Source organism: Actinocorallia populi, assembly GCF_002995495.1.
GTDB lineage: Bacteria > Actinomycetota > Actinomycetes > Streptosporangiales > Streptosporangiaceae > Actinocorallia > Actinocorallia populi.
Genome location: NZ_PVZV01000010.1, coordinates 166,999 through 223,625, shown reverse-complemented (window position 1 = coordinate 223,625; position 56,627 = coordinate 166,999). Strand labels below are relative to the sequence as shown.

Genomic DNA, 56,627 nt, shown 5'->3' with positions numbered 1-56,627 from the left:
CCTTCAGCAGGGCGCCCGTGTTGTCCTTGGACTCCTGGACGTTGGGCTGGTCGAAGGGGTTGACGCCCAGCACCCGCCCGGCGACCGCGGTGGCGTACTCCCACAGCAGGAACTGGGCGCCCAGCGGGCCCCGCACCGTGATCGCCGAGGCGTCGTAGGAGCCCAGCACCGCGCCCCGCGCGTCGGGGGAGGGGGCGAAGCCGGGCGCGTCGACGCCCTCCAGCACGACCGGGAGGACTCCCTTGCCCTCCTTGCCGGTGGACTCGGCGATGAGCTGCTCGGCCCAGTCGCCGAACCCCCTGAGCCCCGAGCCCGCGTCGGCCAGCAGCAGCTTGTCGTGCCCGCGGGCCCCGGCCGCGCCGATCGCCGCGCCCAGCGCCAGGCCCGGGTTGTCGTACGGCTGGCGCAGCGCGGGGGACAGCTCGGCGGCCTCGTCCAGCAGCCGCCCCGTGTCGGCCCCGGCCAGGGCCGAGGGCACCAGGCCGAAGGCGCTCAGCGCGCTGTAGCGCCCGCCGACGTCGGGGTCGGCCAGCACGACGTGGTACCCGGCCTGGCGTGCGGTGTTCTCCAGCGGAGAACCCGGATCGGTCACCACCACGAAGCGGCGCTTGAGCGCGTCGCCGGTGATCCCCGCGTCCCGGAAGGCCTGCTCGAAGAGCCGCCGGTGGGCGTCGGTCTCGATGGTGCCGCCGCTCTTGGACGCCACCACCACGACCGTGCGCTCCAGCCGGTCGGCGACGACCCGGCCGACCTGGTGCGGGTCGGTGGTGTCCAGGACGGTCAGCTCCACCCCGGCGGTACCGGTGATCACCTCGGGGGCCAGCGAGGAGCCGCCCATGCCGGCCAGCACGACGTGGTCGAGGCCCTCCGCGCGGTACTCGGCGGCCAGCTCGTTCAGCGGGCCCACCAGCGGCCGCGAGGTGTCGGCCAGGTCCAGCCAGCCCAGGCGCCCGCCGGCCTCGGCGACCGCGTCGGGTCCCCAGAGGCTGGCGTTCTTGGCGGCGAGCGCCCCGGGGACGCCATCGGAGATCAACCTCTGCAGGACGGTCTCGGTCTCCTCGACGGCATCGCCGCGCAAGGTGACCGAGACGCCCGCGGCGGTGACCACTGATGTCACGCCTTGTCCTCCAGTTCGCCCTTCAGGGTGTCGAGGAACTGCTTCCAGGAGGCTTCGAACTTCTCCACGCCCTCGTCCTCCAGGACCCGCACGACGTCGTCGTAGTCGACGCCGGCGTCCCTCAGCGCGGCGAAGAGGGCGTGCGCGTCCGGGTAGGCGCCCGTGACGGTGTCACCGCGGACCTCGGCGTGGTCGGCCGCGGCGTCCAGGGTGGCCTCGGGCAGCGTGTTGACGGTGCCGGGGGCGACCAGCTCGGTCACGTAGAGCGTGTCGGGCAGCTCCGGGTCCTTCACCCCGGTGGAGGCCCACAGCGGGCGCTGCGGGAGCGCTCCGGCCTCGGCCAGCGCCTGCCAGCGGGGGGAGGCGGTCTTCTGCTCGTACAGCTCGTAGGCGAGCCGGGCGTTGGCCAGGCCGGCCTTGCTCTTGAGCTCGGGCCGGCCCAGCTTCTCCAGCCGCTTGTCGATCTCGGTGTCCACGCGGGAGACGAAGAACGACGCCACCGAGGAGATGCGGTGCAGGTCGTGCCCGTTGTCCTTGGCCTGCTCCAGGCCGGCGAAGTAGGCGTCCACGACCTCCCCGTAGCGCTCCAGGGAGAAGATCAGCGTGACGTTGACGCTGATGCCCTCGGCCAGCGCCGCGGTGATCGCGGGCAGGCCCTCCCGGGTGGCCGGGATCTTGATCATCAGGTTGGGGCGGTCGACCTGCCACCACAGGGCCCTGGCCTCGGCGACCGTGGCCTCGGTGGCGCGGGCCAGCCGCGGGTCCACCTCCAGGGACACCCGGCCGTCGACGCCGTCCGTGCGGTCGTAGACCGGGCGCAGCACGTCGCAGGCCCAGCGGATGTCGTAGGTGGTGACGGCGCGGGCCGCCTCCTCGACGTCCACCCCGCGGACCGCCAGGTCGCGCAGCTGGTCGTCGTAGGCGTTGCCCTTGCCGACGGCGTTGGCGAAGATCGTGGGGTTGGAGGTGACCCCGACGACGCCCTTCTCCTCGATGAGCCGTTCGAGGCCGCCCGAACGAAGGCGCTCCCGGCTGACGTCGTCGAGCCAGATGGACACGCCCTCCCGGGAGAGCTTCCTCAGATTCTCAGTCATGCGTTATCCCTTGGCCTTGATGAGGCTGGACCGCGCGGCGGCCGCCACGTGGTCGGGGGTGAGCCCGAACTCCTTGTAGAGGGTCTGGTAGTCGGCGGAGGCGCCGAAGTGCTCGAGGCTGACCGACTCGCCCGCGTCGCCGACGAACTGGCGCCAGCCGAGCGCGATGCCGGCCTCGACCGAGACCCGGGCGCGCACGGCGGGCGGCAGGACCTCGTCCTTGTAGGACTGCTCCTGGTCGGCGAACCACTCCACGCACGGCATGGAGACCACCCGGGTCGGGGTGCCCTCGGCCTCCAGGGCCTCGCGGGCGGCGAGCGCGATCTCCACCTCGGAGCCGGTCGCGATGAGGATCACCTCGGGGGTGCCGTCGCCGGCCTCGGCCAGCACGTAGCCGCCCTTGGCGACGCCCTCGGCGGAGGCGTACCTGTCGCGGTCGAAGACCGGCAGCTTCTGGCGGGTCAGCGCCAGGCCGGCCGGGCGGCCGGTGTTCTCCAGCACGGTGCGCCAGGCGACGGCCGTCTCGTTGGCGTCCGCGGGGCGGACCACGTCCAGGCCCGGGATGGCGCGCAGCGCCCACAGGTGCTCGACCGGCTGGTGGGTCGGGCCGTCCTCGCCCAGGCCGATGGAGTCGTGCGTCCACACGAAGACGACCGGCAGCTCCATCAGCGCGGCCAGCCGCACGGCCGGGCGCATGTAGTCGGAGAACACCAGGAAGGTGGCGCCGTAGGGGCGGGTGCCGCCGTGCAGGGCGATGCCGTTGAGGATCGCGCCCATGGCGTGCTCGCGCACCCCGAAGTGCAGGGTGCGGCCGTACGGGCCGCCCTTCCACATGTCGGTCTGGAACTCCGCCGGGATGAAGGACTGCTCGCCCTTGATCGTGGTGTTGTTGGACTCGGCCAGGTCGGCCGAACCGCCCCACAGCTCCGGCAGGACCGGGCCGACGGCGTTCAGGACCTCGCCGGACGCGGCGCGGGTGGCCATGTCCTTGCCCGCGGGGAAGACCGGCAGCTTGGCGGTCCAGCCCTCGGGCAGCTCGCGCGCGGCCATGCGGTCGTACTCGGCGGCGCGCTCGGGATCGGCCTGCCGCCAGGCGGCGTAGCCCTTGTCCCACTCGGCGCGCAGCTCGCGGCCGCGGTCGACGACCTTGCGGGCGTGCTCCAGCACCTGCGGGTCGACCGCGAAGGAGGCCTCGGGGTCCATGCCCAGGATCTTCTTGGTGGCGGCGACCTCGTCGGCGCCCAGCGCCGAGCCGTGGATCTTGCCGGTGTTCTTCTTCTTCGGCGCCGGCCAGCCGATGACCGTGCGCAGCGCCACGAAGGAGGGCCGGCCGGTCTCCGACTTGGCGGCCTGCAGGACGGCGTGCAGCCGCTCGACGTCCTCGACGTAGTCGCCGGTCTTCAGCCAGTCGACGCGGTGCACGTCCCAGCCGTAGGACTCGTAGCGGGCGATGACGTCCTCGGACATCGCGATCTGGGTGTCGTCCTCGATCGAGATGCGGTTGTCGTCCCAGATCGCCACGAGGTTGCCCAGGCGCTGGTGGCCGGCGATCGCGGCGGCCTCGTGGTTGATGCCCTCCTGGACGTCGCCGTCGGAGCAGACGACCCAGATGGTGTGGTCGAAGGGGGAGGCGCCGGCGGGCGCGTCGGGGTCGAACAGGCCGCGTTCGCGGCGGGCGGCCATGGCCATGCCGACGGCGTTGGCGAAGCCCTGGCCCAGCGGCCCGGTGGTGGTCTCCACGCCCTCGGTGAAGCCGTGCTCGGGGTGGCCCGGGGTCTTGCTGCCCCAGGTGCGCAGGGCCTTGAGGTCGTCCAGGCTCAGGCCGTAGCCCGACAGGTACAGCTGGATGTAGAGGGTGAGGCTGGAGTGCCCGCAGGAGAGCACGAACCGGTCGCGGCCGGGCCAGGCCGGGTCCGCGGGGTCGTGCTTCATCACCTTGTTGAAGAGCAGGTACGCGGCCGGGGCGAGGCTCATGGCGGTTCCCGGGTGCCCGGAACCCACTTTCTCGACGGCGTCCATCGCGAGGGCGCGAACGGTGTCCACGGCCCGGTTGTCCAGCTCGGACCAGTCAAGGTGGTTGATATCGGTAGTCACCGGAACGCTCAGGTCCTTCCAAGATCTTGGGATGTCAGGTCGACCACGCCCGTGCCCCGGGGCGGTGATCTCTCCGAGCCTACTCATTATGACGCCCGGAAGGATTGGTCTAAACCATTGGGCTCTTTACCCAGAACACAGGGCACATGCCCGATGATTCCCTGCCTAACCCTGCGCCGGTTCCCCGGCGGGAGGGAGAGCACAGGTGAAACACCGCACCCGGTGGCGGGTACCCCCCAGGTCGGGACTACAGTGATGGCGCGGCCGCAAGGGGCGTCCGCGGCATTCAGATTTCCCTCACCAGAAGGCTTCCCAGTTGTGACGGTGCTCAGTAACCGGCTCGGCGGCACGACCGGTGTCGAGCTCGAAGCGGATCCGCCCGCCGCCCTCCTCGCGGACGACGGCCAGGCCCGTACGCTCGGTGCCAAGATCAAGGCCTATGTGGCCCTGACCAAGCCGCGGGTCATCGAACTTCTGCTGATCACCACGCTACCGGTGATGTTCCTGGCCGCCAAGGGTGTTCCCGACCTCGGACTCGTGCTGTTCACCCTGCTGTGGGGGACGATGTCGGCGGGCAGCGCCAACGCCGTCAACTGCTTCATCGACCGCGACATCGACGCCAAGATGCGCCGCACCCGCCGCCGCCCCCTGGCCCGCCACCAGGTCAGCCCCCGCGCCGCCCTGGTGTTCGGCGCGGCCCTGGGCGTGATCTCCACGGCCGGGTTCCTGCTCACGGTCAACGCCCTGGCCGCGGCCCTGTCGGTCGGCGCCATCCTCTTCTACGTCTTCGTCTACTCGCTGCTGCTCAAGCGGCGCACGAAGCAGAACGTGGTGTGGGGCGGCATCGCCGGCTGCATGCCCGTCCTCATCGGCTGGTCCGCCGTCACCGGCTCCCTGGCCTGGGCCCCGTTCGTGCTGTTCGGCGTGGTCTTCCTGTGGACGCCGCCGCACACCTGGACGCTGGCCATGCGCTACCGCGAGGACTACGCGCTCGCCGGCATCCCCATGCTGCCCGTGGTGGCGGGGGAGAAGCGGGTCGTGGTGGAGAGCCTCGTCTACACCTGGGCCACCGTCCTGTGCTCGCTGCTGCTGTGGCCCGTGGCGGATCTCACCCCGGTCTACGGCGCGGTCGCGCTGCTGCTGGGCGCGGTCTTCCTGCTCGAGGGACACCGCCTGCTGGCGCGGGTCAACCGCGGCCTGAGCGGTGCCCTGCTGCGGCCGATGCGCTTCTTCCACCTGTCGAACACCTATCTGGCCTTGCTGTTCACCGCGGTGGCGGTCGACTTCCTCTTCCAGTGACCGCGCGTCCCGGGCTTAACGCCCCGGCGCGCGCTCGACTACGCTCGCCGCATGACCTCCCTTGATCCGCAGGCCGTCCTGGCGGGCCGTACGCCCGGCCGGCCTTCGATCAAGCTGATGGTCGGCATGGTCGTCACCTCGTTGTGCGCGCTGACGGCCCTGGTCGTGTTCGCCCTGCTGGGAGGCGGCGCGAACTTCGCCGTCTGCGTGGGCCTGGCGGTCCTTCCGGTGCCCATCATGGTCGCGGCGGTGCTGCTGCTGGACCGGCTGGAACCCGAACCGGCCAGGGATCTGGTCTTCGCCTTCCTGTGGGGGGCGGGCGTGGCCGTGCTGGGCGCGCTCGTCCTCAACACGCTGGGCCTGAAGTACGTCACCGAGCCGGTCTTCGGCGAGCAGGGCAGGTTCTGGACCACGGTGGTGGGCGCGCCCGTGGTGGAGGAGGCCCTCAAGGGCGCCGTGCTGTTCGTCCTGCTGTGGTTCCGCCGCAACGAGATCGACGGCGTCACCGACGGGTTCGTCTACGCGGCCATGGTCGCCCTGGGCTTCGCGATGATGGAGAACGTCTCCTATTACCTGCAGGCCCTGGACGGCGGCGGCACCCAGCGGCTGGAGGCGGTGTTCGTCCTGCGGGGCGTCGTCGCGCCCTTCTGCCACCCGCTGTTCACCGCGATGACGGGCCTGGGCGTGGCGTACGCGGCCAACCGGCGCACCGGCCGGGTCGCCGCGCTGGTGCTGGGCCTGCTGGCGTCCATGCTGCTGCACGCGCTGTGGAACGCCGGCACCCAGATGGGTGTCGGCGGGCTCGCGGCCATCTACGTGCTGAACTTCGCCATCCTAGTCGGGCTGCTCACCCTGGTCTTCCTGGAGCGCCGGGCGCTGGTCCGCCAGATCGGCCAGTACCTGCCGGGCTACCTGCGGACCGGCCTGGTCTCGCCGCAGGACATCGTGATGCTCGGCCAGATGCCGCTGCGCCGCGAGGCCCGCCGCTGGGCGCGCTCCATCGGCGGCAAGGGCGCGGCCCGCGCGATGAGCGACTACCAGCTCGCCGCCACCGAGCTGGTCCTGCTGCACCGGCGCATGGACAACGGGGTGATCGACGTCCCGTTCTTCGCCCGCCGCCGCGGCGAGCTGCTGCGGCTGATGGTGGTGGCCCGCCAGGCGCTGGCCATGAGCCGCATCCAGGCGGGCCCGGAGGCCCCGCCCCCCTGGGGCCCCTCCGGTTTCGCCCCGCCGCCCGGCTAGGCCGTCCGGACGGCCGGGGCGGGGGCCGTCGCGGAACCCTCCGCGACGGGCCGGACGCGTCCGGCGTACAGGAGGTTCAGGGTGGCGATCCACAGCAGGGTCGAGCCGAGCACGTGGGCGGCGACCAGGAGCTCGGGCACGCCGAGGAAGTACTGCACGTAGCCGATGAGGCCCTGCAGCAGGATCGTGCCCAGCAGCACGTATCCGGCCCTGCGGACGCCGGCGGGCGCGCCGGTCCTGCGGTGCAGGACGAGCAGCGCCACGGTCAGGACGACCGTCGCCCAGGCCAGGAGCGAGTGGGCCCGGGTGATGTCCACGATCGGGAAGGGCAGGCGGGTGGCCTCGGCGTCGCCCGCGTGCGGCCCGGAGCCGGTGACGAAGGTGCCGACGACGAGGACGGCGACGACCACCCAGACCAGCGCGAGGGTGAGCCGGTGCACCAGGGGCGCGACCAGCCGTTCGACGGGCCCGTCGCCTTCGCCCGCGCGCACGTACAGCAGGAGCGCCACGAAGATCAGCGCGATGGAGAACAGGTAGTGCGGGGAGACCATGGTCGGGTGCAGCTTGGTCAGGACGGTGAGCCCGCCCACCCCGGCCTGGACGACGACGCCGATCGGCTGCCACAGCGCGAGCCTGGTCAGCTCCGGGCGGCCGGGCGAGAGCCTGCGGGCCGCGATGTAGACGGCGAACGCGACGGCCAGCACCAGGAAGGTCAGGGTGCGGTTGCCGAACTCGATGGCCATGTTGACCGGCGAGTGCTCGGGCGAGGCGTGCGGCAGCAGGCTGTCGCCGGTGCACTTGGGCCAGGTCGGGCAGCCCAGGCCCGACTTGGTGAGCCGGACGGCCCCGCCGGTGAGCACGATCCCGGCGTTCACGATCACGCCCAGCAGGGCGAGGAACCGCAGCGAGCCGGGGGTGGGATTCCAGACGGCCTCCCTGGCCTTGAACAGCAGGGAGGTCTTGTTCTCAGGGGTCGTCACAGCCACGGCCTCATCGTAGGACCGCCCCGCCGGTGGTCCGATCCGGGTCAGGTCCTGGGGCCTTCGCGCGCGGTGAGCGTGGCGCCCGCGCAGGCGGCGACCACCGCGCCGACGGCCGCCCACTGGGCCGGGCCGAGGAACTCGCCGAGCAGGACCACGCCGATCAGCGCCGCCACCGCGGGCTCGGCGCTCATCAGGATCCCGAAGACCCGCTGCGGGATGCGCCGCAGCGCCTCGAGCTCCAGCGTGTAGGGGATCACCGAGGACAGCAGACCCACCCCCAGCCCCATCGCCAGCACGGCCGGGGTGAGCACCGCGCCGCCGCCCGCCTCGTCGAGCGCGTGCAGCCCCATCGGCAGGACCGCGACGGTCGCGACGGCACTGGCCAGCGCCAGCCCCGTGCTGCCGGGGATGCGCTTTCCGGTGGCGGTGGCGAAGAGGATGTAGGCGGCCCATCCCACGGCCGCCAGCAGCGCCCACAGCACCCCGGAGAGGGTGATGTCCCCGTCGCTCCGCGCCAGCAGCACCACCCCGCCGAAGGCCAGGAACGCCCAGAGCAGGTCCATGGCCCGCCGTGAGGCCGCCACCGACACCAGCAGCGGCCCCAGGAACTCGATGGTGACCGCGACCCCCAGCGGGATCTGCTGGATCGACTGGTAGATCGAGAAGTTCATCAGCGCCAGCGACAGCCCCAGGCCCGCCGCGGCGCCCAGGTCCTTCGCGCCGTGCTCGCGCCACACCCGCCGCAGCGCCCGCCGGGCCAGGAAGCCCACCACGAGGGCCGCCACCAGCAGCCGCAGGACCACCACGACGGTCGGCGGCACCCGGTCGAACATGCCCTTGGCGATGCCCGCCCCGGCCTGCACCGAGACGATCCCGCCCAGCACCAGCAGCGAGGGGGGCATGCTCCCCAGGCCCAGCCCGATGCGGGAGGGCACGCTGGAGTCCGTCATTCCCATCGGAAGAAACGGGCGGCCAGGGCCAGGCCCGCGACCGCCCAGACGGCCAGGACGAGCAGCTCCCGGCCGGGGAGGGCGGCGCCGTCCGCCAGGACGGCGCGCAGCGCCTCGGTGAGGGCGGTGATCGGCAGGTACTCCAGGACCGGGCGCAGGGCCTCGGGGAACTTGCTCAGCGGGAAGACCACGCCGCCCAGGAGCAGCAGCAGGATGTAGACCAGGTTGGCGGCGGCCAGGGTGGCCTCGGCGCGCAGGGTGCCGGCCATGAGCAGGCCGAAGCCGCTGAAGGCGGCGGTGCCCAGCAGCACGGCCAGGAGCGCGGCGGCGGGGTTGCCCGCGGGGCTCCAGCCCAGGGCGAGGGCGACGGCGGTGATGACGGCGACCTGGAGGAGCTCGATCAGCACCACGGTCAGGGTCTTGGCCAGGATCAGCCCCGACCGGGGCAGCGGGGTGGCGCCCAGGCGCTTGAGGACCCCGTAGCGGCGTTCGAAACCGGTGCCGATGGCCTGGCTGGTGAAGGCCGTCGACATGACCGCCAGCGCGATGATGCCGGGGGTGAGGAAGTCCACCCGCGCGCCGGCGCCCAGGTCCAGCAGGCTGGTGACGCTGAAGAGCACCAGCAGGAACACCGGGATGATCAGTGTCAGCAGCAGCTGCTCGCCGTTGCGCAGCACACCCTTGACCTCGTACGCCGTCTGCGCGGCGACCATCGCCGGCAGCGGGGCGGCGGCGGGCCGGGGGGTGAGGTCCAGGACGCTCTTGGTGGTCATCCCCGCAGCTCCCTGCCGGTCAGTTCGAGGAACACGTCTTCCAGGGTGCGCCGTTCGATGCGCAGGTCCTCGGCCAGCACGCCGTGCGCGGCGCACCAGGCGGTGACCGTGGCCAGCAGCTCGGGGCGCACGTCGCCCTCGACGAGGTAGTGGCCGGCCGGCGACTCCTTGGCGGCGCTGCCGACGGGCAGCGCGCCGACCAGCTCGTCCAGGCCGAGGCCGGGCCGGGCGCGAAAGCGCAGCTGGCGCTCGGCGCCGGTCAGCTCGGCGGGGCTGCCCTCGGCGACGACACGGCCGTGGTCGACGATCACGACGTGGTCGGCGAGCTGCTCGGCCTCGTCCATGAAGTGGGTGGTCAGCAGCACCGAGACGCCCGCGGCGCGCAGCTCGCCCACCAGCTCCCAGGTGGCGTGCCGGGCCTGCGGGTCGAGTCCGGCGGTGGGCTCGTCGAGGAAGACCAGCTCGGGCCGGCCGACCAGCGCGGCGGCCAGGGACAGCCGCTGCTGCTGGCCCCCGGACATGCGCCGGTAGGGGGTGCGGGCGTGCGCGGTGAGGCCGAGCCGCTCCATCAGCGCGGCCGGGTCCAGCGGGTCGCGGTGGAAGGAGGCCATGAGGCGCAGGAACTCCCCGGCCCGCGCGGTGCCGGGCACCCCGCCGGTCTGCGGCATCACCCCGATGCGCGGTTTGAGCGCCCGGTCGCGGGGCGCCAGCCCGAGCACCCGGACGGTGCCCGCGTCGTGGGGGCGAAAGCCCTCGCAGATCTCGATCGTGCTGGTCTTGCCCGCGCCGTTGGGCCCCAGCAGCGCGGTGACCTCGCCGCGCGCGGCGGTGAGGGTCAGCCCGTCCACCGCGGTGGCCGGGCCGTAGCGCTTGACCAGGCCGGTGATCTCGAGTGCGGGGGGCGCTGCCATGGTCACGAGTCTAGGGCCGGGTGCGCGGGCGCCCCGCCGCGGGTCGCGGCCTGAGGGTTCCCGGCGGGTAAAGAAAGTGAGGGCCCCGGTAAGCCGACGTGCAATTCTCCGCCGGTCCGCGAGCTATGGCGGTGTTCGTCAGGCATCGTGCATGCATGGGGGCAGAACTCAGGCAGTTGCGGAGCCGGATCCGGTCCATCCGGTCCACGGCCAAGATCACCAGGGCGCAGGAGCTGATCGCCACCTCCAAGATCACCAGGGCGCAGGCGCGCCAGGCGGCGTCGGGCCCGTACGCGCGCCAGATCACCCGGGCGGTCAGCTCCCTGCTGACGCACAACGCGCACGAGGACCACCCGCTGCTCGACCGCAAACCCGGTGCCACGCGGGCGGCGGTCCTGCTGGTGACCAGCGACCGCGGCTTCTGCGGCGGCTACAACAGCAACGTGCTGCGGGCGGGCCGCCAGCTGGCCGAGCTGCTGGCCGCCGAGGGCAAGGAGCCGGTCCACTACGTCTGCGGCCGCCGCGGCGTGGACAACTTCCTGTTCAACCGCCGGCCCATGGCCGGGCAGTGGACGGGGCACTCGGGCGAGCCCTCCTACGCGCTGGCCGCCGAGATCGGCCGCCTGCTCGTCGAGGCCTTCGAGACGCCCGACGAGCAGGGCGGCGTCGGGGAGGTGCACGTCGTCTACACGCAGTTCGTCTCGATGATCACGCAGCGGACGACCGTGCGCCGCATCCTGCCGCTGGAGATCGAGGAGGTCGAGGCCCTGCCCGAGGGCGGCGTGGCGGCCTCGCACGACTTCGAGCCCTCGGTGGGGGACGTGCTGGACGCGCTGATCCACCAGTACGTGCACGGCAGGATCTGGAACATGCTCCTGGAGTCGGCGGCCTCCGAGCACGCCGCCCGCAGGCAGGCGATGATGGCCGCCACCGAGAACGCCCAGGACCTGATCTTCAAGCTGAGCCGCCGCGCCAACGAGGCGCGCCAGGCCGAGATCACCAACGAGCTGAGCGACATCGTGGGCGGCGCCAACGCGCTGACCGAGTCGGCGGGCGGGGAGAGGTGAGCGAGTTTCGTCCTGATCATCCCGGGGGAGGCAGATCATGCCGGACCAGGGAGGCAGGTATGGCGATCGCATGACGTTCCACGTCGACTCCGAGACGGGCGCGCTCCGCCGGGTGCTGGTGCACCGCCCCGATCTCGCGCTCAAGCGGCTCACCCCGACCAACAAGGACGACCTGCTGTTCGACGACGTGCTGTGGGTCGAGCGCGCCGGCGAGGAGCACGACGAGTTCCGCCGGCTCATGCAGGGCCGGGGGATCGAGGTCCTCCTCCTGATGGACCTGCTGCGCGAGACCGTCGAGCTCCCCGAGGCGCGCAAGCACATCCTGGGCCGGGTCGTGGACGAGCGCTGGTTCGGGCCCCTGGCCACCGACGCCATCCTGGCCGCGCTCGACGCCCTGCCGGGGCCGGAGCTGGCGCTGACGCTGACCGGCGGCATCACCAAGCGCGAACTGCTGCTGCGCATCGCCGAGCCGAAGTCGATCGCCTTCCATTCGATGGACCCCGACGGGTTCGTCCTGCCCCCGCTGCCCAACCTCCTGTTCACCCGCGACACCTCCTGCTGGATCTACGACGGCCTGTCCATCAACGTGATGCGCAGGAAGGCGCGGACCCGCGAGACGGTGATCATGGAGGCGATCTACCGCTGGCACCCCCTGTTCGCCGCCGGCTACGACCGTCCCGAGGAGGGCGGTTTCCACGTCTGGAACCACGGCAGCCCCATGGCGCCCGCCACCATCGAGGGCGGCGACATCCTGGTGCTCGGCGGAGGGGCGGTGCTCGTCGGCATGAGCGAGCGCACCCAGCCCCAGGCGGTGGAGATGCTGGCGCAGCGCCTCTTCCAGGCCGGGGCGGCGCGCAAGATCGTCGCCCTGGACATGCCGAAGGCGCGGGTGTTCATGCACCTGGACACCGTCATGACCAACATCGCCCCCGGCGTCTTCACCAAGTACGCGGGCATGGGGATGCTCGCCTCCTACACCGTCGAGCCCGGCGACACCGAGCGGGAGCTGAAGGTCACCGACCACGCCCCCGAGGAGATGCACCGGGCCATCGGACGGGCGATCGGCATCGACGAGATCGAGGTCCACACCGCCACCCAGGACGTCCTGTCCGCCGAGCGCGAGCAGTGGGACGACGGCTGCAACGTCCTCACGCTGGAGCCGGGGGTGGTCGTGGCGTACGAGCGCAACACCACGACCAACAACTTCCTGCGCAAGAAGGGCATCGAGGTGCTCACCATCCGCGGCAGCGAGCTGGGCCGCGGTCGGGGCGGGCCCCGCTGCATGTCCTGTCCGATGGAACGGGACGGGTAGTCCCGCTTCGCCTGAGTTGCGGGGGATCGGGGGATCCGCGTGGCGACGACGTTCTGGCAGAGCCTCTGGCGCACCAAGCCGGTCGACGCGATCGTCCGGGAGGGCGGCGGGGGCGAGGGCGGCCGGCTCCGGCGTTCGATGGGCCTGGTCCAGCTGACCTTCTTCAGCGTCGGCGCCACGCTGGGCACCGGGATCTTCGTGGTGATGGGGGAGGCGACCCCGCTGGCGGGCCCGGCGGTGGTGCTGGCGTTCCTGCTGTCGGCGGTGACCGCGCTGTTCTCCGCCCTGTCCTACGCCGAGCTGGCCGGGACGATCCCCGTCTCGGGCTCGAGCTACTCCTACACCTACGCCACGATGGGCGAGCTGGTGGCGTGGGTGTGCGGCTGGTGCCTGCTGCTGGAGTACGGCGTGTCGGTCTCGGCGGTGGCGGTCGGCTGGGCGCAGTACCTCAACGACTTCCTGGCCAAGGCGTTCGGGTTCACCATCCCGCACGCCTGGTCGCAGGCCCCGGACAAGGGCGGGGTGCTCAACCTCGCGGCGGTGCTCGTCGTGGCGGCCATGACGCTCGTGCTGCTGCGCGGCGCCTCCGAGAGCGCCAGGGTCAACACCTTCATGGTCCTGTTCAAGATCGTCCTGCTGCTCTTCTTCTGCGTGGTGGCCTTCACCGGGTTCCGGTCGGGCAACCTGGAGCCGTTCGTGCCGCTGGGCATCGCGGGGGTGAGCGCGGCCGGCGCCCAGGTGTTCTTCTCCTACATCGGCTTCGACGCCGCCTCCACCGCGGGCGAGGAGGCGAAGAACCCGCGCCGGGACCTGCCGCTGGCGATCGTGCTGTCCCTGGCGATCGTCACCGCGCTGTACGCCCTGGTGGCGCTGGCCTCGGTCGGCGCGATGCCCTGGCAGGAGCTCACCGGGGACACCGAGGCGTCGCTCTCGGCGATCCTGACGGAGGTCACGGACGCGACGTGGCCGTCGCTGCTGCTGTCGGCGGGCGCGGTCGTGGCGATCACCAGCGTGGTGCTGACCGTCCTGTACGGGCAGACCCGCATCCTGTTCGCGATGTCCAGGGACGGCCTGATCCCGCGGATCTTCGAGCGGGTGGACCCGAAGCACTCGGTCCCGGCCGCCAACACGGTCATGGTCGGGGTGTTCGTGTCGGTGCTGGCCGCGCTCGTCCCGCTGGACCACCTCACCGACGCCACCAGCATCGGCACCCTCTTCGCCTTCGCGCTGGTCAACGCGGGCGTGATCGTGCTGCGCCGCACCCGGCCCGATCTGCCGCGCTCCTTCCGCGCCCCGCTCTACCCGCTCACCCCGGTCCTCGGCGTCTTCTTCTGCCTGTACGTGATGCGCGGGCTGCGTCCGGTCACCTGGCTGGTGTTCGCCCTGTGGATCGTGGTGGGGCTGGTGTTCTACTTCGCCTACAGCCGCAGGCACTCGAGGCTGGCGCGGCCGGAGAAGGAGGTCTCCGATGCCCGGTGAGAAGGTCCTCGTCGGGTACGTGCCGGACCGACGCGGCGCGGACGCGCTCGCCCTGGGGGCCAGCGCGGCGGCCGGCGGCGGCCGGCTCCTGCTGGGGCACGTGCGACCGCCCGCGTGGCCCGCCCGCGGTCCGGGCTCGGTGGACGCCGAGTGGGAGCGGTACCTGCGGGACCGGGCCGCCGAGGCGCTGGCCGAGGGCGTGGCGCTGGCGAAGGCGCGGGGCCTGGCGGCAGAGCCGCTGCCGCCGGGCGAGGACCGGGCCAGCGGCAAGGGGCTGGCGCGGCTGGCCGAGGGCGCCGGGGCCTCGGCGATCGTCATCGGCTCGGCCCCCGGCGGGTCGCGCACCTGCATCTCCCTGGGCAGCACCGCCGACCAGCTGCTGCACGGCTCGCACCTGCCGGTCCTCATCGCGCCCAAGGGCTACGCGGGCCGGGGGCTCGCCGGGTTCGACCGGGTGACGGCCGCCTACGTGCGCCGCCCCGGAGCGATGGCCGCGGTGGAGGCGGCGGCGCTGATCGCGGTCCGGCACGGCGCGCCGCTGCGGCTGCTGACCTTCGCGGTGGGCCCGGCGGCCCGGGGGAAGGCGGCGGCACTGGCCGAGGACCAGCTGCACAGGCTCGTCGAGGCGCTCGAGAGCGATCTGGCCGAAGCGGTACGGGAGACGGTGCGCACGGGCGCGCTGCGCAAACGGGAGATCCTCACCGAGGTGGCCACCGGCTGGGACGCCGCCCACGCGGTGAGCGGGGCGGGCTGGACCGAGGGCGAGCTGCTGGTCTGCTCCTCCAGCGAGACCGGCCCGCTGCGCCGCGTCTTCATGGGCGACATGTCCATGAAGATCATTCGAGCGGCCCCCTGCCCCGTCATGATCGTTCCCCGGGGTATTAGGTAAGGCTTGCCTGCGTGAGGCGGATTACCGTCATCTGTTTGTGCTGACGGAAGGAATTACGGCACACTGATGTTGTGAAAAACATGCCCGAGTCGACGCCTCCCGGAGCGGCAGGCCCTGCGGCCGACGCCGCGGCCGGTTCCGGCGTGCCCCGGGCCGAGCGTGACACCCGCGCCCGGGTGGCGCGGCTCATCCTCGAGAACGGGCCGGTGACGGCATCCGCGCTGGGCGAACGGCTCGGGCTCACGCCCGCCGCGGTGCGCAGGCACCTCGACGCGCTGCTCGAGGAGGGCATGATCGAGATCCGCCGGGCGAGGCCGACGGCGTCCCGGGGACGGGGCAGGCCCGCCAAGCTCTTCGCGATCACCGACAAGGGCCGCAACGCGTTCGTCCACGCCTACGACGACCTGGCCGCGAGCGCGCTGAGCTTCCTGGCCGAGACGGCCGGGCAGCACGCGGTCTCGGAGTTCGCGCGGCGCCAGCTGGCCGACCTCGAGGCCAGGTACGCCCCCCGGCTGCGCGCCCTGCCCCCACGGGAGCGGGTCCACGCGCTGGCCGAGGCGTTGTCGGCGGACGGGTACGCGGCTTCGGCCGGCAAGGGCCCCGGCGTCCTGGGCGGCATCCAGCTGTGCCAGCATCACTGCCCGGTCGCGCACGTGGCCGCGCGGTTCCCGCAGCTGTGCGAGGCCGAGACCGAGGCGTTCGCCCGGATGCTCGACACCCCGGTGCAGCGGCTGGCGACCATCGCCCATGGCGACGGCGTCTGCACCACCCACGTTTCACCGGTCAAGGCAATTGACGAGGAGTCCGGAGGGATCTCCCTATGACTACGGCAGCCAATCCCGAACTTGAGGGTCTGGGCAATTACAAGTACGGCTGGGCCGACTCTGACGCCGCGGGCTCCGCGGCCAAGCGCGGTCTTTCCGAAGCGGTCGTCCGCGACATCTCGGCGAAGAAGAACGAACCCGAGTGGATGCTCGACCTCCGGTTGAGGGGGTTGCGCCTCTTCGGCAAGAAGCCCATGCCCACCTGGGGGTCGGACCTGTCGGAGATCGACTTCGACAACATCAAGTACTTCGTCCGCTCCACCGAGAAGCAGGCGGAGTCCTGGGAGGACCTTCCCGAGGACATCAAGAACACCTACGACAGGCTGGGCATCCCCGAGGCCGAGAAGCAGCGGCTGATCGCGGGTGTCGCGGCCCAGTACGAGTCCGAGGTCGTCTACCACAAGATCCGTGAGGACCTCGAGGAGAAGGGCGTCATCTTCCTGGACACCGACACCGGGCTGCGCGAGCACCCGGAGCTGTTCCAGGAGTACTTCGGCTCGGTGATCCCCGTCGGCGACAACAAGTTCGCCGCGCTGAACACCGCGGTGTGGTCCGGCGGATCCTTCATCTACGTCCCCAAGGGCGTGCACGTGGAGATCCCGCTCCAGGCGTACTTCCGGATCAACACCGAGAACATGGGCCAGTTCGAGCGCACCCTGATCATCGTGGACGAGGACGCCTACGTCCACTACGTCGAGGGCTGTACCGCGCCGATCTACAAGTCCGACTCGCTGCACTCGGCCGTCGTGGAGATCATCGTGAAGAAGGGCGGCCGCTGCCGCTACACCACGATCCAGAACTGGTCGAACAACGTCTACAACCTGGTGACCAAGCGGGCCGTGGCCTACGAGGGCGCCACCATGGAGTGGGTCGACGGCAACATCGGCTCCAAGGTCACCATGAAGTACCCGGCGATCTACCTGATGGGCCCGCACGCCAAGGGCGAGACCCTGTCCATCGCCTTCGCCGGCGAGGGCCAGCACCAGGACGCGGGCGCCAAGATGGTGCACTGCGCCCCGCACACCTCCTCCTCGATCATCTCCAAGTCGGTGGCGCGCGGCGGAGGCCGCACCTCCTACCGCGGGCTGGTCCAGGTCCAGGAGGGCGCCGAGCACAGCAAGTCCACCGTCAAGTGCGACGCGCTGCTGGTCGACCAGATCTCCCGCTCCGACACCTACCCCTACGTCGACGTCCGCGAGGACGACGTGGAGATGGGCCACGAGGCCACCGTCTCCAAGGTCTCGGAGAACCAGCTCTTCTACCTCATGAGCCGCGGCATGACCGAGGACGAGGCCATGGCGATGATCGTCCGCGGGTTCGTGGAGCCGATCGCGCGGGAGCTGCCGATGGAATACGCACTCGAGCTCAACCGGCTCATCGAACTGCAGATGGAAGGGGCCGTCGGCTGATGGGCCTGGATGTCAAGCCTGTCTCCACCCTGTCGGAGAAGGCGTCCTACGATGTCGCGGACTTCGCGGTGCCGACCGGCCGCGAGGAGGAGTGGCGCTTCACGCCGCTCAACCGCCTGCGCGGCCTGCACGACGGCACCGCCGTCGGCGACGGCAAGGTGGTCGTCGAGGTCAACGCCGATCCCGAGGTGCGCGTGGAGTCCGTCGGACGGGGCGACCCGCGGGTCGGCTCCGGCTACACCCCGACCGACCGGATCTCCGCCCAGGCCTACAGCTCCTTCACCACCGCCACGGTGATCACCGTGCCGCGGGAGGCATCCGTGGAGCGGCCGATCACCGTGCGCCTGCGCGGCGAGAGCGCCGAGCAGGCGGCCTACGGCCACCTCACGGTGATCGTCGAGGCGTTCGGCTCGGCCACCCTGGTCCTGGACCACACCGGCTCGGCCACCTACGCCGACAACGTGGAGTTCGTCATCGGCGAGCAGGCCTCGCTGAAGGTGCTCTCGCTGCAGGAGTGGCGCGACGACACGGTGCACGTCTCGCACCAGCACGCCCACCTGGCCAAGGACGCGAGCTTCCGGGGCTTCAACGTCACCCTGGGCGGCGACCTGGTGCGCATCCGCCCGTCGGTCTCCTACCACGGGCAGGGCGGCGACGCCGAGCTGTACGGCGTGTACTTCGTGGACGCCGGGCAGCACCTGGAGCACCGCCTGCTGGCCGACCACTCGGTGCCGAACTGCCGCTCCCGGGTGGACTACCGGGGCGCGCTGCAGGGCGAGGAGGCCCACACGGTCTGGATCGGCGACGTCGTCATCCGCGCCGAGGCCGAGGGCACCGACACCTACGAGCTCAACCGCAACCTGGTGCTGACCGACGGCACCCGGGTCGACTCCGTGCCGAACCTGGAGATCCTCACCGGCGAGGTCGCCGGGGCCGGCCACGCCTCGGCCTCGGGACGGCTCGACGACCAGCAGCTGTTCTACCTGCAGGCCCGCGGCATCCCGGCCGCGGAGGCCAAGCGCATGGTCGTGCGCGGCTTCCTGGGCCAGCTGGTGCAGCAGATCGAGGTCGAAGAGGTGCGCGAGCGGGTGGAGGCGGCGATCGACGTGGAGCTCGCCAAATGAGCTTCGTGAAGGTCTGCCCGCTGGCCGAGCTGCCCGACGAGGCGCCGCTGGCCGCCGACATCGACGGCACGCCCGTCGTGGTGGTCAGGTCCGGCGGCGAGGTCTACGCGATGAACGACCTGTGCTCGCACGCCGCCGTCGCCCTGTCCGAGGGCGAGGTCTACAACGGCACACTGGAGTGCTGGCTGCACGGGTCCTGCTTCGACCTGCGCACCGGCAAGCCCACCGGCCCGCCCGCGACGCAGGCGGTGCCCACCTACCGAGTGAAGATCGAGGACGGCGGGGTCTATGTGAACCTCGACGAGCCGTCCGAATATGGGGAGTCCTGAACATGGCCACGCTGGAGATCCGCGACCTGCACGTGACGGTCGCCGACAAGGAGATCCTCAAGGGCGTCAACCTGACGGTGAAGGCGGGGGAGACCCACGCCATCATGGGCCCGAACGGATCCGGCAAGTCCACCCTGGCCTACGCCATCGCGGGCCACCCGAAGTACACCGTGACGTCCGGCTCCGTCACCCTGGACGGCGAGGACGTCCTGGCGATGGAGGTGGACGAGCGGGCGCGCGCCGGGCTGTTCCTGGCGATGCAGTACCCCGTGGAGGTCCCCGGGGTCTCGGTGTCCAACTTCATGCGCACCGCCGTCACCGCGGTGCGGGGCGAGGCGCCCAAGCTCCGGCTGTTCTCCAAGGAGCTCAAGGAGCGCATGGCCGAGCTGCAGATGGACCCGGCGTTCGCGCAGCGCAGCGTCAACGAGGGCTTCTCCGGCGGTGAGAAGAAGCGCCACGAGATCCTCCAGCTGGAGATGCTCCAGCCGAAGATCGCGGTGCTGGACGAGACCGACTCCGGCCTGGACGTCGACGCGCTCAAGGTCGTCTCCGAGGGCGTCAACCGCTTCAGCGCCGCCGGTGAGACCGGCGTCCTGCTCATCACCCACTACACCCGCATCCTGCGGTACGTGAAGCCGGACTTCGTGCACGTCTTCGCCGACGGCCACATCGTCGCGGCGGGCGGTCCCGAGCTGGCCGACGAGCTCGAGGCCGAGGGCTACGAGAAGTACACGAAGGCAGGCGTCTGAGCCATGGCCCTGCTGTCGGAGGAGATCAGGAAGGACTTCCCGATCCTGGGCCGCACGGTCCGGAACGGTCACCCGCTGGTGTACCTGGACTCCGGCGCGACCTCGCAGAAGCCGCGCCAGGTCCTGGACGCCGAGCGCGCCTTCTACGAGCGGCACAACGCCGCCGTCCACCGGGGCGCGCACCTGCTGGCCGAGGAGGCCACGGACGCCTTCGAGGCGGCCCGCGCCACCGTCGGCCGCTTCATCGGCGCCCCGGCGGGCGAGATCGTGTTCACCAAGAACGCGACCGAGGCGATCAACCTGGTGGCCTACTCGCTGAGCAACGCCGCGACCTTCGGGCCGGAGGCCGAGCGCTTCCGGGTGGGCCCCGGCGACGAGATCGTGGTCACCGAGATGGAGCACCACGCCAACCTCGTGCCGTGGCAGGAGCTGTGCCGGCGCACCGGCGCGACGCTGCGCTGGTTCGGGCTGACCGAGGACGGCAGGCTCGACCTGTCGAACCTGGACGAGCTGGTCGGCGAGCGCACCAGGCTGGTGGCGCTCACCCAGCAGTCCAACGTGCTGGGCACGGTCAACCCGGTCCGGGAGATCGCCGAGCGGGCGCACCGCTTCGGCGCCTTCGTCCTGGTGGACGGGGCGCAGTCGGTGCCGCACCTGCCGGTGGACGTGGCCGAGCTGGGCGCGGACTTCCTGGTCTTCTCCGGCCACAAGATGCTGGGCCCGCTGGGCATCGGCGTCCTGTGGGGCCGCCGCGAGCTGCTGGAGTCGATGCCGCCGTTCATCACCGGCGGATCGATGATCGAGATCGTGCAGCTGGACCACTCGACGTACGCCGCGCCGCCGCAGCGGTTCGAGGCGGGGGTGCCGGTGACGGCGCAGGCGGTCGGCCTGGCCGCGGCCTGCGACTACCTGACCGGCCTGGGCATGGACAAGGTTGCCGAGCACGAGCACGAGCTCGCCGCCTACGCCCTGGAGCAGATCGGCTCGATGCCGGGCCTGCGGCTCATCGGCCCGGCCGACACCGCCGCCCGCGGCGCCACGGTCTCCTTCGTGGTCCAGGACATCCACCCGCACGACGTGGGCCAGGTCCTGGACGACCAGGGCATCGCGGTGCGGGTCGGCCACCACTGCGCCTGGCCGCTGTGCCGCCGGTACGGAATACCCGCGACCACCCGGGCGTCGTTCTACGTGTACAACACCCTGAGTGAGGTGGACGCCCTCGTCGAGGGCATCCGCAAGGCACAGAAGTTCTTCGGGACGGTCTAGACAAGTGCAGCTGGAATCGATGTACCAGGAGATCATCCTGGACCACTACCGCAACCCGCAGCACCGCGGGCTGCGGGAGCCGTACGAGGCCGAGGTGCACCACGTGAACCCGACCTGCGGTGACGAGATCACCCTGCGGGTGCATCTGGAGAACGCCGGCGGCGCCGGTGAGGACTCCACGATCGCGGACGTGTCGTACGAGGGCCAGGGCTGCTCGATCAGCCAGGCCAGCGTCTCGGTCATGACCGAACTGATCATCGGCCGCTCCGTCAAGGACGCGATGCGCCTGAGCGAGGAGTTCCTCGCGCTCATGCAGTCGCGGGGCGAGCTCGAGCCCGACGAGGAGGTCCTGGAGGACGCGGTCGCGTTCGCCGGAGTCTCCAAGTACCCCGCCCGCGTCAAGTGCGCCCTGCTCGGCTGGATGGCCTGGAAGGACGCCACCGCCCGGACCCTGGAGAGGACATCATGAGCGAGATCAAGGCGGAGACCCCCGCCGAGACGGCGGAGGAGGCGGTCCTCGACGCGCTGACCGGCGGCTCCGACGAGGAGGAGCAGATCCTCGAGGCCCTGCGCGACGTCGTCGACCCCGAGCTGGGCATCAACGTCGTCGACCTCGGCCTGGTCTACGGCGTCAACCTCGCCGAGCAGGACGGCCACCGGCTGCTGACCGTCGACATGACGCTCACCAGCGCCGCCTGCCCGCTGACCGACGTGATCGAGGACCAGGCGCAGAGCGCGACCGCCGACCTCGTCGACGAGCTGAAGATCAACTGGGTCTGGCTGCCGCCGTGGGGCCCCGACAAGATCACCGAAGACGGCCGCGAGCAGCTCCGCGCCCTCGGCTTCAACGTCTGACGGATCCCGCGTCACAGGACCCCGGCCCCTCTACGAGGGGCCGGGGTCCTGCCTTTCGCGTGTGTCTCGGCGGACGGTCTTTCATCCCCGGCCTGGACGGGCCGCGGTGGCGCGGTGTCCGGCCGGGCGGGCCGACCCGCGAGGGACCTGTCCCCCAGGGGAAGGGGCGGACCGTGCGGGGCCCGCTGCGGGGTTCACAGGGCCGTGAAGCGCTCGACCTTGGCGGTGGGGCCCACGACGAGGATGATGTCGCCGTACTGCAGGACGGTGTCGGGGGTGGCGTAGGTGTAGTCCTCGCCCTTGCTCTTGACGCAGACGATGGTGACGCCGTGCTTGCGGCGCAGGCGGGTCTCGGCGAGGGGGACGCCGACGAGCTCCCGGGGCGGGTGGGTCTTGACCAGCACGAAGTCCGGGTCGATCTGCACGTAGTCGAGCATCCGGCCGCTGACCAGGTGGGCGACGCGCTCGCCCATGTCGTGCTCGGGCAGGACCACGTGGGTGGCGCCGATGCGCTCCAGGATGCGGCCGTGCTGGCGGCTGATGGCCTTGGCCCAGATGTTCTCCACGCCCACCTCCACCAGCAGGGAGGTGGTGAGGATGCTGGCCTCGATGTCGCTGCCGATGGCCACGATGGCGCGCTGGAAGTCGGGGATGCCCAGCTGGTGCAGGGCCTGCAGGTCGGTGGCGTCGGCGGTGACGATCTGGGTGATCTCGCCCGCCAGCGACTGCACGATCTTGGGCCGGTGGTCGATCGCCAGCACCTCGGTGCCCAGCCGGGTCAGCTCCAGTGCCAGCGAGCTGCCGAACCGGCCGAGACCGATGATCACCACGGGGAGGTTGTCTCTGTCAGCCAACGATCGGTCGCTCCTCGGGTAGTTCGTAATGACGGGTACGTTCCCGCATGGCCAGTGCGGAAAAGAGCATGACGGGCCCGACCCTGCCGATGAACATCAGCGCCACGAGTATGGCCTGCCCCGAGGTGGGCACCGAGGTGGTGGCGCCCAGGGACAGCCCGACGGTGCCGAACGCCGAGATCACCTCGAAGACGGCCTGGTCGAGGGTCAGCCGGGAGATCGACAGCAGCGCGAAGGTGCCCGCGGCCACCAGCCCGACGCCCAGCAGCGCGATCGTCAGCGCCTGGCGCTGCACCGAGCCGGGCACCCTGCGGTGGCCGACGTTGACCTGGTCCTCGCCGCGCAGCTCGGCCCAGATGACGAAGGCCAGCAGCCCGAAGGTGGTGACCTTGATCCCGCCGGCGGTGCCGGCGCTGCCGCCGCCGATGAACATGAGGATGTCGGTGACCAGCCAGCTCTCCGAGCGCATCTCCTCGATGGCGATGAGGTTGAACCCGCCCGAGCGCGGCATGACGGCGGTGAAGAAGCCCGCCGCCACCCGCTGGGACTGAGGCAGGGCGCCGAACGTGCCGGGGTTGTTCCACTCGAAGATCGTGAAAGTCGCGGTGCCCAGCACCAGCAGTGTGACCGTCACCCCCAGGGTGATCCTGGTCAGCACCGACCAGCGGCTCGGCCGCCGCCAGGAGCGCGCCAGCTCGAACACCACGGGGAAGCCGAGCCCGCCGATCACCACGGCGAGCGCGATCGGCAGGAAGATCCAGACGTCGGCGGCGAACCGCACGAGGCTGTCGGGCCACAGGGCGAATCCGGCGTTGTTGAACGCCGAGACCGCGTGGAAGGCGCCCAGGTAGAGGGCGCGGCCGAAGCCCTCGCCGTAGCCGAGCATGAAGCGCAGTGTCAGGACCGCGGTGAGCAGGGCCTCCGACACCAGGCTGAAGATCACCACATTGCGCACCACGCGCCGCACGTCCGAGGCCGACAGCGTCTTGGTCTCGGCCTGGGCGAGCAGCCGGGCGCGCAGCCCCACCCGGCCGGAGACCAGCAGCGCGAACAGGGTGGCCAGTGTCATGATGCCGAGCCCGCCCACCTGGACCAGCGCCATGAGCACGATCTCGCCGAACGTGGACCAGTGGGTCTCGGTGTCCACCAGGATCAGGCCGGTCACGCAGATCGCCGAGGTGGCGGTGAACAGCGCGGTCAGCGGGGTGGCCGCCGCCTCGTCGGTGGTGGAGACCGGCAGCAGGAGAAGGAGCGTTCCGACGAGGATCGCGAACGCGAACCCGCCCACGATGATCTGCGCCGGATGTCTGAGGACCGGCATCGTCAATCCGGCCCGTCGGTCCTGGTCGGCACCGGTGTCACGGTCTCCCCCTTCGAACTGTCGGCGACGAAGGTATCAACAATCACCGACGTTCCGGATCAGGAGGAGGAGCCCTCGTGATGGGCGCGGGACCGGAGCCTCAGCAGGACCAGGGCCAGCAGCGAGGCCAGGAGCGAGGCGGCCAGCACCGCGGTGGAGGAGCGGGCCACCGCGTCCGGGTCGTCGTTGGTCAGCTGGGAGACCAGCAGGGAGACGGTGTACCCGATACCGGCCAGGACCGCCACCGGCAGCACGTCGGCCCAGCCGATGCCGCCGGGCAGCTCGCCCAGCCGCAGCCGCACGGCCAGCCAGGCGCCGCCGAACACCCCGACCACCTTGCCGACCAGCAGGCCGAAGAAGACGCCCTGGGCGACCGGGTCGCGGACGGTGTCGCCGAGCGAGCCCAGGCCGATCCCGGCGGCGGCCAGGGCGAACAGCGGCACGATGAACCCGGCCGAGACCGGGTGCAGCCGGTGCTCCAGCCGCTCGGCGGGGGACTCCTTCTCGCCGGCGCGGGCGACCACCGGGGTGAGCAGGCCCAGCAGGATGCCGGTGACGGTGGCGTGCACGCCGCTGGCGTGGATGCAGACCCACGCCGCCACCGCCAGCGGGATCATCAGCGCCGGGGACGTCCACCGGCGGCGGTGGGCCAGCCAGTACAGGCCGCACAGGGCGATCCCGCCCAGGAACCACAGCAGGCTGAACCCCTGGGTGAACAGGAGGGCGATGAGCGCGATCGCGCCCAGGTCGTCGATCACGGCCATGGACAGCAGCAGGACGCGCACCCCGCTGGGCAGCGCGGAGCCCGCCAGGGCCAGCACCCCCAGCGCGAAGGCGATGTCGGTGGCCACCGGGATGGCCCACGCCCCGCCCTCGGCGGCCGCGCCCCGGGAGACGCCCAGTGCGACCAGCGCGGGCACCAGCATGCCTCCGGCGGCCGCCAGCAGCGGGAGCGCGGCGGCCCGCCAGCCCGCCAGCTCGCCCACGGTCAGCTCGCGCTTGACCTCCATGCCCGCCACGAAGAAGAAGACGGCCAGCAGCCCGTCGGCGACCCAGTGGGAGAGCGACAGGTGCAGGTGCGCCCAGTCGGGGCCGAGCTCCAGGCCCCAGAGCCGCTCGTAGGTGCCGGGCGCGAGGTTGGCCCACAGCAGGGCCACGAGCGTCGCGGCGAGCAGCAGCCTGCCGCCGGTGGTCTCCTCCCGCAGGAAGTCGCCCAGATCCCCCACCCGGCTGCTGCCGTTCCCGCCGTTCTGCGGCTCCTTGGCGGAGGGCGTGGCGGACCTGGTGAAGGGGAGGCGCATGGAGGCTCCAAGGCTCTGGTGGCACAACGGCGAACGACAAGGACATCGCCGACCAGACTTCCCGGCACACCTATCCCCAGAAGGGCACTTCGGGAACCAGCGTAACCGCTCGGGACTTTCGTGTCACATGACGAGATCACGGGAAAGTGCCAGGAAGGGGGTGGGGGACGTGGAAGTCGCCGTACTGGGCACCGGGATCATGGGCGCGGCCATGGCGCGCAATCTGGCACGCGCGGGGCACCGCGTCCGGGTCTGGAACCGGACGCGGGAGAAGGCGGCGCCGCTGGCCGGGGACGGCGCGGTGGTCATGGACACCCCGGCCGGGGCGGTCGCGGGCGCCGAGGTGGTGCAGACCGCGCTGTTCGACGGCAAGACGGCGCTGGCGGTCATGCGGGAGGCCGCGCCGGAGCTGCGTCCCGGCGCGCTGTGGGTGCAGTCGTCCACGGCGGCGATCGAGGACGCCCCCGTCCTGGCGGACTTCGCACGGGAGAACGGCGCCGTCTACGTGGACGCCCCCGTCCTGGGCACCCGCCGGCCGGCCGAGCGCGGCGAGCTCGTCGTCCTGGCCGCCGGGCCGGAGCAGGCGCGGACCCCGCTGGATCCGGTCTTCCGGGCGATCGGCCACAGGACGCTCTGGGTGGGCACCGAGCCGGGCCGCGCGACCCGCCTCAAACTGGTGATCAACAACTGGGTGCTCCTGCTCAACCACGGGGTCGCCGAGACCATCTCGCTGGCCGAGGCGCTCGACGTCGACCCCGACGACTTCCTGGACGCCGTCTCGGGCGGAAGCCTGGACGCCGGCTACCTCCATCTGAAGGCCGCGGCGATCCGCTCGCGCGACTTCACCCCCAGCTTCGCGGTCGACACCGCCGAGAAGGACACCGAACTGATCCTGTCCGCCGCCCGGGAGGCGGGCATCAGCCTCCCTCTCGCCGCCGCGGGCGCCGAACGCTTCCGCAAGGCCGCCGCCGAAGGGCACGGCGCCGAGGACATGGCGGCCTCCTACTTCGCCTCCTTCACCTGATCCACCGCACCCCGCACGGGTCCGGGCACGGGTCCGGCCGCTCCCGGAACCCGCCGCACGGCGGGGGAGGCCGTCAGCTCGGCTTCTTCCTCCGGCTTCGGGCGACCGGGACGTCGCCGGAGGCCTGGCCCGCGACCATGACGTCGCCGGGAGCGGGAAGGGGGAGCTCGGGGACGGTGTCGCCGCCGGAAGCGCTCCCGGCGGGGGAGGCCGCGGGCACGGCGGCGGTTTTCCCGCCGGCGGCGGTGCTCTCGGCGGGGGAGACGGCGGGCGGGGCGGCCGGTCCGGGGTGCGGGCCGCCGCCCGGGGTCTCGTCGGTGTCGGGCGGGAGGGGGAAGTCCTCGGCGAGTTCGGCGGTGCGGCGCCGGTGGACGGACAGGGCGTGGTCGACGGTGAGCCGCCCGCCCGCGCCCGCCGCGAAGAGAAGGGAGGCCGCCGCCAGGACGAGCACCAGCTCGGAGCCCTCGGGGCCGGTCAGGTTCCGGCCGTAGTGGACGAAGGCGAAGGCGCCCGCCATGTCCAGGAAGAGCAGGGTGCCGACGAGGGGGAGGCCCAGCCCGGCGATGAGGGCGGCGCCGCCCAGGAGCTCCACGAAGGTGGCGTAGACGGCGGCGGCCTTGGCCAGGGGCACGCCCATGGCGTCGAAGGACGCGGCGGTGGTGTTGACGCCGTCCTCCACCTTCTGCCAGCCGTGCACGAGGAAGACGACGCCCACCGCGCACCGGGCGAGCAGGGCGATGACGTCATGGGCCGGGCGGGTGCGCATGGCGGGGTCCTTCCCGAGTCACGGATGCACAGTCCGATGCTCGGGAAGGACCGCCCAAACGTCAACTTTTCGGCAAAATCAGCTGCCCGAGGTCAGTCCAGCAGGTCCATCAGGCCCGACCGCCCCGAGGAGCGGCCGCCGCCCTGCTCGGCGGAGAGCCGCTGGCCGATCACCTGGTTGAGCCGCTGCAGGCCGCCCACGCCGAGCATGCCGACCTGGGCCTCCAGCTCCCGGAGCATGGCCGGGCTCTCCCTGACCTGCTCGGAGGACTGCATGAGCACGGTGCCCTGGCCGGAGAACTCGAACTGGTGCTCCTCGCCGGAGGTCCCGCCGATGCCGAACATGCCGCGGGCCATGCCCAGCACGCCCCGCATGTAGGAGTGGTCGTAGTGGTGGCAGGGCGAGGGCAGGTCCGCCCAGCCGAGCAGCGACTGGGGGTCGACGCGCAGCGGCGGCTCCACGAAGTGCACGGGGCCGTTGGAGGAGGCGATGAACTTGCCGGTGCCCAGCAGCGTGAGGAAGCCGGGGATGATCGACTGCTTCAGCGTCAGCCGGGGGTCGAACGCCAGGAGGTTGTTCGCCCGGATGGTGAGGTTGCCGTCCTCCAGGTCGAAGGAGTTCAGGTCGAAGCCGCGGTCGCCCAGCAGCAGCTTGCCCTGGCCCTGGGCCACCACCCAGTCCTGGGCGTACAGCGGGGAGTGGAAGTGCCCGGCCACCAGCGCGTCCAGCGGCCCGGCCGACAGCGCCTCGAACTTGATCTGCCCGTAGTAGGCGATCATCTTGCCCTTCTGGATGAACCACTGCCCGTTGAGGTTCACCGAGAAGGCGTAGGGGTTGACGTTGTCGTCGTCCGGCAGCGTCGCGGCGTTGAACGTGGCCACCGGCGCCGGCGGGGGCGGTGGCGGCGCGCCGTAACCGCCGGGGGCTCCCGGCGGGGGCGGGTATCCGCCCTGCGGGGGGTAGCCGCCCTGCGGGGGATAGCCGGGCTGCTGCGGGTAGCCCTGCTGGGGGTATCCGCCCTGCTGGGGATGACCGGGCTGCTGCGGGTAGCCGGGCTGGCCGTACGGAGGCTGCGGCGGGTAACCCATCTTCTACAATTTCCTCTCGCTGGCCTGGACGTACACCACGCCCTGGCCGGTCAGCTCCAGCTGGAACCCCTCGCCGGAGCCGCGTCCGATGAGGTCGCGCAGGCCCAGCGCGGTGTGCAGCTTGTTCTGGATCTGCCCGCGGTGGGCGACGTAGGCCTGCGGGTCGACGTAGACCGCCCGGCCCGGCTGGACGGGCAGCTGCACGACCCCGCCGTGCGAGAGCAGCGCGCAGGAGCCGTGCCCGGTGAGCGTGGTGGTGAACAGACCCTGGCCGGTCATCTGGCCGCGGACCACCCCCGACAGGCCGCCCTGCTCGCCCAGGAACATGGTGCCGCTCTGCAGCGAGGCGTCGTAGACCAGCAGCCGGTCGGCCTCGACGTACAGGGTGTCGCCCTGCAGGTCGACGACCTCGACGTGCAGGCCGTGGTGGCCGAACATCACGCTGCCCTGGCCGGTGACGTGCATCAGCGGGGTGCTCTCGCCGGCCATCCGCTGGCGTACCGCGCCGCCGATCCCGGCGCCCGCGGTCGTCGTGGGGGCGAAGCGCACCGCGCCGGTGTAGGCGAGCATCGCGCCGCGTTTGCTGTAGACCTCCTGCCCCGGCCCGACCGGCACCTGGAGCAGCTTGGAGTTCACGGGGCTGTACCCGGGCATCAGACCTCCGCCCCCAGACCATCGCCGCGTTCGGCGGGCTGGATGTAGACCAGACCGTGTCCGCTGAACCTGAGCTGGAAGCTCTCGCCCGAGCCCTGGCCCAGCATCGTGCGCCAGTTGACGTCGGTGACGAAGTCCTGCTGGAGCTGGCCGCGGTGGGCGACGTAGGCCTGCGGGTCGACGCTCAGCGGCTGCCCCTGCACCACCTCCAGGGCGATCGCCGGCCCGTCGGAGAGGATCGCGACGGTGCCGTGCCCCTCGACCTTGGTGGTGGCCAGGCCCTGCCCGGTGGTCACGCCGCGCAGCCCGGTGAACTGCACGCCGGTGCGCAGTTGGCCGTCCAGGGCCAGCAGGCTCTCGGACTCCACCAGCAGGGTGTCGCCCTGCAGCGGCACGAGGTTGACCTCGGTCGCCTCGTGCGCCAGGTAGACGGTGCCCTGGCCGGTGATCTCCATCAGGGTGACCGACTCGCCCGCGACCCTGCGGCGCACCGCGCCCATGAGCCCCTCGCCGCCGGTCATGCCCTGGCGTTTGAACTGCATCTGCCCCTCGTAGGCGACCATCGACCCGTTGAGGGCGCGAATCGTCTCGCCCATCAGGTCGACCGCCAGCATGCGGGGGCCGTTCATTCGAAACTGCGCCACGTCAGCACCTTAACCACTGGACCGCGTGGGCCGCACCGGCCTGTGGACGGAGCTTGGGCTCACTCCTGGGGAGGACGCCGCGCCGCGGACGGGGCGCCGGCCTTCCGACACGGCGCCGCGGCGGAGGGGAAAGATCCGCATCGGAGGCCGATCTGCGGGAGGATGAGGACCATGTGGCTTGCTCCGGAACGACGTGGACGTCAAGGGTGGCTGGTGCCGGGATTCGCGATGCTCGCGGGTGTCGGGATCGCGGCGCTGCTGTACTCGCGGGAGGCGATGGCCGCCGGCGTCGTCGCCGGGCTGGTGCTGGTGGCCTACGGGCTGCAGCTGGCCTACCGCAGGGACGAGTCGGCGCTGGTGATCAGCGAGGCGTTCGGGCGGGGCCGCAACGGGCGCAGCCACCTGCGCTCGGCCGCGATGACCGGCGACGTGCTGGTGGCCGGCCTGGTGGCGGCCATCGTGGTGCAGGCGCTGCGCGAGCAGCCGCTGGGCCCGCTGCCCTGGCTGGCCGGGCTGGCGGCGCTCACCTACCTGGTGTCGATCTTCGTCACCAGCGACATGTGAGAGCGGGGGCGGCGATCCGCCCCCGCCCGTCCGCCGTGCGGGCGGTTCGCGCCGAGTCGGCGAATTCTTGATGAACGTCCTTTTGCCGCCCTGTTTTTCCGGGTCTGGGGCGGCATCATGACTCCCGTGGCAGTGCTTGACACCCGGCCTCCGGTGGGAGTCGCCGAGAACGCGCTCTTTCAGCCCGTGGTCGACCTCGGCTCGGGCTCCGTCGTCGCCGTCGAGACCAGGGTGGGCCCGTCACCGGACGGCCCCGGCCCGGCCGATCCCGCCGCCGAGGACGTCCGCCGCGCGGTGGAGGGGGCCAGGGCGCTGGCCGGCCAGTCCACCCGCCTCCCCTTGAAGATCACCGTGCGCGCCGAGACGATCGCCCTCGGCAGGGGCGTGCTCAACCGGCTCCACCAGGGGCTGCACGAGGCCGGGAGGCGCCCGCAGGAGGTGATCGTGTGCATCACCGGCGGGTTCGCCCCGGCCCTGCGCGGCTCGGTGAGCGCCGGGGTGTCCGACCTGCGCCACGCCGGCTACCTGGTGGGCTTCGGCGGCCTGGGCACCACCCACGCGCCGCTGGACGTCCTGGTCGAGGGCACGCCCTACCTGGTGCGCCTGGACGCCGACCTGGCCCGCCACGCGGCCTCGGGCGGCCGCAAGGCGTCCCTGGTCGAGGCGCTCGTCACCGTCGCCCGGCGGCTCGGCACCCACGTGCTGGCACCCGGGGTGGAGAACGAGGAGCAGCTCCTGCGGCTGCACTCGCTGGGCGTGCGGCTGGCCCAGGGCCCGCTGCTGACCCCGCCGGACTGGCGGCCCGGCCGGCCGGTCAAGGCGCTCGTCCCGGCCGGCGGCCCGCCGCGGCCCGACGCGTCCGCCGACCTGGGCCCCCGGGTGTCGGAGTACGTCCTGCCGGCGGTGACCATGCCGGACGACGTCAGCGCCGCCCAGGTGCTGGAGGTGCTGTCCACCGAGCGGAGCCCGTCCAGCATCGTGCTGGTCGACGAGCGGCAGCGCCCCCGCCACACCGTGGACCGCGCCCGGTTCCTGCTGGCCTTCTCCGGCGCCTACGGCCACGCCCTGCACGCCCGCAAGCCCGCCGCCAGGCTCGCCGACGAGCCGCGGCTGGTGCCGCGGAGCGTCCCGGCGATCGCCGCCCTGCGCGCGGCGGGCCGGGACGAGGAGCGGGTCTACGACGACCTCGTGGTGACCGACGAGATCGGCCGCTGCCTGGGTATCGTGCGCGTCTCCGACCTGATTCGCGGCATGTCCCGCTGAACCCGGCGAAATCCGTTCGCGAGGGGGAAGCCGGGCCCCGTAGACTGGCCGGTGCTCCCGTGCCTCCGCCAAGGGCGTCGAGCGGAGCTTTCCGTGTCCCCGGGGGAGAACCCACCACTGTGATCATCGCCAATGACCTCGAGCTGCGCGCCGGTTCCCGGCTCCTCATCGAGAAAGCCACCTTCCGCGTCAATCCCGGCGACCGGGTGGGCCTGGTCGGCCGCAACGGCGCCGGCAAGACCACCCTCACCAAGGTCCTGGCGGGCGAGAGCCTGCCCGCGGGCGGGGAGGTGATCCGTTCGGGCACCCTGGGCTACCTGCCGCAGGACCCGCGCAGCGGCGACCTGGAGGTACTGGCCCGCGACCGGATCCTGGCGGCCCGCGGCCTGGACGAGGTGTTCCGCCAGCTGCGCGCGGCCGAGCACGCGATGTCCACCCAGACGGGCGCGGCCCGCGACAAGGCGGTGCGGCGCTACGGCAGGGCCGAGGACCGGCTGCACGTGCTGGGCGGCTACTCGGCCGAGTCCGAGGCGGCCGCGATCGCCTCCAGCCTCGGCCTGCCCGACCGGGTGATGGGCCAGCCGCTGCACACCCTGTCCGGCGGCCAGCGCCGGCGGGTGGAGCTGGCCAGGATCCTCTTCTCGGGCGCCGACAACCTGCTGCTGGACGAGCCGACCAACCACCTGGACGCCGACTCGATCGTCTGGCTGCGCGACTTCCTGAAGACCCACCAGGGCGGCCTGGTGATCATCAGCCACGACGTGGGCCTGCTGGAGGCCGTGGTCAACCGGGTCTTCCACCTGGACGCCAACCGCTGCGTCGTCGACATGTACAACGTCGGCTGGAAGAAGTACCTGGCCACCCGCGAGACCGACGAGAAGCGCCGCAAGCGGGAGTTCGCCAACGCCCAGCGGCAGGCGGGCCAGCTGACCGCGCAGGCCGACAAGATGCGGGCCAAGGCCACCAAGGCCAAGGCCGCTCAGCAGATGCTCAAGCGGGCGGACAAGCTGATGTCGGGCGTGGAGGGCGAGCGGCGGGCCGACCGGGTTGCCAAACTCCGCTTCCCGGAACCGGCGCCCTGTGGCAAAACCCCCCTGCTCGCGGAGGGTTTGTCTAAATCGTACGGATCTTTGGAAATCTTCACAGATGTCGACCTCGCGATCGACCGGGGCAGCCGGGTGGTCGTGCTTGGACTGAACGGAGCGGGGAAGACGACCCTGCTGCGGCTGCTGGGCGGCGTCGAGAAGGCCGACACGGGCGAGGTCATCGCGGGCCACGGCCTGCGTCTGGGCTACTACGCCCAGGAGCACGAGACGCTCGACCACGACCGCACCGTGCTGGAGAACATGAAGTCCGCCGCGCCGGACCTGCCGGAGGTCGAGGCGCGCAAGGTCCTGGGCTCCTTCCTGTTCGTCGGCGACGACGTGGACAAGCCCGCCGGCGTGCTCTCCGGCGGCGAGAAGACACGGCTGGCACTGGCCACCCTGGTGGTCTCGCGGGCCAACGTGCTGCTGCTCGACGAGCCCACCAACAACCTCGACCCGGCCAGCCGCGAGGAGATCCTGGGAGCCATCAACACCTTCGCCGGAGCCATCGTCCTGGTGACCCACGATGAGGGGGCGGTACAGGCGCTTCAGCCGGAACGTGTGATTTTGCTGCCAGATGGTGTGGAAGACATCTGGAGCGATGAATTTGCCGATCTGGTGGCTCTGGCTTGACCTTCCGAGCAAGGAAGCAGATCTTTTCTGGCGTAGTGGGTAGCCGAGACGACGAAGATGTCTGATCATGGCAGGAGATAACGCAGCGGTCACCACACCACTACGGGAGGTACTCGTGGCAGAGACCCTGAAGAAGGGCACCCGCGTGACCGGTGCCGAGCGCGACAGGCTGGCGCAGGAGCTCAAGAAGAGGTACGACTCCGGCGAGAGCATCCGCGCCCTGGCTGCCGCCACCGGCCGCTCCTACGGCTTCATCCACCGCATCCTCACCGAGTCCGGCGTGAACCTGCGCGGGCGCGGCGGGGCGACCCGAGGCAAGAAGGCCTGACCCTCGGCCTTCGGGAGGGGCCCCGGCCCCCTCGGCGAGGACGGGCACCACACGTCCGACGTCCGGGCCCGTCGCTTCGACTACCACCGAGTAATATTCGGTCTCGGTCGCGGCGGCGGGCCGAAGGCTTCGCCCCGCGCCCGTGCGACCGGCCCCGGAGGGGGGCCGGCGGCCTGGAGGAGGACGCGACATGGCGGATCTGGAGAAGGCGGGCCTGCTGCTCGACCTCGGCCACGAGGACACGGTGGCCACCATCACCCTGAACCGTCCCGAGCGGCGCAACGCGCAGTCGCCCGCGATGTGGAAGGGCCTGACCGACCTGAGCGAGGAGCTTCCCGAGAGCGTGCGCGTCGTGGTGCTCAAGGGCGCCGGGCCGTCCTTCTCCGCCGGGCTCGACCTGCGCGCCTTCACGCCCGAGGGCGTCCCGGGGGAGGGGCCGGCCGTGCCCCCCGGCACCGGGCCCGAGGAGCTCGTCGAGCTCATCGGCGAGTACCAGCGGGGCTTCCGCTGGCTGCGCGACCCGCGGTTCACCACCATCGCGGCGGTGCACGGCCACGCCATCGGCGCGGCCTTCCAGCTGGCGCTCTCCTGCGACCTGCGCATCGCCACCGAGGACGCCCGGTTCTGCATGAAGGAGCCGGCCCTCGGCCTGGTGCCCGACCTGACCGGCACCAAGCCGCTGGTGGACATCGTCGGGCTGCCCAGGGCGCTGGAGCTGTGCCTGACCGCCCGGGTCATCCCCGCCGCCGAGGCGTACGAGCTGCGCCTGGTCGAGAAGGTCGTGGCGACCGGCGGCCTGGACGCGGCGGTCGAGGAGCTGGTCACCGCGCTGCTGCAGGTCGAGGCGGGCGCCGCCCGCGCCACCAAGGAGCTGCTGCGCCAGGCCCCGGGCAACACCCTGGACGAGCAGTGCCTGGCCGAGCGCCGGGCGCAGGTGGGACGGCTGCTGCGCGCCCGCTGACGGACACGGAATATTCGGCTGGCCGCCCCGCTTGACCCTCAACGGGGCGGTCCCGAGCGACAAAGGAGTCGAGCCGTATGAACATGCCGGGGAACAACGGTTTCTCGATGATGGCGTCCTTCCGCAGGGACCCGTCGGTCAAGCACGAGAAGCTCCAACCCGGCACGGTCCGGCGGATCATGGGGTACGCCCGCCCCTACAAGCGCGATCTCGTGCTCTTCCTGATGCTCAACTCCCTGGCCGCGGTGAGCGTGGTGGCGGGACCTCTGATCATCCAGGCGATCATCGACCGGGGGGTGGTCCCGGGGAACCGGGGGCTGGTGATCGGCCTGGCGCTCGCGCTCGCCGGCCTGGCGGTGGTGGACGCCGCGCTCTCGCTGGTGCAGCGGTGGTACTCGGCGAAGATCGGCGAAGGGCTGATCTACGACCTGCGCAGCCAGGTCTTCGACCACGTGCAGCGCATGCCCGTGGCGTTCTTCATGCGCGCGCAGACCGGGTCCCTCGTCTCCCGCCTGAACAGCGACGTGATCGGGGCGCAGCGGGCGCTGACCACGACGTTGTCGTCCGTGGTGTCCAACGTGATCAGCCTCGTGCTGGTGCTGGCCGCGATGGTCTACCTGTCGTGGCTGGTCACCGTCGTGGCGCTGCTGCTGCTGCCGGTGTTCATCATCCCGGCCAAGCTGGTGGGGCGCAGGCTGCAGAAGATCAGCCGCGAGCAGATGGTGCTGGACGCCGAGATGGGCTCGCTGATGACCGAGCGCTTCAACGTCTCCGGCGCGATGCTGGCCAAGCTCTACGGGCGCCCCGACGAGGAGTCCGAGCGCTTCTCGCGACGGGCCGGCAGGGTCCGCGACATCGGCATCGTCGCGGCCATGTACGGGCGCGTCTTCTTCACCGCGCTGACCCTGGTCGCCTCGCTGGCCACCGCCATGGTCTACGGGATCGGCGGCGTGCTGTCGGTCGGCGGCTCCCTGCAGATCGGCACCCTGGTGGCGCTGGCGGCGCTGCTGAACCGCATGTACGGGCCGCTCACCGCGCTGTCCAACGTGCAGGTGGACGTGATGACCGCGCTGGTGAGCTTCGACCGGGTCTTCGAGGTGCTCGACCTCGAGCCGATGGTCGCCGAGCGGCCCGGCGCCCGCCCGCTGAAGACCGCGGGCGCCCCCGGCGTCGTCTTCGACCACGTCGTCTTCCGCTACCCCTCGGCCGAGGAGGTCTCGCTGGCCTCCCTGGAGTCGATCGCCCGCGCCGACTCCTCCCCCGCCAAGCAGGTGCTGCACGACGTCAGCTTCACCGCGGAGCCGGGGCAGCTGGTGGCGCTGGTGGGCCCCTCGGGCGCGGGCAAGAGCACCATGACCCACCTGGTCTCGCGCCTGTACGACGTGAGCGAGGGGGCGGTGCGCATCGGCGGCAGCGACGTGCGGGACCTCACGCTGGCCTCGCTGAACGACACGGTCGGCGTGGTCACCCAGGACGCCCACCTCTTCCACGACACCATCCGCAACAACCTCCTGTACGCCAGGCCCGGCGCCACCGACGAGGAGTTGTGGGAGGCGCTGGCGGGGGCCCAGGTCCGCGACCTGGTCGAGGCCATGCCCGAGGGCCTGGACACCGTGGTCGGCGACCGCGGCTACCGGCTGTCCGGCGGGGAGAAGCAGCGCATGGCGCTGGCCCGGCTGCTGCTCAAGGCCCCCGCCGTGGTGGTGCTGGACGAGGCGACCGCCCATCTGGACTCCGAGTCCGAGGCCGCCGTCCAGCGGGCGCTGGGCACCGCGCTGGCCGGCCGCACCTCGCTGGTGATCGCGCACCGGCTGTCCACCATCCGGGAGGCCGACCAGATCCTGGTCGTCGCCGACGGCCGGATCGCCGACCGGGGCCGGCACGAGGAGCTGCTGGCCCGCGGCGGCCTGTACGCCGAGCTCTACCGGACCCAGTTCGCCGTTCAGGAGGCTCTGGACCCCACCGCCCTGAAGTGACATAGTGCTATTGGTTGATCACTGAGGGCGATCGTTCGGGGGAGCGATGATCAAGTCCACGGGGGCGGTGCTGTGCCTGGTCCTCGCGCTGGCGGGCTGCGGTGAGGGGACCACGATCCCGAACGCGCGAACGCCACGTCCCGACTTCACCGGTCCGCTGGGCACGGCGGCCGAACCCACGCGCACCGTCACCGTGGCGGCCGGCACGGTGACGGTGAACCCGCCGGTGCGCCAGGACGTGCGGGTGGGCTCCGGGTGCACGGTCGAGGGCGAGGTCGGCCGGACGATGGCGGGCCGGATGGCGCGCTGCGTGAAGCGCACCGGCGAGGACTCCGCGCGCTGGGTCCTGGACGCCGGCTCCCAGCCCGACGGCACGGTCAAGCCCGGCCGCGCCTGTCCCGCCCAGGGGGCGCGCGGCACCGACGGGTACCGGCCCTACGAGTGCCTGCCCGGCTCCGGCGGCGCCCTCGTCTGGAAGTCCCGCTGAGCGCTGCGCCGCGGTCGCGGGGCGGTCCGCGGCGGGCTCCGCTCCTTGGGCCGGGTTTCGCCGGACGGTGCGGCCACGGCAACCTCCCGGTCACCGGGGTCGGGGAATATCGACCCTGATCGACCTCATCATCCTTTTCCTCTTGAGTGAGGCGCGATGCGTCAGTTCCTCGTCCGGTACACCACGATCTTCGTCGCCCTGGGCGCCGCGGGCGTCGCCATCGGCTGGATCGCCGACGACCTGCGCCCGGCCGTTCAGTCCTCCTCGGAGTTCGGCAGGTAGCCCAGCGTGCGCAGCTCCCGGCCGGCGATCTTCTCCACCTGGGCGGTCTGGCGGGCGGTGAGCTGCGCCCGCCGGTCGCCGGCCTCCTCGCCGGGCAGCGCGGGCAGCGGCCGCGGGTCGTCCGGGTGCGGCCCCGCCGCGAAGGCCAGCGCGTCCCCGGAGACGCGCTCCCGCAGGTAGTCCGAGAGCCGGTGGGCCCCGGCCAGCGGGTCGGCCACCAGGTCCTCGTAGCGCAGGGTCAGCAGCTGCTCCTCGGGGACCTGGGCGCGCAGCGTGGCGCTGAGCCGCACCGCGCCCCGCCAGCGCAGCGCGCACTTGATCGCGGGGGCCGCCGCGGGCCAGCGGTACCGCCAGGCCGGGTCGTCCAGCCCCAGGAACGGATGGGGGAACACCTCGTCGAGGTCGAGGATGCCGGGTTTGAACCAGGCCATCACGCGCTCGTCGCCGAGCATCCCGGCCACCGCGTCCCGGCCGTCCCTGATCACCTGGACGAGCTGGGCGTCGGGGAAGGCGTCCAGCAGCACGTCGGCGCTGTAGATCAGGTCGGGGGAGGCGTCGGCGAAGCGGCGCGGCTCCGCGGGATCGGTGCACGGGCCGCCGGGGCGCCGGTCGCCCGGGGTGTACCCGGACAGCTCCCAGCACTCGGCGGGGCAGTCCCGGCAGCCGTGCCGGGCCAGCTGCCAGGACTCGGCGTAGGCGTCGCGCAGCACGCGGGCGGCGCCCCTGCCGCGCTCGGTCGCGATGGACGGGCGGCGGGCGAAGGCGTAGACCAGCTTGGTGACGGCGGGTCTGCCCCTGGTGACATGGACGCCGGGGGAATGCCGGAGCGCCCGCGCGACCAGGTCCGTGCCGGAGTGCGGGGCACCCAGCAGGAACACCGGCCGGTGGACCTTGGTTCCGTTGACCACGAGAATGTGCGGGGTCTGCCTCATGATTGCCTCCAGTGTCCCACTGAAAGGACGGAATCCGGCGCAGGAGAGGGAGAGATCCGCGTTGCCGGGTCTTCCCCATTGCGGTGGTCTCCTGTCAAGCTGCCTGCGGAGCCGTCAGCGGCTGCGGCGGGAGGAGGACCCATGAGCGGGGACCTGCGGGAGGGCGACGAGGCCGCGCTGGACTCGCTGGTCGTGCTGGTGGCCGAGAGCCTCGGCTACTCCTGCGTCCGGCTGCCGGGGGACGTGATGGCGCTGGAGGGCCCGCACCGGCTGCACGTCGGCCTGCGCGACCTGTGGCAGCTGGCCCGGCTGATGCCGCGCGGCGACTGGCCCGCGGTGGTCTCCGACCATGTGACCACGGTCGTCACCGCGGTGGAGGAGCCGCTGGACCTGGGCGACTTCGCGCTGATCCGGCACCTGCTGCGCACCCGCGTCCAGCCCGCCGGAGCCGACCCGGGGACCCTGGCCGCCCGCCCGTTCGCGCCCGGCCTCATCGAGGTGGTCGTGGTCGACACCCCCACCACGGTGCGCACGCTCACCCGGGCGGAGGTGGCGCGCTGGCGGGTGCCGGACGGGGAGCTGTTCGCGCTGGGCCGCGCCAACGTGCACGCCGACGGGCTGCTCCAGCGGGAGGAGCGGCCCGCGCGGTCCCCGGGGGAGCCCGCGGTCACGGTGCTGCACGACTGGACGTTCTACGCGGCCACCCATGTGCTCTGGCTGGAGGAGTACCTGCGGCTGGGCCCGCTCGGCGCGCTGGTGGCGCTGCCCAGCCGCGGCCTGGTCCTGGCCCTGGAGCTGCGTCCGGCGCGGGACGGGGACGCGCTGGCGGAGGCCGCGGCCCGCCTGCGGGCGACGGCGGAGCGGGGGTTCCGGGAAGGGCCGGGATCGTTGAGCCGGGAGCTGTACTGGTGGCGGCAGGGCGAGCTGACCCCGCTGGAGCGGGGGGAGGACGGCCGGGCCCCGGTGCTGCCCGAGGGTCTGCTGCTCGCCGTGGCGGGGGAACGTACCGCCTGGGATTAAGCAAAAGCCCTGTAAGAGGCCCTTCCCGTAATCCTTCCGGCATGCGACCGTGTGCCCAAGGCTCCATCGACGGTGAGGGAAGGGTGATATATGCGTATAGCCGATATTCTTCGCGCGAAAGGGGACCGGGTGGCGACCGTGCCGCCGGGGGCCACCGTGCGGGATCTGCTCGCGGCACTGGCCGGCCACAACGTCGGCGCCGTCGTGGTCTCCCCCGACGGGATCATGATCGACGGCATCGTCTCCGAGCGCGACGTGGTGCGCCGCCTGCACGAGCACGGGGCGGGACTGCTGGACTCCCCGATCTCGGCGATCATGAGCAGCCCCGTCCGCACCTGCGCGCCGGGCGACGCCGTGGAGAGCCTGCGCAAGGTCATGACCGAGCACCGCATCCGCCACCTCCCGGTGGTCGCCGAGGGACGGCTGGCCGGCATCGTCAGCATCGGCGACGTCGTCAAGAGCGCCATAGACCAGCTGGAGACCGAACGCGAGCAGCTCGTGGGCTACATCCACGGCTGACGCCCGGACGTCCCTCCCCGGACGGGAGGGGCGTTCCGCTCAGTACGGGTCGTAACCCGCCGCCTGGGCGGCGGGGGACTTCATCAGGTACTCCAGCGCCCGCCGGGTGTCGCCGATCTGGGACGGGTGGTGGCCCGGCTTGAGGTAGACGAGCCCCTCGATCACCAGCAGCCGGAAGAGGCCGGGCACCAGGCCCGCCTTGGCCGCCCTGCGGTACTCGCGGTACATCCAGCGCAGGGTCGGCTTGCGGCCGAGCGTGCCGTCCTGCTTCAGCAGGAAGCGGGCGCCGCCGATGAGCGCCCAGTAGAGGAAGGACAACGACACCAGCCAGCCGGCGGCCCGCATGAGGTACCCGCCGCCCGTCTTCTTGTAGACGTCGAAGACCACCGAGCGGTGCTCGACCTCCTCGGCGCCGTGCCAGCGCAGCAGGTCCAGCATGGTGGGGTCGACCCCGGCGGCGTCCAGCCGGTCGTTGTCCAGGATCCACTGGCCGAGGACCGCGGTGTAGTGCTCGATCGCCGAGACCGCGGCCAGCTCGAACCGCAGCATCCGGCGGCGGGCCCTCGGCTTGAGCCTGGCGCGGTCCGCCGGGCGGTTCTCGTTGCCCTGGCGCCCCATCTCGGTGATCGGCGTGTGGTCGATGCCGTACCGCTCCAGCAGGTCGGCGAGGAAGGAGTTGTGCGCCCTGGCGTGCACCATCTCCTGGCCGATGAAGCCCTTGATCTCCTCCAGCAGCACCTCGTCGGTGATCTGCGGCCTGGCGTCCTGGACGCACTGGATGAACCAGCGCTCGCCCTCGGGCAGCACCAGGTGGAAGGAGTTGATCATGTGGGTCGCGACCGGGTTGCCCGGGATCCAGTGCAGGGGGGTGCGCTCCCAGTCGAAGCTCACGCGCCTGGGCTTGATCGGCGGATGCCGCTCGTCCACCTCGAAAGAGGGCAGCCCCATGGAACCTCCGCGCATCATCGGGTGCATCATCCGTCACGACCGACTCCGCACTATGCCGGACGTTCCGTGGAGGTACCACTGCGGTTCATGACAAAGGGGGACCCGGCGGGCTGTCCGAGCCTGACAAATTTCGAGAAATGTCAAGTGACTCCTCGTGCATGACCCGGCGCAGCCGCGGCGCGAACAGCAGCAGCACGAGGCCGACGAGCACGGCGAAGACCCCGGACCACAGGTAGTAGCCGGGGCTGGAGCCGCCGTCGGACAGCCGGGCCACCTGCCCGCCGACGGAGTCGCCCACCGAGACGGCCAGGAACCACACGCCCATCATCTGCGAGCCGAAGGCCGCCGGGGCCAGCCGCGTCGTCACCGACAGGCCGACCGGGCTGAGGCACAGCTCGCCGACCGTCTGCATCAGGTAGACGCCGACCAGCCACAGGATCGACACCCGCACCCCGCCCTCGGCCGCGGTGGCGGCCAGCGCCATGGCGACGAAGCTCAGGCCGGCCAGGACCAGCGCGAGGGCGAACTTCAGCGGGGTGCCGGCCCGGCCGCCCAGGCGCACCCACAGCGCGGCGAAGAGCGGGGCGAGCAGGATGATGAAGATCGGGTTGATGTTCTGGGTCCAGCTCGAGGGCATCGACCAGCCCGCCACCTCCAGGTTCGTGGAGGTGGCGGCGAAGATGGTCAGCGTGGTCGCCGCCTGGTCGAAGATCATCCAGAAGACCGCGGCGGCGAGGAAGAGCCACAGGTAGACCCGCATCCGCGCCCTCTCGAGCTCGGTCAGCCCGTGGTCCCCGAGCAGGATGTAGGCGAAGTACCCGGCGGGCACCGCGATCGCCACCGCGGTGAGGAACACCGTGGCCGCGTCCAGGGTGAGGACCCCCAGCAGCCCGGCGGCCAGGGCGAGCAGCGCCAGCGCCGCCAGGGCCAGGACGACGGTGCGGACGGCCCGCGTCCGCTCCGCGGGCGTCAGCGGGCGGGCGGGCCTGGCGCCGATGCCGCGCAGCCCCCGGCCGCCCGCCGCGTACTGGACGACGCCGAACAGCATGCCCACCGCGGCGATGGCGAAGCCCAGGTGGTAGCTCACCTTCTGGCCGAGCGCCCCGACGACGAACGGGGAGAGCGCGCCCAGGTTGATGCCCATGTAGAAGAGGGAGAACCCGGCGTCCCTGCGGGAGGCCTCGCTGTGCTCGTACAGGTGGCCGACCATGCTGGAGATGTTGGGCTTGAGCAGCCCGGTGCCGCAGACGATCAGCGCCAGGCCGAGGTAGACGAAGCCCGCCCCGCCCGGCACCGCCAGGGAGACGTGCCCGGACATGATGACCAGCCCGCCGACGAGGACGGCGCGGCGGGGGCCCAGCACCCGGTCGGCGAGCCAGCCGCCGGGGAGCGCCGCCAGGTAGACCATGGCGTTGTAGACGCCGACGAGGGCGGCGGCGGTGCCGGTGCTCAGGCCCAGGCCGCCGTCGACGACCGCGGCGGAGAGGAACAGCGCCAGGATCGCGCGCATCCCGTAGAAGCTGAACCGCTCCCACACCTCGGTCATGAAGAGCGTGACCAGCGCTCTCGGGTGCCCGAAGAAGGTCTTCTCGGGGGAGCTGGAAGTGGGGCTCACAGTCCGCCGGTACCCCGGAAGAAGTGCACGGAGAGTCACTTTCCACCGAGTAATCGGTAAGGTCGGCGATGTGAGGGCCCTCACAAAGTAACTAGTTACTTACGATCTGCGGTTTTCCTCGGTCAGGCCTTGTCTCCGGCGGCGGGGGCGTGGTCCCATGGCCTCCCCGGATAAGTGAACGTTTACATGGAGGCGCGCACCGATGAGCACCACGGCCACCCTGGAGGAACGGGCCAGGTTCGACGCGAAGATCGCGGGCCGCACCATCTGTGGAGTCCTGCGCGACACCGCCGCGGCCTTCGGCGACCTCCCGGCCTACACCGACCTCCACGGGCCCACCCTCACCTGGGGCGAGGTCCGCGAGCGCGCGCTGGAGCTGGCGGCCGGCTACCTCGCCCTGGGGCTGCAGCCGGGCGAGGTCGTCTCGCTGATGATCTCCAACCGCTCCGAGCACGTCCTGGCCGACCTCGGCGCGATGCACGCCGGCGGCGTGCCCAGCACCGTCTACGCCACCCTCGCGCCGGAGCAGGTGCACTACATCGCCGACAACTCCGAGGCGGTCATCGCGGTCCTGGAGGGCCGGGACCAGCTCGGGCGCTGGCAGCCGGTCATCGACCGGCTGCCCCACCTGCGCAAGGTCATCGTCATCGACGACGTGCCCGAGGGCGACCTGTACCTGTCCTGGGCCGACTTCGTCGAGCTGGGCCGCAAGACCCTCGCCGAGCGGAGGGAGGAGGTCGAGCGCCGCTGGGAGGCGATCCGGCCGACCGACGCGCTGACGATCCTCTACACCTCGGGGACCACGGGCAACCCCAAGGGCGTCATCATCACCCACGAGATGGCGATGTACGAGGGCGAGTGCTCCTCGGCGACGTCCGGCCTGCCCGAGCACAACATCGGCGTCTCCTACCTGCCGTTCGCGCACATCGCCGACCGCGTCGTCTCCTACTACCTGGCGATCGACCGGGCCGCGCACATCTACTTCTGCCCGGACCCGACCCAGCTGACCGCGGTGCTGCGCGAGGTGCGCCCGAACGCGTTCTTCGGCGTCCCGCGGATCTGGGAGAAGGTCATGGCCGGCATCCAGGCGGTGCTGTCCCAGGAGAGCGACCAGGCCAAGAAGGCCGGCATCGAGGCGGCCATGGCGGTGGGCCGCGAGTACGTGGCGAGCCGCGAGTTCGGCGGCACCACCTCCGAGGAGCTGGCCGCGCGGTTCGCCGCGATGGACGAGGCGGTCCTGTCCAAGATCCGCGCCCTGCTCGGCCTGGACCGCGTGGTGCACGCGATGAGCGCCGCGGCCCCGCTGCCGATCGAGGTCGCCCGCTTCTTCTCCGGCCTGGGCATCGCCATCCTGGACGTCTACGGCATGACCGAGACCACCGGCGCCGCCACCGCCAACGTCAACGGCGCCTTCAAGCTGGGCACGGTCGGCCGCCCGTTCCCCGGCATCGAGATGCGCCTGGCCGAGGACGGCGAGATCCTCTTCCGCGGCACCACCTGCACCCCCGGCTACCTCAACCGGCCCGAGGCCACGGCCGAGCTGCTGGACGACGAGGGCTGGGTGCACACCGGCGACATCGGCGAGGTGGACGAGGACGGGTTCCTCAAGGTCGTCGACCGCAAGAAGGAGATCATCATCACCGCGGGCGGCGAGAACATCGCGCCCTCGATGGTGGAGAACCTGCTCAAGGAGCACCCGCTGGTCGGCCAGGTGCTGGTCTACGGCGACCAGCGGCCCTACCTCACCGCCCTCATCACCCTGGACGGCGAGGTCGCCCCGGTGTGGGCGGCCACCCGCGGCATCGAGCAGACCGACCTGGTCTCGCTCGCCCGGAACCCGCTGGTGCGCGAGGAGGTCGAGAAGGCCGTCGGCGACGCCAACACCAGGCTCGCCCGGGTCCAGCAGGTGAAGAAGTTCGCGCTGCTGACCGCGGAGTGGACCGCCGAGACCGAGGAGCTCACCCCGACCCTCAAGCTCAAGCGCAAGGTCGTCCACACCAAGTACCAGGACGAGATCGAGGGCCTCTACGCCTGACCGGCCGCGGCGTCCGGCCGGCCCCCGACGGGGGTCGGCCGGACGCCGTTTTCGTGGCGGCGCATCCTCCCAAGTATGGATTTGTTAAGGAAGTCGGGTCTCCCGTGTCCTGCCGGAATCACCCGGGTAGGGATCGGCCATGGACGTCGCCATGGAAGGGAGGCGCAGGATATGACCATCACAGGGATCATCAGCGCCGTGATCTTCGGCGCCATCATCGGGGCGGTGGGACGCCTCCTGGTTCCCGGCAAGCAGAACATGCCGGTCTGGCTGACGGTGCTGGTGGGCATCGTGGCGGCCTTCGCCGGCACCGCCCTCGCCCGGCTGTTCAACCTCAGCACCCGGGGCTTCAACTTCTGGGAGTTGCTCTTCCAGATAGGACTCGCGGCCCTCGCCGTGTTCATCGTGGCGGGGTTGTGGCCCAAGGGCCGCGGGGGCACCAGCGGTTATTGACCATGTGTGCCTAATCCGGTGGTGAACGGGGCGGAGAGCGCTCGGAGGCGGGCGGTCTCCGCCTTTGTTCGTCTTCGTGAATCGGTATAACCCACATCAGATCTTCACGTAACGTGGGTGGCTCCTTTCCTTCTCGGCTCAGGGTGTCTCGGGGGCACGTGAATGGAGCTGCACGTCACCGGCCACGCCTTCGAGCTGCCCGGGTTCCGGGTCCTGCTGCGGCACGCGCTGCCCCGGTTCGTCGAGGGCGTGATCGCCCCGGTCGCCGTCTTCTACGCGGCCCTGCTGGTGCTCGGCCAGACCGGCGCGGTCGTGGTCGCGGTGGTGTGGGTCTTCGGCGGCATCGCCCTGCGGGCGGTCCGGCGCGACCGGGTGCCCGGCACCCTCCTGCTGGCGGCCCTGGGCGTGAGCGCCCGCGCGGTGCTGGCGTTCGGCACCGGCAATCCCAAGCTCTTCTTCCTCCAGCCGACGCTGGGCACCCTGCTGGTCGGCGCGGTCTTCCTGGCCTCGGTGCCGCTGGGCCGCCCGATGGCCCAGCGGGTGGCCACCGACCTGGTGCCGCTGCCCGACACCTTCCTCGCCCACGACCGGGTGCGCCGGTTCTTCCTGCGCGTCTCCCTGCTGTGGGCGCTGGTCTTCTTCGCCAACGCGGTGTTCAGCCTGTGGCTGCTGTGGCACGAGTCGCTGGAGACGTTCCTGTGGCTGCGCACCTCGGTGGTCGCCGCCGCCTGGGTGGCGGCGGGCGCGGTCTCGCTCCTGGGGTTCCGGCGCATCGTGGAGCGGGTCGGCGGCGAGGCCGCGGCACCCGCCTGACCTGCGCGGCACATCCGCGTAGCGGGTCGCAACGATTCTTTATCGAAGTCTTGCGGATCCCGAACTGTATGGCATCATCCTCCGTCTTAACCGTTAATGTCTCTCGTATGGGTCTTTGGCCGGGAAGGGGTCACCGGCCGGTACGGGGTCGTCAACGGAGGGTTATCGCGGTGCGCCAGGACTTTCGGGGGTTGCGTCTCATCGGAATGGCCGGCACGGCCGCACTGGTCGCCGCCTGCAGCGGCGGAGGCGGCGGGACGGGCCCGGACCGCGAGCAGGCGCAGGCCCCGGTCGTGGCGATCAGCCCGGCCGACGGCTCCGGCAAGGCCCGGCCCGAGCAGGGCGTCACGGTCCAGGCCACGCTCGGCGAGCTCACCGCGGTGAAGGTGAGCCTGGGCGGCAAGGAGGTGCCCGGCAGCCTGTCCGCGGACAAGAAGGTCTGGAAGTCCGCCGGGAACCTCAAGCCCAACGCCTCCTACGCCGTGGAGGCGGTCGCCGAGAACGACGGGCAGACCTCCACCACGACCAGCAGCTTCAAGACCCTCAAGCCGTCCGCGAACTTCGGGCTGGAGTCCAACATCCCCTGGTCCGGCCAGACGGTCGGCGTCGGGATGCCGATCGTCCTGCACTTCGACCGGCCGGTGAAGGACAAGAAGGCGGTCGAGAGCGCGCTGACCGTCGAGTCCGAGAAGCCCAACACCGGCTCCTGGTACTGGTACACCGACGAACAGGTGATCTTCCGTACCAAGAAGTACTGGGCCGCCCACCAGGACATCAAGGTCACCGGCCGGTTCACCGGCGTGAAGGCCGCCAAGGGCGTCTACGGCATGAAGGACTTCACGATCAGGTTCAAGGTCGGCTCCTCGAACATCAGCACGATCAACACCAGGACCCACCGGATGGTCGTCGAGGTCGACGGCAAGAAGGTGCGGGACGTCGGCATCAGCGCGGGCAAGGCCACCGAGCGCAAGTACACCACGACCAGCGGCACCCACGTCACGATGGAGAAGGAGAACCCGGCGATCATGATCTCGCCGGGGATCGAGAAGGGCGAGCCCGGCTACTACCGGGAGGTCGTCCCCCACGCGGTCCGCATCTCCTACAGCGGCGAGTACGTGCACTCCGCGCCCTGGTCCGTCGGCTCGCAGGGCCGCGCGAACGTCAGCCACGGCTGCGTGAACGCGCCGCCGGAGTTCGCCCAGTGGTACTACAACCAGTCCAAGTGGGGCGACATCGTCGACGTGACGGGCACCGACCGGGAACTGGAATTCGACAACGGCTACGGCTACTGGCAGAAGCCGTGGAAGGACTGGGTGCAGGGCAGCGCCTTCGACCAGTCCGTCTCCACCGCTCCCGGCCGGGCAGAGGCCCCCGGCAGCAACGCAGGCTCCACCCCCACCCCCCCGACTCCCGCTGAGAGCACCACTCCATGATCCGTCGCACCACTTCCGCGCTGGCCGGCACGGCGGCGCTCCTCCTCGTCACCGCCTGCTCGGGCAACTCCGCCGAGATCACCGAACAGGCGCAGACCGAACCGGCGGCGCCCCAGGTGACCATCACCCCCGCCGACGGCACCGGCAAGGTCAAGCCGGACAGCAAGATCACCGTCAACGTCACCGACGGCACGCTGCAGAGCGTCTCGGTGAAGGCCGGCAAGAAGGAGGTGGCGGGCGAGCTGTCGGCGGACGGCACCTCCTGGACCTCCACCTGGAACCTCAAGCCCGGCGCCACCTACCAGGTGTCGGCGACCGCGGCCAACAAGGTCCAGACGACCACGGCCGCCAGCAGCTTCAGCACGCTGAAGCCCGCGAGCACCTTCGGGATCGCCGACATCATCCCCATGGCGGGGGAGACCGTCGGCGTGGGCATGCCCATCACGATCACCTTCGACCGGGACATCACCCAGCGCAAGGCCGTCGAGCAGGCACTGACGGTGAGCTCGGAGAAGCCCGCGGTCGGCGCCTGGTACTGGACCGCCGACAACCAGGTCATCTTCCGGACCAAGAACGACCGGTACTGGGAACCCCACCAGAAGGTCGAGCTCACCGCGCGCCTGACCGGGGTGCGGGGCGCCAAGAACGCCTACGGCACGGCGGACCGCACCCACCAGTTCAAGATCGGCAATTCGCAGATCAGCACCGTCGACACCAAGAAGAAGCACATCACCGTCGTGCGCAACGGCAAGAAGGTCAAGCGCGTCCCGATCAGCGCGGGCAAGGGCGGCCGTGTCGTCAACGGCATCGACACCTACCTGACGACCAGCGGCACCCACCTGACCATGTCCCGGCACCGCGTCGAGATCATGACGTCGGAGTGGATGGGCGTGGACCCCAAGGACAAGAAGAACGGCGGCTACCGCGAGGTCATCCCGTTCGCCGTCCGCATCTCCAACTCCGGCGAGTACGTGCACTCCATGGCCAGCCGGGTGTGGGCGATGGGCCGCTACAACCTCAGCCACGGCTGCGTGAACGCGCCGCCGGAGTTCGCCCAGTGGTACTACAACAACTTCCAGCGCGGCGACGTCGTCGACGTCACCGGCACCAAGCGCCGGGTCGAGTGGAACAACGGCTGGTCGTACTACGAGATGCCGTGGAAGCAGTGGGTCAAGGGCGGCGCCCTGGACCGGGAGATCACCACCGGCCCCGGGCAGGAGGCCCCCGGGGCGCCCGCGGGGCAGACCCCCACGGCTCCGGCGGCCCCTTCGACTCCGGCCGCTCCCTCGGCTCCGGCGACGACGCCCGCCGCGCCCTGAGCCCGACCCAGTTCGCGGTTGACCGCTCACCGGGCCCCGTCTTCGGGTAGAACTCCGAGGATGGACGTCATCGAGGTGAGGGATCCGGCGGACGGGGAACTGGACGCCTGGCACGCGCTGGTGTCCGCGGCGCACCTCCACGACCATCCGGACGAGGCGCCTCCCGAGCCGGCCGAGACCGTCGGCTGGCTGCTGGGAGGCGTGCGCCGGCGGTTGTGGGCGGTCGCGCACGGGGACGGGCTGGGCGCGGTGGCGAGCCTGCGCCTGCCGGGCGACGCGGCCGTGCGGGCCGGGGAGATCGAGATCCACGTGCACCCGGGGCTGCGCCGGCGCGGGGTGGGCACCCGCCTGCTGCGCTCGGCGGCCGGGGCGCTGCGCGCCGACCAGCGGGCCACCGCGATCGCCCAGGCGCTGGCGGGCACCCCGGCCGTGCCGTTCCTGGAGTCCCGCGGGTTCGGGTGCGTGCTGACCACCCGCGGCCTGGTGCTGGACACGGCCGAGGCCGCTCCCGCGACGGCGGGGTACGCCGCGCTGAACCCGTCGGGCTACCGGCTGATCCGCTGGACGGGCGTGGTGCCCGACCGGCTCGCCGCCGCCTTCGCCCGGGCCAAGCGGGCCATGGCCGACCACGACGGGGGCGAGTCCGCCTGGACCCCCGAGCGGGTCAGGCAGACCGCCGAGCAGGTGGCCAAGCGCGGCGACGAGCTCTACACCGTGGCGGCCCTGTACGGCCCCGCGCTGGCCGGCTTCACCGAGATCGTCGTGCCCGCCGACGCCCCCGCCCGCGCCTTCCAGTACGACACCGCCGTCGTGCCCGAGCACCGCGGCCGCCGGCTGGGCCTGTGGATGAAGGCGGCCATGCTGCGCTGGCTGGCCGAGGAGCGCCCGGAGATCGCCGAGGTCGAGACCGACAACGCCGACGACAACGAGTACATGCTCGCCGTCAACCAGGCGCTGGGCTTCCGGCCCCTGCGCGAGTACCGGGAATACCAGGCCGTCACCAGGGATCTGCCGTAGAGGATCATCGCCGTGGCGGGGGAAACCCTACGATGGAGTGGTGACTTCGGGTGACTATCTGAGATATCCCCATCTGCGGGGCGAGCTGCTGGCCTTCACCGCCGAGGACGACGTGTGGGTGGCGCCGCTGGACGGCGGGCGGGCCTGGCGGTTGTCGGCCGACCGCGCCCCGGTGAGCCATCCACGCCTGTCGGCCGACGGGAGCAGGATCGCCTGGACGAGCTGGCGGGACGGCGACGCCGAGGTGTACCTGGCGTCGGTGGACGGCGGCCCGAGCGAGCGCCTGACGTACTGGGGCGCGGCCTCCACCCGGGTGCGCGGCTGGACGCCCGGCGGCCGGGTGCTGGCCACCAGCTCCGCGGGGCAGCCCTTCTCCCACTTCTCCTGGGCCTACGCGGTCCCGGTCGACGGCAGCACCGCGGCGCGCCTGCCGTACGGGCCGGTGGACGACCTGGCGCTGTCGGGCGAGCACCGCTCGGAGCGGGCGGCGCTGCTGACCGGCGGGGCGAGCGAGCCGGCCCGCTGGAAGCGCTACCGGGGCGGCGGCATGGGCCGGCTGTGGACGGGCGCGGCGCTGGAGCCCGCCGAGTACCGCACCGGGGCCGACGGCGGCCAGGTGATCGGCGAGGGCCACTTCACCCGGATCCTGGCGGACCTGGGCGGCCATCTGGACAGCGTCATGATCGTGTCCGGGCGGGTGGCCTTCCTGTCCGACCACGAGGGCGTCGGCACCCTGTACTCCTGCGCCTTCGACGGCTCGGACCTGCGCCGCCACGGCGGCGGGCAGGAGTTCTACGCCCGCCAGGCGGCGACCGACGGCACCCGGGTGGTCTACGCCTCGGCGGGGCGGATCTGGCTGCTGGAGAGCCTGGAGGACGAGCCCAGGCCGCTGGAGGTGCGGCTCGGCGGCTCGGGCACGGCGCGCCGCCCCTTCCAGATGACCGGCGAGGACGTCCTGGGCGGCTTCTCCTGCGACCGCACCGGCCGCGCCGGGGCGGTGGAGGTCGCCGGGACGGTGCACTGGCTCACCCACCGCGACGGCCCCGCCCGCACCCTGGCCTCCGACCCGCGCGCCCGCGCCCGGCTGCCCCGGGTGCTGGCGGACGGGAACGTCGCCTGGATCGTCGACGCGGGCACCGAGCTGCCCGGCGACGCGCTGGAGGTGGCGCCCGCCGCGGGCCTGGAGCCCGGGACGTCCCCGCGCAGGCTGGCCGCGGGCCGGCTGGGCTGGGTCGACGACCTGGTGCCCGCCCCGGACGGCCGGAGCGCCGCGGTGACCACCAAGGACGGCAGGCTGCTGCTGGTGGACCTGGAGTCCGGCGAGGCCGCGGAGCTGGCGGCCACCGGCAAGGGCAGGATCGAGGAGGTGGCGTTCGCCCCGGCGTCGGACTGGATCGCCTGGTCGGAGCCGGAGGCCTCGCCGCTGCGCCGGATCCGGATGGCGCGCCTGGCCGACCGCCTCATCGTGGACGTCACCGACGGCAGGTTCGAGGACAGCTCGCCCTGTTTCACGATGGACGGGAAGTTCCTGGCGTTCCTGTCGTGGCGGGGGTTCGACCCGGTCTACGACCAGCACGTGTTCGACCTGTCGTTCCCGTTCGGGTGCCGCCCCTACCTGGTGCCGCTGGCCGCCGTGACGCCGTCGCCGTTCGCCCCGTCCGTCGAGGGCCGCCCGGTGGGCGCCGAGGACGACAAGGACGGCAAGGACGGCAAGGGCGGTAAGAACGGCGAGGGCGACGAAAGCGACGAGAACGGCGAATCTGGCGAGTCCGGCGAGGCCGAGGGGTCCGCGAAGGGCGAGGAGAAGAAGGACCGCACCAGGGTGGACCTGGAGGGACTGTCCGCCCGGGTCGTGCCCTTCCCGGTGGAGGCGTCCCGCTACGCCGCGATGAGCGCGGTCAAGGGCGGGGTGGTGTGGATGAAACTGCCGCTGTCCGGTTCGCTGGGCGAGAGCGGCCCCCAGCCCGACACCGCGCCGCTGCGCCCGTCCCTGGAGCGCTTCGACCTGGGCACCCGCAAGTGCGAGGAGATCGTCGACCCGCTGGACGCCTACGCCGTCAGCGGCGACGGCGAGCGCCTGGTGATCCGCGACCGGGGCAGGCTGCAGGTGGTGGCCTCGTCGGGCTCCGACGACGACACCGTCAAGGTCGACCTCTCCCGGGCCCGCACGTCCATCGACCCGGTGGCCCGCAGGCGGCTGGCCTACGCCGAGGCGGGCCGCGTGGTGCGCCACGAGTTCTGGAGCGAGAACGCCCTGGCGGAGGCCGGGTGGGACGCCGCGCTGGAGCGCTACCGCCCCGTCCTGGAGCGGGTGGCCACCCCCGACGACTTCGCCGACCTCATGTGGGAGCTGATGGGGGAGCTGGGCACCTCCCACGCCTACGTCTCCCGCGCCCGCTACGACCGGGAGGGGGAGTGGCTGGGCATGCTCGGCGCGGACCTGCGCCGGGACGGGGACGTCTGGCGGATCACGCGCGTCCTGCCCGGGGAGTCCTCCGACCCGCGCGCCCGCGCCCCGCTGGCGGGACCCGGCATCGTGGTGCGCCCCGGTGACGCGCTGCTGGAGGTGGACGGGCAGCCGGTCGACCCGGTCGCGGGGCCGGGGCCGCTGCTGGCGGGCATGGCCGACACCCCGATCGAGCTGACCGTCGGGCCCCGGGAGGGCGGGCCGCCGCGCCGGATGGCGGTGGTGCCGCTGCCGGACGAGGAGCGGCTGCGCTACCAGGACTGGGTGTCCGAGCGGCGCAGGCACGTCCGGGAGGCCGGCGAGGGCAGGCTGGGCTACCTCCACATCCCCGACATGGTGGGCTTCGGCTGGGCGCAGCTCCACCGCGACCTGCGGGTGGAGGTGGCGCGCGAGGGCCTGGTGCTGGACCTGCGGGGCAACCGCGGCGGCCACACCTCCCAGCTGGTGCTGGAGAAGCTCGCCCGCAAGATCATCGGCTGGGACGTGCCGCGCGGCGCGCTGCCCTCGTCCTATCCCGAGAACGCCCCGCGCGGCCCGATCGTGGCGGTGGTGGACGAGCGCGCAGGCTCGGACGGCGACATCATCTCCGCGGCGATCAAGGTGATGGGGCTGGGCAAGGTGGTCGGCACCCGCACCTGGGGCGGCGTCATCGGCATCGACGGCTGGCACCGGCTGGCCGACGGCACCTCCGTCACGGTGCCCAGGTACGCCACCTGGTTCGACGCCTACGGCTGGGGCCTGGAGAACCACGGCGTCGACCCGGACCTGGAGGTCGTCATGACCCCGGAGGACTGGGTCAACGGGCGCGATCCCCAGCTCGACACCGCGATCGGCCTGGCGCTGGCGTCGCTGTCCGACCGCGCCGCCGCGGCGCCGCCCGAACGGCACTAGCCGCGGGCCCCGAAGGCCGCCGTCCCGTAAGGGACGGCGGCCTTCTGCGTCGTCAGGGGGCGTCCGCCCAGGTGGGCGGCGTGTTGTTTGATTGTTATCTGAGACAACAAATTGGGGCTTCCCACCTGTTGTGCCACGGGTCACCCTGACATAAGTTGCAGCAAACAACATTCAGCCCGGAGGCAGAAGCCGTCCCCCGGCGGGCCTCCGGCTGCCCCCCACCCCGTGCCGTCCCCTCCGACGGCAGTCTCGAAAGGACCCACGCAGCATGCGCAAGGGGATCCTCACGCTCGGCGCCACGACCCTCCTCCTCACCGGTACCCTCGCCGCCTGCGGCGACGAGGGCGAGAGCGGCGGCTCCGCTCCCGAGAAGAAGGGCCGGATCGGCGTGATCCTGCCCGACAGCAAGTCGTCCGCCCGCTGGGAGAACGCCGACCGCAAGTACCTCAAGGAGGCGTTCGACGCCGCCGGCATCGAGTCCGACATCCAGAACGCCCAGGGCGACAAGTCGGCCTTCCAGACCATCGCCGACCAGATGATCACCAACGGGGCCACCGTCCTGCTGATCGTCAACCTCGACAGCGGCACCGGCAAGGCCGTCATCGCCAAGGCGCAGTCCCAGGGCGTCCCGGTCATCGACTACGACCGGCTCACCCTCGGCGGCGGGGCGCAGTACTACGTCTCCTTCGACAACACCAAGGTCGGCACCCTGCAGGGCGAGGGCCTGGTCAAGTGCCTGACCGACAAGGGCGCGGAGAAGCCGATCGTCGCGGAGCTCAACGGCTCGCCGACCGACAACAACGCCACCCTGTTCAAGGCGGGCTACGACGGCGTCCTGCAGCCCAAGTACGACTCCGGCGAGTACGTCAAGGGCCCGGACCAGTCGGTGCCCGACTGGGACAACACCAAGGCAGGCACCATCTTCGAGCAGATGCTCACCAGCGAGCCGAAGATCGCCGGCGTCCTCGCCGCCAACGACGGCCTGGGCAACGCCGCCATCGCGGTGCTGAAGAAGCAGAAGCTCAACGGCCAGGTCCCCGTCACCGGCCAGGACGCCACCGTCCAGGGCCTGCAGAACATCCTCGCGGGCGACCAGTGCATGACCGTCTACAAGGCGATCAAGAAGGAGGCGGACGCCGCCGCCGAGCTCGCGATCGCGCTGGCCACCGGTGAGAAGGGCGCGACCAACAGCACGGTCAAGGACCCCGAGACCGGCAAGGACGTGCCCTCGGTCCTGCTCGAGCCGCAGGCGATCTTCAAGGAGAACGTCAAGGACGTCGTCACCGACGGCTACGTCACCAAGGAAGAGCTCTGCACCGGCGAGTTCGCCGAGAAGTGCACCGAAGCGGGCGTTCAGTAACACCCACCCCGCGCCCCGGCCGCCCTCCCCGCGGGCGGCCGGGGCCACCCCGTGAGGAGACCCCCATGACCGCGTCCGCGCCCCCGGACGGCCCCGTGATCGAGCTGCGCGGGATCAACAAGAGCTTCGGCCCCGTGCAGGTCCTGCACGACGTCGCCTTCTCGGTGCACCCGGGGGAGGTGACGGCCCTCGTCGGGGACAACGGCGCGGGCAAGTCCACCCTGGTCAAGTGCATCGGCGGCATCCACCCGATCGACTCCGGCGAGTACCTCTTCCGCAAGGAGCCGGGAGGGGAGCCGGTGCCGGTCCACGTCGGCAGCCCGCGCGCCGCGGCCGCCCTGGGCATCGAGATCGTCTACCAGGACCTCGCCCTGTGCGACAACCTGGACATCGTCCAGAACATGTTCCTCGGCCGCGAGGAGAAGAGCGGCATCGTCCTGGACGAGTACGAGATGGAGCGCAAGGCGGCCGAGACGCTGGCCGGGCTGTCCGTCCGCACCGTCAAGTCGGTACGCCAGCAGGTGGCGAGCCTGTCGGGCGGGCAGCGGCAGACCGTGGCCATCGCCAAGGCCGTCCTGTGGAACAGCAGGGTCGTCATCCTGGACGAGCCGACCGCGGCCCTGGGCGTGGCGCAGACCCAGCAGGTGCTGGAACTGGTCCGCCGCCTGGCCGACAAGGGGCTGGCCGTCGTGCTCATCTCCCACAACATGAACGACGTCTTCGCGGTGTCCGACCGGATCGCCGCACTGTACCTGGGCCAGATGGCCGCCCAGGTGAAGACCTGCGACGTGACGCACGCCCAGGTCGTCGAGTTGATCACCTCCGGCCGCAGCGGGGACCTGGGCCTCGCCGGTACGAACGGAAACGGAAACGGAGCCAGGGCATGAGCGCCGTCCTCTCCAAGGAGAAGTCCGAGCAGGACACCGCCGCCGGCTCGCTGTCGGGTCTGGCCGGCGGCTACCTGGCCCGCGTCAGGGGCGGGGACATGGGCTCGCTGCCCGCCGTCGCCGCGCTGATCGCCCTGTGCCTGTTCTTCTGGGCGGCGCAGCCGTCCTTCATGAGCCAGGGCAACTTCGCCAACCTCTTCACCCAGGGCGCCGCGGGCATCGTCATCGCGATGGGCCTGGTGTTCGTGCTGCTGCTCGGCGAGATCGACCTGTCGGCCGGCTTCACCAGCGGCGTCTGCGCCGCGGTCCTGGCGGTCGCCCTCACCCAGCAGGGCTGGCCCTGGTACGCGGCGGTCGTGATCTCCCTGATCACCGGGCTGGTCATCGGCCTGGTGCTGGGCCTGGTCGTGGTGCGCATCGGCATCCCGTCGTTCGTGGTGACGCTCGCGGCGTTCCTGGCGCTGCAGGGCGTGGCGCTGAAGATCATGGACAACGGGACCAACATCTCCGTCCATGACAAGACCGTGCTGGCCATCGCCAACGACAACGTCCCGGTCGTGCTCGGCTGGGTGCTGTGCGCCGTCGCGGTCCTGGGCTACGCGGGAGTGCTGCTGCTGCGCCGCCGCGGCCGGGTGACGCGCGGGCTGGCGACCGAGAGCACGGCGGTGCTCGGCCTCAAGATCGGCGGGCTGGCGGTCCTGCTGGGCGCGCTGGTCTTCGTCCTCAGCATGGAGCGCGGGCGCAACCCCGAGTTCAGCTCGCTCAAGGGCATGCCGATCGTGGTCCCGCTCGTCGCGGTGCTGCTCGTCGTCTGGACGTTCGTTCTCAACCGGACCTCCTTCGGGCGGCACATCTACGCCGTCGGCGGCAACCAGGAGGCGGCCCGCCGCGCCGGCATCGACGTCAACCGCATCCGCATCATGGCGTTCGTGCTGTGCTCGACGATGGCCGCGGTCGGCGGGCTCATCGCCGCCTCCCGCGCCAACTCCGTCGACCCCAACACCGGCGGCAGCGACGTGCTGCTCAAGGCGGTCGGCGCGGCGGTCATCGGCGGCACCAGCCTGTTCGGCGGCCGCGGCCGGATGATCGACGCGGTGCTGGGCGGCATGGTGATCGCGGTGATCGACAACGGCATGGGCCTCATGGGGTACAGCGCCGGTACCAAGTTCATCGTGACAGGATTGGTCCTGCTCCTGGCTGCTGGCGTGGACGCCCTGTCCCGTAAACGCGCGCTGCCGGGAAGATAGAAAGGACCCCCCTCCGTGAAAGCCGCGCCCTCGCCAGAGGAGATCCGCCGGCACAATCTGGGCACGCTGCTGCGCCACGTGCACCTGTCGGGCCAGGCCTCGCGCGCGGAGCTGGCCGAGCGGATGGGGCTGAACCGCAGCACCATCATGGCGCTGACCTCCGACCTCACCGCCGCCGGCCTGGTGCGCGAGGAGCTGCCCCGCACCAGGGGCAGGGCGGGCCGGCCCTCCCTGGTGGTGCGCCCGGAGAGCTCCCGGGTCTACGTGCTCGCCCTGGACGTGGGCGCGGACCGGCTGACCGTGGCGCGGATCGGGCTCGGCGGGGTGGTGCTGGCCCGCGGGAACGCGCCGCGCCCGCCCGACCCGTTCGACCCGGACGCGGTCGTCTCCGAGCTGGCGGGCCAGGCCCGCCGGCTCGTGCGGGCGGCGCGGCCCGACACCGTCTGCGTGGGCATCGGGGCGGCGTTCTCCGGCATCGTCCGGCAGGAGGACGGCGTGGTGCGGCTCAGCCCCAACCTCGGCTGGACGGACGTGCCGTTCGGCGCGGAGCTGGGCCGCCGCCTCGGGATGGGGCTGCGCGTGTCGGTCGGCAACGACGCCAACCTGGGGGCGCTGGCCGAACGGGAGCGCGGCGC

General features: G+C 71.7%; 53 protein-coding genes (2 of these 53 only partly in view). 36 read left to right on the top strand and 17 right to left on the bottom strand.

What is annotated here, in order from left to right:
- The 3 genes in view from C2865_RS33925 to tkt are tightly spaced (at most 3 nt apart) and all read right to left on the bottom strand, a layout consistent with a single transcriptional unit that may run on beyond the window.
- Nucleotides 1–1,117, bottom strand: the 5' portion of a protein-coding gene (locus C2865_RS33925) for a glucose-6-phosphate isomerase (RefSeq protein WP_106402727.1). 536 nt of this gene lie to the left of the window's left edge; the window shows 1,117 of its 1,653 coding nt (coding positions 1–1,117); it begins with the start codon at nt 1,115–1,117; the stop codon falls past the left edge of the window.
- Nucleotides 1,114–2,211, bottom strand: coding sequence for a transaldolase (gene tal, locus C2865_RS33920; RefSeq protein ID WP_106402726.1), 1,098 nt, complete (start codon nt 2,209–2,211; stop codon nt 1,114–1,116). The genes C2865_RS33925 and tal overlap by 4 nt, the downstream gene beginning before the upstream one ends.
- 3 nt (nt 2,212–2,214) lie before the next feature.
- Complete coding sequence (tkt, locus tag C2865_RS33915; protein ID WP_106402725.1) at nt 2,215–4,392, bottom strand: transketolase; 2,178 nt, start codon at nt 4,390–4,392, stop codon at nt 2,215–2,217.
- Nucleotides 4,393–4,623: 231 nt separating this feature from the next.
- Here tkt and C2865_RS33910 point away from each other — a divergent pair, with 231 nt between their 5' ends.
- Both C2865_RS33910 and C2865_RS33905 read left to right on the top strand, forming a co-directional pair.
- On the top strand, nt 4,624–5,604 hold the full coding sequence (locus C2865_RS33910; RefSeq protein WP_232835950.1) for a heme o synthase: 981 nt from the start codon (nt 4,624–4,626) through the stop codon (nt 5,602–5,604).
- A gap of 51 nt (nt 5,605–5,655) precedes the next feature.
- Nucleotides 5,656–6,846: a PrsW family intramembrane metalloprotease gene (locus C2865_RS33905; RefSeq protein ID WP_106402723.1), complete on the top strand. Its 1,191-nt coding sequence runs from the start codon at nt 5,656–5,658 to the stop codon at nt 6,844–6,846.
- Here C2865_RS33905 and C2865_RS33900 read toward each other — a convergent pair.
- From C2865_RS33900 to C2865_RS33885, 4 genes are read right to left on the bottom strand one after another with little or no spacing between them, the layout of a single operon-like run.
- Nucleotides 6,843–7,832 carry a COX15/CtaA family protein gene (locus C2865_RS33900; protein ID WP_232835949.1) on the bottom strand — a complete coding sequence of 330 codons (990 nt, stop codon included), beginning with the start codon at nt 7,830–7,832 and terminating at the stop codon, nt 6,843–6,845. The genes C2865_RS33905 and C2865_RS33900 overlap by 4 nt on opposite strands.
- Nucleotides 7,833–7,873: 41 nt before the next feature.
- Nucleotides 7,874–8,779 carry an EamA family transporter gene (locus C2865_RS33895; RefSeq protein WP_232835948.1) on the bottom strand — a complete coding sequence of 302 codons (906 nt, stop codon included), beginning with the start codon at nt 8,777–8,779 and terminating at the stop codon, nt 7,874–7,876.
- A complete protein-coding gene (locus C2865_RS33890; RefSeq protein ID WP_106402720.1) occupies nt 8,776–9,552 on the bottom strand; it encodes an ABC transporter permease in 777 nt (258 codons plus the stop codon). The genes C2865_RS33895 and C2865_RS33890 overlap by 4 nt, the downstream gene beginning before the upstream one ends.
- A complete protein-coding gene (locus C2865_RS33885; protein WP_106402719.1) occupies nt 9,549–10,463 on the bottom strand; it encodes an ABC transporter ATP-binding protein in 915 nt (304 codons plus the stop codon). The genes C2865_RS33890 and C2865_RS33885 overlap by 4 nt, the downstream gene beginning before the upstream one ends.
- A gap of 155 nt (nt 10,464–10,618) precedes the next feature.
- On the opposite strand from C2865_RS33885, the gene C2865_RS33880 reads away from it, so the two are divergent.
- The 12 genes from C2865_RS33880 (at nt 10,619) to C2865_RS33825 (ending at nt 21,766) form a co-directional block, all read left to right on the top strand.
- A complete protein-coding gene (locus tag C2865_RS33880; RefSeq protein ID WP_106402718.1) occupies nt 10,619–11,530 on the top strand; it encodes a F0F1 ATP synthase subunit gamma in 912 nt (303 codons plus the stop codon).
- 70 nt (nt 11,531–11,600) lie between these two features.
- Nucleotides 11,601–12,842, top strand: coding sequence for an arginine deiminase (locus tag C2865_RS33875; RefSeq protein WP_106402717.1), 1,242 nt, complete (start codon nt 11,601–11,603; stop codon nt 12,840–12,842).
- Nucleotides 12,843–12,881: 39 nt separating this feature from the next.
- Complete coding sequence (locus tag C2865_RS33870; protein ID WP_232835947.1) at nt 12,882–14,321, top strand: amino acid permease; 1,440 nt, start codon at nt 12,882–12,884, stop codon at nt 14,319–14,321.
- Nucleotides 14,311–15,210 carry a universal stress protein gene (locus C2865_RS33865; RefSeq protein WP_106402716.1) on the top strand — a complete coding sequence of 300 codons (900 nt, stop codon included), beginning with the start codon at nt 14,311–14,313 and terminating at the stop codon, nt 15,208–15,210. Before C2865_RS33870 ends, C2865_RS33865 begins: the two co-directional genes overlap by 11 nt.
- 80 nt (nt 15,211–15,290) lie before the next feature.
- Entirely contained in the window at nt 15,291–16,034 is a 744-nt protein-coding gene (locus C2865_RS33860) for a helix-turn-helix transcriptional regulator (RefSeq protein ID WP_106402715.1), read from the top strand.
- Entirely contained in the window at nt 16,031–17,443 is a 1,413-nt protein-coding gene (gene sufB / locus C2865_RS33855) for a Fe-S cluster assembly protein SufB (protein ID WP_106402714.1), read from the top strand. Before C2865_RS33860 ends, sufB begins: the two co-directional genes overlap by 4 nt.
- Nucleotides 17,443–18,567 carry a Fe-S cluster assembly protein SufD gene (gene sufD / locus C2865_RS33850; RefSeq protein ID WP_106402713.1) on the top strand — a complete coding sequence of 375 codons (1,125 nt, stop codon included), beginning with the start codon at nt 17,443–17,445 and terminating at the stop codon, nt 18,565–18,567. Before sufB ends, sufD begins: the two co-directional genes overlap by 1 nt.
- A complete protein-coding gene (locus C2865_RS33845; protein WP_106402712.1) occupies nt 18,564–18,896 on the top strand; it encodes a non-heme iron oxygenase ferredoxin subunit in 333 nt (110 codons plus the stop codon). Before sufD ends, C2865_RS33845 begins: the two co-directional genes overlap by 4 nt.
- Before the next feature lie 2 nt (nt 18,897–18,898).
- Nucleotides 18,899–19,645, top strand: coding sequence for a Fe-S cluster assembly ATPase SufC (gene sufC / locus C2865_RS33840; protein WP_106402711.1), 747 nt, complete (start codon nt 18,899–18,901; stop codon nt 19,643–19,645).
- A gap of 3 nt (nt 19,646–19,648) precedes the next feature.
- Entirely contained in the window at nt 19,649–20,911 is a 1,263-nt protein-coding gene (locus tag C2865_RS33835; RefSeq protein WP_106402710.1) for a cysteine desulfurase, read from the top strand.
- A 4-nt stretch (nt 20,912–20,915) separates the two neighbouring features.
- A complete protein-coding gene (gene sufU / locus C2865_RS33830) occupies nt 20,916–21,380 on the top strand; it encodes a Fe-S cluster assembly sulfur transfer protein SufU (protein WP_106402709.1) in 465 nt (154 codons plus the stop codon).
- Nucleotides 21,377–21,766 (top strand): metal-sulfur cluster assembly factor, encoded by a 390-nt coding sequence (locus tag C2865_RS33825; protein WP_106402708.1) that lies wholly within the window; start codon nt 21,377–21,379, stop codon nt 21,764–21,766. The genes sufU and C2865_RS33825 overlap by 4 nt, the downstream gene beginning before the upstream one ends.
- A 194-nt stretch (nt 21,767–21,960) precedes the next feature.
- Here the strand turns inward: C2865_RS33825 and C2865_RS33820 are convergent, their stop codons facing one another.
- The 3 genes from C2865_RS33820 to nhaA form a co-directional block, all read right to left on the bottom strand.
- On the bottom strand, nt 21,961–22,620 hold the full coding sequence (locus C2865_RS33820; protein WP_198653794.1) for a potassium channel family protein: 660 nt from the start codon (nt 22,618–22,620) through the stop codon (nt 21,961–21,963).
- Nucleotides 22,613–23,941, bottom strand: a complete 1,329-nt coding sequence (locus C2865_RS33815) for a TrkH family potassium uptake protein (protein ID WP_106402706.1) — start codon at nt 23,939–23,941, stop codon at nt 22,613–22,615. Before C2865_RS33815 ends, C2865_RS33820 begins: the two co-directional genes overlap by 8 nt.
- A 98-nt stretch (nt 23,942–24,039) precedes the next feature.
- Nucleotides 24,040–25,281, bottom strand: a complete 1,242-nt coding sequence (nhaA, locus tag C2865_RS33810) for a Na+/H+ antiporter NhaA (RefSeq protein WP_106402705.1) — start codon at nt 25,279–25,281, stop codon at nt 24,040–24,042.
- A gap of 169 nt (nt 25,282–25,450) precedes the next feature.
- Between nhaA and C2865_RS33805 the strand changes: the two genes are divergently transcribed.
- Nucleotides 25,451–26,305: an NAD(P)-dependent oxidoreductase gene (locus C2865_RS33805; RefSeq protein ID WP_232835946.1), complete on the top strand. Its 855-nt coding sequence runs from the start codon at nt 25,451–25,453 to the stop codon at nt 26,303–26,305.
- Between the two features lie 73 nt (nt 26,306–26,378).
- Here the strand turns inward: C2865_RS33805 and C2865_RS40335 are convergent, their stop codons facing one another.
- From C2865_RS40335 to C2865_RS33785, 4 genes are all read right to left on the bottom strand, one after another.
- Entirely contained in the window at nt 26,379–27,071 is a 693-nt protein-coding gene (locus C2865_RS40335) for a DoxX family protein (protein WP_198653793.1), read from the bottom strand.
- A 92-nt stretch (nt 27,072–27,163) separates the two neighbouring features.
- Entirely contained in the window at nt 27,164–28,159 is a 996-nt protein-coding gene (locus tag C2865_RS33795; protein WP_106402703.1) for an AIM24 family protein, read from the bottom strand.
- Nucleotides 28,160–28,162: 3 nt separating this feature from the next.
- Nucleotides 28,163–28,813, bottom strand: a complete 651-nt coding sequence (locus tag C2865_RS33790) for an AIM24 family protein (protein ID WP_106402702.1) — start codon at nt 28,811–28,813, stop codon at nt 28,163–28,165.
- Nucleotides 28,813–29,457, bottom strand: coding sequence for an AIM24 family protein (locus C2865_RS33785; RefSeq protein WP_232835945.1), 645 nt, complete (start codon nt 29,455–29,457; stop codon nt 28,813–28,815). The genes C2865_RS33790 and C2865_RS33785 overlap by 1 nt, the downstream gene beginning before the upstream one ends.
- A gap of 213 nt (nt 29,458–29,670) precedes the next feature.
- Between C2865_RS33785 and C2865_RS33780 the strand changes: the two genes are divergently transcribed.
- From C2865_RS33780 to C2865_RS41645, 8 genes are all read left to right on the top strand, one after another.
- Nucleotides 29,671–30,021 carry an ABC transporter permease gene (locus C2865_RS33780; protein ID WP_232835944.1) on the top strand — a complete coding sequence of 117 codons (351 nt, stop codon included), beginning with the start codon at nt 29,671–29,673 and terminating at the stop codon, nt 30,019–30,021.
- A gap of 126 nt (nt 30,022–30,147) precedes the next feature.
- A complete protein-coding gene (locus C2865_RS33775) occupies nt 30,148–31,284 on the top strand; it encodes an EAL domain-containing protein (RefSeq protein ID WP_198653792.1) in 1,137 nt (378 codons plus the stop codon).
- A 119-nt stretch (nt 31,285–31,403) separates the two neighbouring features.
- On the top strand, nt 31,404–33,002 hold the full coding sequence (locus tag C2865_RS33770; RefSeq protein WP_106402698.1) for an ABC-F family ATP-binding cassette domain-containing protein: 1,599 nt from the start codon (nt 31,404–31,406) through the stop codon (nt 33,000–33,002).
- Nucleotides 33,003–33,117: 115 nt separating this feature from the next.
- Nucleotides 33,118–33,330 carry a helix-turn-helix domain-containing protein gene (locus C2865_RS33765; protein WP_106402697.1) on the top strand — a complete coding sequence of 71 codons (213 nt, stop codon included), beginning with the start codon at nt 33,118–33,120 and terminating at the stop codon, nt 33,328–33,330.
- 190 nt (nt 33,331–33,520) lie between these two features.
- Entirely contained in the window at nt 33,521–34,291 is a 771-nt protein-coding gene (locus C2865_RS33760; protein ID WP_106402696.1) for an enoyl-CoA hydratase/isomerase family protein, read from the top strand.
- 77 nt (nt 34,292–34,368) lie between these two features.
- On the top strand, nt 34,369–36,267 hold the full coding sequence (locus C2865_RS33755) for an ABC transporter ATP-binding protein (protein WP_408608346.1): 1,899 nt from the start codon (nt 34,369–34,371) through the stop codon (nt 36,265–36,267).
- 46 nt (nt 36,268–36,313) lie between these two features.
- Nucleotides 36,314–36,754: a hypothetical protein gene (locus C2865_RS33750; RefSeq protein ID WP_106402695.1), complete on the top strand. Its 441-nt coding sequence runs from the start codon at nt 36,314–36,316 to the stop codon at nt 36,752–36,754.
- 156 nt (nt 36,755–36,910) lie between these two features.
- Nucleotides 36,911–37,036, top strand: a complete 126-nt coding sequence (locus C2865_RS41645) for a hypothetical protein (protein ID WP_269802766.1) — start codon at nt 36,911–36,913, stop codon at nt 37,034–37,036.
- Here the strand turns inward: C2865_RS41645 and C2865_RS33745 are convergent.
- Entirely contained in the window at nt 37,009–37,968 is a 960-nt protein-coding gene (locus C2865_RS33745) for a sulfotransferase family protein (protein ID WP_106402694.1), read from the bottom strand. The genes C2865_RS41645 and C2865_RS33745 overlap by 28 nt on opposite strands.
- Before the next feature lie 141 nt (nt 37,969–38,109).
- On the opposite strand from C2865_RS33745, the gene C2865_RS33740 reads away from it, so the two are divergent.
- Together C2865_RS33740 and C2865_RS33735 are read left to right on the top strand one after the other, a co-directional pair.
- Nucleotides 38,110–38,988, top strand: a complete 879-nt coding sequence (locus tag C2865_RS33740; protein ID WP_106402693.1) for a hypothetical protein — start codon at nt 38,110–38,112, stop codon at nt 38,986–38,988.
- Between the two features lie 90 nt (nt 38,989–39,078).
- Nucleotides 39,079–39,507: a CBS domain-containing protein gene (locus tag C2865_RS33735; protein ID WP_106402692.1), complete on the top strand. Its 429-nt coding sequence runs from the start codon at nt 39,079–39,081 to the stop codon at nt 39,505–39,507.
- Between the two features lie 39 nt (nt 39,508–39,546).
- On the opposite strand, the gene C2865_RS33730 is transcribed toward C2865_RS33735, so the two are convergent.
- On the bottom strand, nt 39,547–40,455 hold the full coding sequence (locus tag C2865_RS33730; protein WP_232835943.1) for a metal-dependent hydrolase: 909 nt from the start codon (nt 40,453–40,455) through the stop codon (nt 39,547–39,549).
- An 85-nt stretch (nt 40,456–40,540) separates the two neighbouring features.
- Nucleotides 40,541–42,070, bottom strand: a complete 1,530-nt coding sequence (locus tag C2865_RS33725; protein WP_269802765.1) for a peptide MFS transporter — start codon at nt 42,068–42,070, stop codon at nt 40,541–40,543.
- Nucleotides 42,071–42,272: 202 nt separating this feature from the next.
- Between C2865_RS33725 and C2865_RS33720 the strand changes: the two genes are divergently transcribed.
- The 11 genes from C2865_RS33720 to C2865_RS33670 form a co-directional block, all read left to right on the top strand.
- A complete protein-coding gene (locus tag C2865_RS33720) occupies nt 42,273–44,105 on the top strand; it encodes an AMP-dependent synthetase/ligase (protein ID WP_106402691.1) in 1,833 nt (610 codons plus the stop codon).
- 171 nt (nt 44,106–44,276) lie between these two features.
- Nucleotides 44,277–44,558, top strand: a complete 282-nt coding sequence (locus C2865_RS33715) for a GlsB/YeaQ/YmgE family stress response membrane protein (protein ID WP_106402690.1) — start codon at nt 44,277–44,279, stop codon at nt 44,556–44,558.
- A 162-nt stretch (nt 44,559–44,720) separates the two neighbouring features.
- Nucleotides 44,721–45,371 carry a VC0807 family protein gene (locus tag C2865_RS33710; protein WP_106402689.1) on the top strand — a complete coding sequence of 217 codons (651 nt, stop codon included), beginning with the start codon at nt 44,721–44,723 and terminating at the stop codon, nt 45,369–45,371.
- Nucleotides 45,372–45,562: 191 nt separating this feature from the next.
- On the top strand, nt 45,563–46,804 hold the full coding sequence (locus C2865_RS33705) for a L,D-transpeptidase (RefSeq protein ID WP_232835942.1): 1,242 nt from the start codon (nt 45,563–45,565) through the stop codon (nt 46,802–46,804).
- Nucleotides 46,801–48,123, top strand: coding sequence for a L,D-transpeptidase (locus C2865_RS33700; RefSeq protein ID WP_106402687.1), 1,323 nt, complete (start codon nt 46,801–46,803; stop codon nt 48,121–48,123). Before C2865_RS33705 ends, C2865_RS33700 begins: the two co-directional genes overlap by 4 nt.
- A 60-nt stretch (nt 48,124–48,183) precedes the next feature.
- Complete coding sequence (locus tag C2865_RS33695; protein WP_106402686.1) at nt 48,184–49,140, top strand: GNAT family N-acetyltransferase; 957 nt, start codon at nt 48,184–48,186, stop codon at nt 49,138–49,140.
- Between the two features lie 40 nt (nt 49,141–49,180).
- Nucleotides 49,181–52,498, top strand: coding sequence for a S41 family peptidase (locus C2865_RS33690; protein WP_106402807.1), 3,318 nt, complete (start codon nt 49,181–49,183; stop codon nt 52,496–52,498).
- A 268-nt stretch (nt 52,499–52,766) separates the two neighbouring features.
- On the top strand, nt 52,767–53,858 hold the full coding sequence (locus tag C2865_RS33685; protein WP_106402685.1) for a sugar ABC transporter substrate-binding protein: 1,092 nt from the start codon (nt 52,767–52,769) through the stop codon (nt 53,856–53,858).
- A gap of 65 nt (nt 53,859–53,923) precedes the next feature.
- Complete coding sequence (locus C2865_RS33680) at nt 53,924–54,745, top strand: ATP-binding cassette domain-containing protein (protein WP_106402684.1); 822 nt, start codon at nt 53,924–53,926, stop codon at nt 54,743–54,745.
- Complete coding sequence (locus C2865_RS33675) at nt 54,742–55,992, top strand: sugar ABC transporter permease (RefSeq protein ID WP_106402683.1); 1,251 nt, start codon at nt 54,742–54,744, stop codon at nt 55,990–55,992. Before C2865_RS33680 ends, C2865_RS33675 begins: the two co-directional genes overlap by 4 nt.
- Nucleotides 55,993–56,007: 15 nt before the next feature.
- Nucleotides 56,008–56,627, top strand: partial view of an ROK family transcriptional regulator gene (locus C2865_RS33670; protein ID WP_106402682.1) — the 5' portion only. The gene runs 589 nt beyond the window's last position; 620 of the gene's 1,209 nt are visible here — the first part of the coding sequence; it begins with the start codon at nt 56,008–56,010; its stop codon lies beyond the right edge, outside the window.

Excerpts from the sequence above, each read along its gene's own strand:
- tal (WP_106402726.1), bottom strand. The coding sequence starts at position 2,211 with ATGACTGAGAATCTGAGGAAGCTCTCCCGGGAGGGCGTGTCCATCTGG.
- tkt (WP_106402725.1), bottom strand. The coding sequence starts at position 4,392 with ATGAGTAGGCTCGGAGAGATCACCGCCCCGGGGCACGGGCGTGGTCGA.
- C2865_RS33905 (WP_106402723.1), top strand. The coding sequence starts at position 5,656 with ATGACCTCCCTTGATCCGCAGGCCGTCCTGGCGGGCCGTACGCCCGGC.
- C2865_RS33895 (WP_232835948.1), bottom strand. The coding sequence starts at position 8,779 with ATGACGGACTCCAGCGTGCCCTCCCGCATCGGGCTGGGCCTGGGGAGC.
- C2865_RS33890 (WP_106402720.1), bottom strand. The coding sequence starts at position 9,552 with ATGACCACCAAGAGCGTCCTGGACCTCACCCCCCGGCCCGCCGCCGCC.
- C2865_RS33885 (WP_106402719.1), bottom strand. The coding sequence starts at position 10,463 with ATGGCAGCGCCCCCCGCACTCGAGATCACCGGCCTGGTCAAGCGCTAC.
- C2865_RS33880 (WP_106402718.1), top strand. The coding sequence starts at position 10,619 with ATGGGGGCAGAACTCAGGCAGTTGCGGAGCCGGATCCGGTCCATCCGG.
- C2865_RS33875 (WP_106402717.1), top strand. The coding sequence starts at position 11,601 with ATGACGTTCCACGTCGACTCCGAGACGGGCGCGCTCCGCCGGGTGCTG.
- C2865_RS33865 (WP_106402716.1), top strand. The coding sequence starts at position 14,311 with ATGCCCGGTGAGAAGGTCCTCGTCGGGTACGTGCCGGACCGACGCGGC.
- C2865_RS33860 (WP_106402715.1), top strand. The coding sequence starts at position 15,291 with ATGCCCGAGTCGACGCCTCCCGGAGCGGCAGGCCCTGCGGCCGACGCC.
- sufB (WP_106402714.1), top strand. The coding sequence starts at position 16,031 with ATGACTACGGCAGCCAATCCCGAACTTGAGGGTCTGGGCAATTACAAG.
- sufD (WP_106402713.1), top strand. The coding sequence starts at position 17,443 with ATGGGCCTGGATGTCAAGCCTGTCTCCACCCTGTCGGAGAAGGCGTCC.
- C2865_RS33845 (WP_106402712.1), top strand. The coding sequence starts at position 18,564 with ATGAGCTTCGTGAAGGTCTGCCCGCTGGCCGAGCTGCCCGACGAGGCG.
- sufC (WP_106402711.1), top strand. The coding sequence starts at position 18,899 with ATGGCCACGCTGGAGATCCGCGACCTGCACGTGACGGTCGCCGACAAG.
- C2865_RS33835 (WP_106402710.1), top strand. The coding sequence starts at position 19,649 with ATGGCCCTGCTGTCGGAGGAGATCAGGAAGGACTTCCCGATCCTGGGC.
- C2865_RS33825 (WP_106402708.1), top strand. The coding sequence starts at position 21,377 with ATGAGCGAGATCAAGGCGGAGACCCCCGCCGAGACGGCGGAGGAGGCG.
- C2865_RS33815 (WP_106402706.1), bottom strand. The coding sequence starts at position 23,941 with ATGCCGGTCCTCAGACATCCGGCGCAGATCATCGTGGGCGGGTTCGCG.
- nhaA (WP_106402705.1), bottom strand. The coding sequence starts at position 25,281 with ATGCGCCTCCCCTTCACCAGGTCCGCCACGCCCTCCGCCAAGGAGCCG.
- C2865_RS40335 (WP_198653793.1), bottom strand. The coding sequence starts at position 27,071 with ATGCGCACCCGCCCGGCCCATGACGTCATCGCCCTGCTCGCCCGGTGC.
- C2865_RS33795 (WP_106402703.1), bottom strand. The coding sequence starts at position 28,159 with ATGGGTTACCCGCCGCAGCCTCCGTACGGCCAGCCCGGCTACCCGCAG.
- C2865_RS33790 (WP_106402702.1), bottom strand. The coding sequence starts at position 28,813 with ATGCCCGGGTACAGCCCCGTGAACTCCAAGCTGCTCCAGGTGCCGGTC.
- C2865_RS33760 (WP_106402696.1), top strand. The coding sequence starts at position 33,521 with ATGGCGGATCTGGAGAAGGCGGGCCTGCTGCTCGACCTCGGCCACGAG.
- C2865_RS33755 (WP_408608346.1), top strand. The coding sequence starts at position 34,369 with ATGAACATGCCGGGGAACAACGGTTTCTCGATGATGGCGTCCTTCCGC.
- C2865_RS33750 (WP_106402695.1), top strand. The coding sequence starts at position 36,314 with ATGATCAAGTCCACGGGGGCGGTGCTGTGCCTGGTCCTCGCGCTGGCG.
- C2865_RS41645 (WP_269802766.1), top strand. The coding sequence starts at position 36,911 with ATGCGTCAGTTCCTCGTCCGGTACACCACGATCTTCGTCGCCCTGGGC.
- C2865_RS33745 (WP_106402694.1), bottom strand. The coding sequence starts at position 37,968 with ATGAGGCAGACCCCGCACATTCTCGTGGTCAACGGAACCAAGGTCCAC.
- C2865_RS33740 (WP_106402693.1), top strand. The coding sequence starts at position 38,110 with ATGAGCGGGGACCTGCGGGAGGGCGACGAGGCCGCGCTGGACTCGCTG.
- C2865_RS33735 (WP_106402692.1), top strand. The coding sequence starts at position 39,079 with ATGCGTATAGCCGATATTCTTCGCGCGAAAGGGGACCGGGTGGCGACC.
- C2865_RS33730 (WP_232835943.1), bottom strand. The coding sequence starts at position 40,455 with ATGGGGCTGCCCTCTTTCGAGGTGGACGAGCGGCATCCGCCGATCAAG.
- C2865_RS33720 (WP_106402691.1), top strand. The coding sequence starts at position 42,273 with ATGAGCACCACGGCCACCCTGGAGGAACGGGCCAGGTTCGACGCGAAG.
- C2865_RS33715 (WP_106402690.1), top strand. The coding sequence starts at position 44,277 with ATGACCATCACAGGGATCATCAGCGCCGTGATCTTCGGCGCCATCATC.
- C2865_RS33710 (WP_106402689.1), top strand. The coding sequence starts at position 44,721 with ATGGAGCTGCACGTCACCGGCCACGCCTTCGAGCTGCCCGGGTTCCGG.
- C2865_RS33700 (WP_106402687.1), top strand. The coding sequence starts at position 46,801 with ATGATCCGTCGCACCACTTCCGCGCTGGCCGGCACGGCGGCGCTCCTC.
- C2865_RS33695 (WP_106402686.1), top strand. The coding sequence starts at position 48,184 with ATGGACGTCATCGAGGTGAGGGATCCGGCGGACGGGGAACTGGACGCC.
- C2865_RS33685 (WP_106402685.1), top strand. The coding sequence starts at position 52,767 with ATGCGCAAGGGGATCCTCACGCTCGGCGCCACGACCCTCCTCCTCACC.
- C2865_RS33680 (WP_106402684.1), top strand. The coding sequence starts at position 53,924 with ATGACCGCGTCCGCGCCCCCGGACGGCCCCGTGATCGAGCTGCGCGGG.
- C2865_RS33675 (WP_106402683.1), top strand. The coding sequence starts at position 54,742 with ATGAGCGCCGTCCTCTCCAAGGAGAAGTCCGAGCAGGACACCGCCGCC.